The following is a 57,671-nucleotide window of genomic DNA, read 5'->3' as shown; positions in this document are numbered from 1 at the left end:
TATTCAACCTTTGAAAGTTGATGTGAATGCGCATTTTGATTTGGTGATCCTGGCGTACCAGCCCTGGTTTTTATCTCCTTCGCAGCCTACGGCGGCCTTCTTGCAGAGTGAGCAGGGCCGGCAGTTGCTGAAAGGTAAAAAGGTGATCACCCTGCTCGGCGCCCGTAACATGTGGCTCAATGCCCAGGAATCCGTGAAGAAATACCTGCAGCAGGCAGGGGCGAGCCTGGTAGGAAATATTGTACTGGTAGACAAATCCCCGAACCTCGTATCCCTGATCACGGTGTTGAGATGGCAGTTTAAAGGACTGAAGGCCGCTACCAAATACCTGCCGCCGGCCGGTGTGCAGGAGAACGAAATTGTTACCAGCGCCCGTTTTGCCGCCCCCATCGCCGCAGCGCTGGAAAGTGGTAACTGGAACGGACTGCAGCAGGAACTGATTAACCTCCACGCGGTGGAACTGATCCCTAACCTGATACTGCTGGAAGGCAGGGGCATCAAGGCTTTCCGCTTCTGGGCCAAATTTATCAGCGCCAAAGGAGGCCCTGGAGCCGAATCGCGGCAGGGGCGCGTCACCATGTACCGTTCGTTATTATTACCTGGTATCGTGGTACTTTCACCCATAACACTGATATCTTCCCTTATAAAATTAAACCTGAAAAAGAACGAACTGCAAAGGGAGGTGGAATACTATAAAGGTATCGCCCTCCGTTGAGTGTAAATACAGGCTGACTATGCCGACCTGTAATTATCCCGGCTGTTTTGTCTGGTGGCGTAATAATTGTAATTCAGATTAGAATTCTATATTTACGTTCGTATAATACATATACCATCATAACATGCACCCTTGTATGGCCTATCCAGCTTGTTGCATGTGCCTTTTAAAGACGAATTTTTTCAAATGAAGGAAGTTTATATTAACAGGCTTTCAAAATTTTTGCCTAATAAGCCTGTAGAAAATGAAGAAATGGAGAGCATTCTCGGGATGGTAGATGGAAAGCCTTCCCGCATGCGGTTGAAGATTTTGGGAAATAACAAGATCAAAACCCGTTATTATTCACTGGATAAAGAAGGGAAGTCGACCCATACCAACGCGGAAATGACAGCTGAGGCGGTAAAGGCATTGTTTGACGACAAAAACCCAATCAGTAACCTGCAGCTTCTTGCCTGTGGTACTACATCCCCAGATCAGTTATTGCCTAACCATGCCGCTATGGTGCACGGTTTGCTGAAATGTCAGCCCGTAGAGCTGATTGCAGCTACCGGCGCCTGCGCCGCAGGTATGCAGGCTTTTAAATATGCCTGGATGTCTATCCGTTGCGGAAATACCACCAACGCGGTAAGTACAGGCTCCGAAAAATTCTCCGCCTGGATGCTGGCTGAAAAATTCCAGCCGGAAAGAGATGCCCAGAAAGCGCTGGATGCCAACGGCTACATCGCTTTTGAAAAAGATTTCCTCCGCTGGATGCTGTCCGACGGCGCCAGCGCCGCCTACTTCTCCGACAAGCCGAACGAAGATGGTTTGTCCTTAAGGGTAGACTGGGTGGAAATTGCCTCCTACGCCAATGAACTGGAAACCTGTATGTATTCCGGCGCTATCAAAACGGAAGATGGCGGCACCAAAGGCTGGATTGAAATGACTCCGGACGAATGGGCCTTCCACAGTGTGTTCTCCTTCAAACAGGATACCCGGTTGTTAGGTAAAAATATAGTGCCTTCCGGCGCGCAGATGTGGAAAAACCTGGTAGAACGCTATGGTATCAACCTGAATGAAATCGATTTCTTCCTGCCGCATCTCTCCTCTGAATTTTTCCGTTTAAAGATTGATGAAGAGATCACCCGCATCGGCGTACCTATTCCGCTGGAAAAATGGTTCACCAACCTGGACCGCGTAGGCAACGTAGGTACGGCATCTCCTTACCTGATGCTGGAAGAACTGATGAATACCGGCCGCCTGAAGAAAGGTCAGAAGATCGTGATGATGGTGCCGGAAAGCGCGCGTTTCTCCTATGCTTACGCCCACATCACCGTGGTATAGGCATTCACCTTTAAAACTGCTGTCATGAAAAAAGAGGAAGTACCGCAAGACAAGGATAACCTGCATGAAGGTACATTCAAACAGATTATGTATGCGGTGGATAACTCGGGCAACTATGTGCAGGTGCAGAGTGCTGGCTGGGAGCCTGAAAACATCGCACTCGGCCAGGCCTGGGAAGAAGTGAATAAAAGGGTGGAAACGGCCAAACAAAAGGTACTCGCCGGCGAAGTAAGCCCTATCGCCTACTACATGGAAAAAAACATCATGGACCTTGCCCTCCTGGCAAACTATGTGGGGAAATTCCAATGGCAGGTGAAAAGACATATGAAGCCCGCGGTATTTGCGCGTTTAAGCCAGAAAATGCTGCAGAAATATGCAGATGCATTTAAGATAAGTATTGCTGACTTGCAGCAAATAAAATAATTGACAATTTTCCACATCAAACGGAGTTCTGACAACCGGAACTCCGTTTGATAATTAATGGGGATATAAAAACTATGAGCGAAATTCTATTCCATCACACACAAACAGCACATTGCGAAAGCGGTGTTATCTCCAATCTGCTGGGCCATCACGGATTGAAGATCAGCGAACCAATGGCTTTCGGGATTGGCGCAGGATTATTTTTTGGCCACCTGCCGTTTGTGAAGGTGAATGGCGTACCAGGCACCACTTACAGGATATGGCCGGGAGCTATCTTCCAGCGTGTATGCGACCGCCTGGGCGTAAAAATGAAAGTAGAAAAATTCAGTTCCGTGGAAAAGGGCATGGCCGCGCTGGACGAGACCATCGCCGCGGGCACCCCGGTAGGGCTGCTCTCCAGCGTGTACTACCTGACTTATTTTCCCGCTTCCTACCGTTTCCATTTCAATGCGCATAACCTTGTGGTGTATGGAAAGGAAGACGGGCAATACCTCGTCAGCGATCCGATAATGGACAGCGTGACCACCATCGACCCGGAACACCTGGCCCAGGCCCGCTTTGCGAAAGGGTTTCCGGCCCCCAAAGGAAAAATGTATTACCCGGTGAGCGTACCCTCTTCCGCCTCACTGGAAAAACCGATCATAGAAGGTATTAAGCAAACCTGCCATTATATGCTCAAGATCCCGGTGCCATTGTTCGGTGTGGACGGTATCCGGTTCCTGGCAAAGCGGGTGAAGAAATATCCCCAAAAGCTGGATGATCGCCGGGCAGTGTTGTACCTGGGCAATATCATCCGCATGCAGGAAGAAATCGGTACCGGCGGCGCCGGATTCCGTTTCGTATATGCAGCTTTCCTGCAGGAAGCGGCGGAACTGCTGAACAAGCCTGAATTCTCCAAACTGGCCGCTGAGCTTACGCAGGTCGGCGACTTGTGGCGTAACTTTGCCTTTGCGGCCGGCCGCGTATGTAAAAGCCGCAGCGCAAACGATGTTTCCTATAACGAGCTGAGTGAAATGCTCTTCCGCACGGCCGCTGCCGAGGAGGCATTTTTTCGTAAACTCAGCAAGGCGATATAAAAAACTGATATGTCCAGCATTGCAGTAAAAGAGCTATACAAGACCTACGCCGGCGCGGAAGAGCCTACCCTGAAAGGGCTGACGTTCTCCTTCCGGAAAGGCAGTATCGCAGGGTTGCTTGGGCCGAACGGCGCTGGTAAAACAACTACTATTTCCATCCTTTGCGGACTGGTGAAAGCCAGCAGCGGAGAGGTGCTGATCAACGGCCTTTCCCAGGATGCCCATCACCGCGAGGCCATCAAAAAGCAGATAGGCGTAGTGCCGCAACGCATTGCCCTCTATCCCCAACTGAGCGCGGTGGAAAACCTGACCTACTTCGGAAACCTGTACGGCTTCCGCGGAAAGGCGCTGAAAACCCGCATCATGGAGCTTTTGGAGGCGTTCGGGCTGGAAAAAAGCGCAGATAAAGAAATTCATAAATTCTCCGGAGGAATGAAAAGGAGAGCCAATATCATTGCGGCCATCCTTCATTCCCCTTCCTTACTTGTACTGGATGAGCCTACGGCTGGCGTAGACGTCCAGTCCAGGACCATGATCCTGCAATTCCTGCGCGAATACAACAGCAAGGGAAACAGTATCCTCTACACTTCCCACCTGCTGGAAGAGGCGCAGTCGCTCTGCAGCGACGTGGCCATAGTAGACCAGGGACGCCTCATCGTGCAGGGTAACCCCGCACAACTCATCGATGAGCTGCCGGATTGTGAAAACCTGGAAGATGTGTTCCTGCATTATACAGGACATGCCTTGCGAGATTAATATTCAGATCAATGCTTCGATTACTGGCGACAATAAGAAAAGAATGGCAGCTACTGGTGCGCGACAAAACAGGACTTACCCTCCTGTTCCTCATGCCCGTGGTGTTGATAACAGTAATGGCACTGATCCAGGATGCGCCGTTTAAGGACTACCAGGAAGTCAAATTCGATATCCTGACAGTCGACAACGACCATGGCCGCCTGGGCCGCCATATCCGGGAAGGACTGGCCAGCGGCGGACAATTCCGCATCATCGATACGCTGGACGGTAAGCCGCTGACGGCCGAACAAGCCAGGAAGCTGGTCAATGAAGGCACGTATAAGATCAGTATCATCATACCTGCCGGCGCTACCGGCAATATCGTCAGCAACGCCAACAGGATCGTGAACGACATCTCCCATCGGATGGGGATGACTGTTTCGCTGCCGGTGAAGAAAAATGCCGACTCGCTGGATGTAACCATCTACTTTGATCCTGCCGCCAAAAAGGCTTTCAAGGGAGCGGTGCATCAGGCTATTGATAACTTCCTGACGCAGGTGGAAACGGACATGCTGCTGGGGCGCATCCGCCAGGAGCTGCGCAGGAAAGACAGCAGCGTTACCGCAGCCAATGATACCCTGCCTATCCGCTTACAGGCCGTAGGTCTGAAAGAAGAGGCTACGGGCAGCGGCAAGCAGATTGATGTGATATCGAATTCGGTACAGCATAACGTACCGGCCTGGAGCATATTTGCCATGTTCTTCATCGTGATTCCCATTGCCGGGAACATGATACGGGAGCGGGAGGACGGGAGCCTGCTTCGTATGAAGCTGATACCGGGGTCGTACCTGGAGATTTTACTGGGCAAGATGTTGTTTTTTGTAGGCATCTGCGTGGTACAGTTTTATTGCATGATGCTCGTGGGCATTTACATTATGCCATTACTGGATCTGCCCAAACTCGTGATGGGAAGGGATGCGGGCGCTACCTTCCTGGTTGCCGCGGCCATCGGGCTGGCGGCTACTTCCTACGGGATACTGATTGGCACGCTTTTTAAAACTCCTAATCAGGCGTTGAACTTCGGGGCTATTTCGATCGTGATCCTGTCGGCCATTGGCGGCATCTGGATCCCGCTGGAAATCATGCCGCAGAAGATGCAGGTAATCGGGCATTTATCGCCCCTGAGCTGGGGCCTGGACGCCATTAACGACATCTACCTCCGGAACGGGAATATCGCCTATGTGTGGAAGAATGTAGTGTTGCTGATCATTACGGGGCTGGTCATGCTGGCCATAGCCGGATATGTTGAAAAACGAAGAATGAACTGAGAATAATTTTCAAAACAGTACTAAAACTGTATTTTTACCAATTAACAAAGGCATCTGTGGCTGCCGTCAGTCGCAGGTAAACCTACAACATTATGGAAGAATTAAAACAGAAACTGAAAGAACAGATCATTGAAGCACTGAATCTGCAAGACACCAAACCTGCTGATATCGACGATAATGCGCCGTTATTCGGAGAAGGCCTGGGGCTTGACAGTATCGACTCTCTCGAACTGATGGTATTACTGGAAAGACAGTATGGCATCAAGGTGGAAGATCCGCGCGAGGGCCGTAAGATCCTTCAGTCTGTTCAATCCATGGCCGAATTCATTCAGTCAAAACAACAACCCGCTTAAGTAAATCAGCTGCATGGCGGAAAGAGTGTTTATTACAGGGATGGGAATGGTCACCGCCATTGGTGATAACGTAGCCGGAAACCTGGAACGCCTGCGCCGCAAGGAGAGTGGGCTTGGGTTTACGGACTATATCAATACTATTTACAAAGAGGTATTGCCGGTGGGCGAAGTAAAGCAGGATAACGCCGCTTTGTTTCGCATGGCCGGCATTCCTGTGCAGGCAGGGTTTAGCCGCACTACGCTGCTGGGCCTCGTAGCCATGCAGGAAGCCCTGCAACAGGCCGGCATCAGCCACCTCCAGGATGAGCCTACGGGCTTTATCAACGCCAGTACGGTGGGAGGGATGTGCGATACGGAGAAAGTTTATTTTGACCTGATTAATCCGGATAAGTCCGGTGAGTTTATACAAAGTATTCACACGCTCGACTGCGCGGATTGCACGCAACGTATAGCCGATACCGTAGGTTTTACCGAGCACCTGGCAACCATCAGCACGGCCTGCTCCTCCTCCGCCAACGCCCTGATGTTTGGCGCGCGCATGATCAAGGCAGGTATGTACCAGCGGATGGTTTGCGGCGGTACGGAAGCGCTGACCCGCTTCACGCTCAATGGTTTCAACTCCCTGAAAAATGTGGACCGGCAGTTTTGCCGCCCTTTTGATCAGCAGCGTACCGGCTTGAACCTGGGCGAAGGCGCAGCTTACCTGGTACTGGAAAGTGAATCCTATGCGAAGGCAAATAACAGCACCATACTGGCGGAGCTTACCGGTTATTGCAATACCAACGAAGCCTTCCATCCTACCTCTCCTTCGCCGGAAGGGGATGGCGCCTATGCTGCCATGAAAAATGCTTTGGCGATGAGCGGGCGCACCCTGGAAGAGGTGCAGTATATCAACGTGCATGGTACGGCTACTTTAAACAACGATATTTCCGAAGGCCGCGCGCTGGAACGCCTGTTCGGAACGGCAGTGCCCCCGTTCAGCTCCACCAAACCGTTTACCGGCCATACGCTGGCCGCAGCCGGCGCTATTGAAGCCATCTACGCGGTGCTGGCCATCCGGAACAATATTATCTTCCCGAACTTGAATTTTTCCGAACGGATGGAAGAATTGCAGATTGTACCGGAAACGGAACTGAAGGAAGATGTAATCATCAATAATGTAATTTCTAATTCTTTTGGCTTTGGGGGCAACAATGCTTCCCTCGTGATCAGCAAGTATGAAGGTTAAGTGTTATATCCAGGGAATGGCGGCAATATCTCCACAACATACGTTTGACGGGGATATTACCACAGCGCCGTTTGTTCAGACCGAAAGCAACCGGCTGGTTTGCATAGAACCTGATTACAAGCCCTTTATTCCGGGCAATAGTTTGCGCCGGATGACGCGGGTGCTGCGCATGGGACTTACCACTGCGCTGAAATGCCTGGCCAACAGCGGTGTGGCCACGCCTGGGCCTATCGTGACCGGCACCGGTAAAGGCAGCCTGCAGGACACGGAAAAGTTCATCAAAGAAATCGAGCAATACAAGGAAACGGCGCTGAACCCTACGCCTTTCATTCAATCTACTTACAATTCTGTAAACGGACTGATTGCGTTGCAGCAAAACGGTACCGACTATAACAATACCTTCGTACACCGCGGGTTTTCCTTCGAAAACGCACTGGTAGACAGCATGATGCTGTTGCAGGAAGGCGCTTCCCATACGCTCACCGGCTCCTTTGAGGAAATGACGGAAGAGCATTTTTATATTAAGAGCCGCATTGGCCAGTGGCGCACAGCGCCTGTAGGTAATACCCGGTTGTTTGAGCAGCATTTGCCCGGGACTATCTCGGGAGAAGGAAGTGCGTTCTTTGTGTTGACGGCTGCGCAAACGCCGGCATCCAAAGCGGCCATATCGGGGATTAAGCTGCTGTACAAGCCTTCAGAGGAGCGACTCTCAGCGGTGCTGCAGGAGTTGGGCGCGGATGCGGACCTGGTGATCAGCGGGGATAACGGGGATAGTAATTATGCCCGGTATTATGAGCTGCTTGGCGAGGTGCTGCCTAAGCCGGCGATTCCTTTTAAGCATCTCTGTGGAGAGTATGATACCGCGGGGTCGTTTGCGTTGTGGCTGGCGGCGGCATTACTGGATACGGGGAAGATACCGGGGGAGTGGTTTCCGATGGTGAAGGAGTTGCCGGGGGAGTTTAGGAAGGTGGTGATTTATAATCATTTTTTTGGGGAGCAGCATACGGTGATGGTGGTGGAGAAGGTGAATGGGTAAAGAAAAGTAACCTGTTATCAGGACCTCGAAAAAACTAGCAGCTGATCGAAATTGCCCACATCGGCATTTCTCAATGCCTTTAAGTAGAGCGACCTGAATGCTGTTTGATGGATCAGGTTAATGGAGCCCCAGGTAAATACCTCTGCACCGAAGATTTTTTCAATCAATATATCAGCCACGAGTCGCGAATGTCGACCATTGCCATTTGGAAAGCAATGGATACTAACCAATCGGTGCTTGAACCTGATTGCAATTTCATCCGGTGGAAATGTTTTCTGTTGAATCCAAAACCTGACATCATCCAACAGTACTCTCAGATCCTGCCTGATACTGTACTTGTCAACACCAATGTTTTTGTTGGTAGACCTGAAATTGCCAGCCCATTGCCAAACGTTTCCCAACATTCTTGCATGGAGCTCACAAATGAATTCTTCTGAAAGTACTTCCTCCAGGGTAAACCTTTTTTTCCTTTCAAATGTCCATCGAATTGCCTGTTCTATATTTTGCTGTTCATGTTCATCTAACTCCTGCCTGGTTGAAATACTGGGAATTAACAAACCCTCTTTTTCATCTTCGTCTAATGGGGTTTGGCCTTCATAATAGTTGATTTCTAATCCCATAATTTTGATGATAACTCTCGTTTAAGCTCCTGTGTCATTTCTTCTATAGCTTCTGACAATCTTTCCTTCGAGTTTTCCTGGTCTTCCAATTTCATGGAAGTTGCTGTTCTACTGACAATCTTAGTTGCGATGGTTCTCGCTCTTTTTTCAATCATGGCTTCCAGCGATCCATCCTGGGGAATAAATCCATAAACCAATTTCATGTCGAGTGCTTCCGCAGCAGCAGACAGCGCTTTGATAGATATGGTACCATTTGCTTCCCGCAACTCAATTTCATGGGCACTTTGAGGGGTAATGTGCAGGCGATCCCCCAATTGGCGTAAAGTCATATTAAGGGATTTTCGGATCAACGAAATCCATCCTTTCGCCGGGGGCTGCATTCTCAATAGCGGTTGGAACTCAATTGCTTTTCGGTCTAACTGTTTGATAGCTAGCAATCTATTACTATTCGCCATGGAGTGTCCGCATTTGTTTAAATACAAAATTAAGGTTATGGCCTTAAATTATCAAATAAAAATTAATGTTATAGCCTGAGTTTAATATTAAAAAATTCAGGCTATAACCTTAATTAATGGGATTGCATTACTTCACCCTAAACACCGGATACCTCAAATACTCCGGCTCCGCATACGGCGAATGCTGATACACCCACTTCAACTGCGCCGCGCCATTATTCGCAAACGCAGTATCCGCCTCCCGCTTTTTCGCCAGCTCCGCCTGCATTTCCGGGTGCTGCTTCAGCCATTCGTACCCGGTATCCTCAAACACATACGGGGAATATCCTTCCTTCTGCCCCAGTATCCCGTCAAAGAAGTTCCAGGCAAAATAGGAATCTCCGGCAGTAGGTTCCAGCGTTTCTATGAGATACCGGTTAGCTGCCTGGTTCATAGGAATATAGAAATCCCCTTTGCGGAAGCGAATGGAATCCATAGTGGTGGTCACTTTTACATCCGTATGTGGAAAATGCCCTTCGTAGGGTTTGGTGTAGGACTTATAATCTGCGATGTGGTAGGTTTCCACATAGATGGTCGTGTCCTTTGGCAATGGCTGCATGACCACCTTATTATTTTTCAGCAGGTCGATCACCGGCCACCAGCCCTGTGGAATGATGTAAGCCGTTGGTTTATCCACAAAGTTGGTCGCATTGGCGAAGTTGTAGAATTTCACCTGGCGGGTATAAGGCTTGGAGCGGTCGTAATAGAGCCGCGGCAGCCCTGAAATATTGCTCGGCTTATGGCCGGCGGCGTAGCCTTTGAAAGTGATAAGGCTGTATTTACTCATATCAAACTGCCAGTCCAGCGGAAAACGCTGTTGCGTAACCACGGCTTTTTTAGCGGCATTACGGAGGTCGCGGATGGTGCTGCTGTTCTCCGATGTGAACTTAATAAAGCACTGCATGAGCGCATAGGTAGCCTGCACCCGCTGCGGATAAGGCTTAAGCATGTGCGTTTCAGGCACAAACCCGAAGGTATGGAACAGGGTCGTGTACCCGGAAGAGTAGCGGGGCGAGTCGTCAAATTCCACCCAGCCGCTGTCCGGCGTTTCTCCGAAGTGGTTGACATACGGCACCAGGTCGTACCCTTTTTCTTTCATCAGTTTATAGAGGGTGGGAGTAAAGGTATTGTTGAGATATTCGCCCATTGCACCGCCCAGTTTATCGTGCTGGGTGGCCAGTAGCGTCATAATATGCTGGTAGTCAGCGCCATTGCTGACATGGTTGTCGATAAACACATCCGGGTCCGTCAGGTGGTAAATCTGCTGGAAGGAGCGGGCATTCCGGGAGTCAGATTTGATAAAATCGCGGTTTAAGTCCAGATTTTGGCCATTTCCACGGCTTCCGAATGCGTCCGGACCGTTTTGATCCACCCGGAAGAACGTAGTACGGTTGAGTGCGCCATCAATATTATAAACCGGGATGACAGCCAGGACGATGTTGTCCGGGATTACTGCTTTACCCTGGGCGAGGTCCCGCAGCAGCATCATGGAAGCATCGATACCATCCGGTTCACCGGGGTGAATACCGTTGTTAATCAGTATAATTCTTTTGTCTTTTTTGTGGAGAGATGGAAAGTCAAAGTCTTTGGTAGGGCTGTAAATAACCAAATGGAGGGGGTAGCCGGCATCCGTATTTCCCAATTGCAGCATTTTTATTTGCGGGTACTTTTGACTCAGCTGCTGATAGTACGCAATTACTTCCGCATAGGTGGCTGTTTCGGCGCCGTTGGTGCGTTCATAGCGGGTCAGGAGCTGCTGGGCCAGGGAGGGAAGGGTAAGGAGGGCAAAAATGCCTGAAATCATGAGTTTTTTAACAGAAAGACTAAAATCCGGCATACGAATATTTTTTATCTCTATATAAACTGACTAAAAAAACAAAAAGCCCTTCCCTTGTGAGGAAGAGCTATAAATATTGTTACTGAAGCAATTAGGCGAGAGCGTTCACTTTCTTAGCCAGCTTGCTTTTCAGATTTGCAGCTTTGTTTTTGTGAATAACGTTACGTTTAGCCAGTTTGTCAATCATAGAAGCTACTTCGTTTAATTCTTTCTCCGCGGTCGCTTTCTCAGTAATCGCTTTCAGGTCACGGATGGCATTACGAGTAGTTTTACCGTAGTAACGGTTACGCTCATTACGTTTTCTGCTCTGACGTACGTCTTTTTTCGTTGCTTTATGGTTTGCCATTTTTCAAATTTCAAGTTTCGGACGGCAAAGGTAATACTTTTCTCAATTCAATACAAAATTTTATTCGCCGTCTTTAAAGATGCAAATATAAGTGATTGAATGTAATGTTGTGCATATGAAATCATCTTATTATTTTCTAATTTTTTACATACTTAGTAATGAAAAACGAGCGATATTTGCAATCCCATACATTATATAATGTGGGACAACTGCCTATATAATGAGGGACTCAACAGAAAAGTATTTGAACTGAAGATCAGCAAAACTCGTTGTAAATGAAGGACTTCTCATTCGTCACCAACTCGCATCCTGCTTACATAGAATCTTTATATCAGGATTTCCGCAAAGACCCTAATTCCGTAGACCCAGAATGGGTAAAATTTTTTGAAGGGTTCGATTTTGCAGTATCCAACGCCAATGGCAAGGCGGGCCCCGCAGCGCCAACGGCAGCAGGAGGTGGGTCAGCGCCGGTGACCAACGACCAGCTGGCAAAAGAATTGGGCGTGTACCGCCTGATCCAGGCTTATCGCAAGAAAGCCCACCTGATCGCAAAAACCAACCCAATCCGTGAGAGAAAAGACAGAAAAGCGGGTCTGGAAATTACCAATTTCGACCTCAGTGATGCGGATCTGAATACAGAATTCTACTCAGGTACTTTCCTGGGCCTTGGTAAAACCACGTTAAAAAACATCCTGGCATTCCTTAATAAAGTATATGCCGGACCGGTAGGTATCCAATACACCTATATTAATGACCGCGAGAAAGCGAAATGGATGGAGAAAGAATTCGAATCCGCCATGAACACGCCGCTTTCTACCGAACAACGCCGCCGCATTCTGCAAAAGCTGAATCAGGGCGTTATTTTCGAGAAATTCCTCCACACCAAATACATTGGACAAAAACGCTTCGGCCTCGAAGGTGGCGAATCCACCATCCCGGCACTGGATGCCATGATCAGCACCGCTGCTGAATACGGCGTTCAGGAATCCGTAATCGGTATGGCGCACCGCGGCCGTCTGAACGTACTGGCCAATATCCTCGGTAAAACTTACGAGCAGATTTTCAACGAGTTTGAAGGCCTCGCTATTCCTGATATGACCATGGGCTCCGGCGACGTGAAATATCACCTCGGCTTCCGCTCACAGGTTGCTACCGCCAGCGGTAAACAGGTAAATCTGCAACTGATGCCTAACCCTTCCCACCTGGAAGTGGTAGACCCTATCGTGATCGGTTTTGCACGCAGCAAAGCGGATGTGATCTATGACAGCGACTATGATAAGATCCTGCCTATCCTCATCCATGGCGATGCGGCCGTAGCGGGACAAGGCATCGTGTACGAAGTAGCGCAGATGAGCAAACTGAAAGGTTACTACACCGGTGGTACCATTCACTTTGTGATCAATAACCAGATCGGTTTTACGACCGACTTCGACGACGCCCGTTCTTCCGATTACTGTACCAGCGTAGCCTCCATCGTGCAGGCGCCGGTATTCCACGTAAACGGGGACGATGCGGAAGCAGTAGTGAAAGTAGCCCAGCTGGCAGCGCGCTACCGCCAGGAATTTAATGAAGATGTGTATATCGATATGGTGTGCTACCGTAAACACGGGCACAACGAAGGGGATGAGCCTAAATTCACGCAGCCATCCCTCTACGCCCTGATCGATAAACATCAGAACCCACGCGAAGTATATACCCAGTTCCTCCTGCAAAACGGCGATGCTGAAGCGCAGACACTGGCAAAAGATATGGAAAAGGTATTCTGGGATGAACTGCAGGCCCGCCTGGATGAAGTAAAACAACATCCGCTGCCTTATGTAAACCAGAAACCGGAAGAATGGTGGCAGGCGCTTCGCAAAGCTACTCCGGCAGATTTTGATCAGTCGCCCGTAACTGCCATCAACGAAGAAGACTTCAAACGCCTCTTCGACGGCCTGATGAAATGGCCTGCTGATTTCGTGCCTTTACGTAAAGTGAGCAAACTGTTACAGGATAAAATTAAACTGTACCAGGAAGAAGGTAAAGTAGACTGGGCAACCGGTGAACTGCTGGCTTACAGCAGCCTCCTCATCGAAGGTAAAGACGTGCGTATGAGCGGTGAAGACGTTAAACGCGGTACTTTCTCCCACCGTCATGCGGTGTTGTTCGACGAAAATACCAACGCTACCTATAACCGTCTGAACGACCTGCAGGAAAAACAAGGCAAACTCAGAATTTATAACTCCCTCCTCAGTGAATACGGCGTACTGGGCTTTGAATATGGTTATGCCATGGCCAACCCTAACAGCCTGGTAGTGTGGGAAGCGCAGTATGGCGACTTCGTAAACGGCGCGCAGACTGTTATTGACCAGTACATCAGCAGCGCTGAACAAAAATGGACTACGCAGAATGGCCTGGTAATGCTGCTGCCTCATGGTTATGAAGGCGGCGGACCGGATCACTCCAATGCACGTCCGGAGCGCTTCCTGCAACAGTGCGCTGAAGAAAACATGGTAGTGACCAACATCACCACCGCGGCCAACTTCTTCCACGCGCTGCGCCGCCAGCTGACCTGGCCGTTCCGCAAACCGCTGATCAACTTCTCTCCGAAAGCCAACCTGCGTCATACAGGCGCTTACTCTACCATGGAAGAGTTTACCAACGGTGGATTCAAGGAAGTACTGGATGATCCGTTTATCCAGGACGCTTCCCTGGTGAAGAAAGTATTGCTCTGCACCGGTAAAATGTATTTTGATCTGAGCGACAAACAGGCAAAAGATGACCGCAAGGATGTGGCAATCGTTCGCCTGGAACAGCTTTATCCGCTGCCTGTTAAGCAACTGGAAACCATTGCCGCCAAATACAAAGGCGCAACCTTCTTCTGGGTACAGGAAGAGCCGCTGAACATGGGCGCTGCTTCTTACCTGCAGATGAACCTGAAACAGATCAACTACGGTGTTATCAGCCGTAACCCAAGTGCATCCACTGCTACCGGTTATGCCAAAGTGCATGCCCGCGAACAGCAGCAGATCATTGACACCGCTTTTAACATCTAATAAAATATTCAAAGAAATAAAACAGATACCTGCTGTTATCTGTTAGGTCTAATGTAAAATTACAGCCTGGCCTTAACAGCAGGTTTCACCATCAACTGATAAAATATGGTTATCGAAATCAAAGTCCCTACGGTAGGCGAATCAATTAGCGAGGTAACAATTGCGAAATGGTTGAAAAAAGATGGAGATTATGTGCAGCAGGACGAAGTATTGTGCGAAATGGAGTCTGAGAAAGCGACTTTCGAACTGAATGCTGAAAAAGCTGGTATCCTGAAGATAGCTCCCAATGCACAGGAAGGAGCTACGCTGAAAATTGGCGATGTTGCCTGCACTATCGATACAGACGCAGCAGCACCAGCCGCTTCTGCACCGGCAGCAGCTCCGGCCGCGCCAGCAGCAGCGCCTGCAGCGGAAGCAGCACCAGCGGCGCCCGCAGCGCCAGCCGTAAACAAAGGGGTAATTGAAATGAAGGTGCCAACAGTAGGCGAATCCATCAGCGAAGTGACCCTGGTAAAATGGACGAAGAAAGATGGTGATTACGTAGAACGTGATGAAGTTGTTTGCGAACTGGAATCAGAGAAAGCGACTTTTGAACTGAATGCAGAAGAAGCAGGCGCCCTGATCATCGTAGCAAAAGAAGGCGATACCCTCAAAATCGGGGATGTAGCCTGCAAAATAGACACCAGCGTGGCGCGCCCTGCCGGTAAAGCTGCTCCTGCAGCCGCCGCTGCACCGGCCGCAACACCTGCGCCTGCAGCAAAACCACAGGTACAAAACGCACCGGTAACCAGCATTCCTAACGATATCAAAGCTACCCCGGTAGCTGCCGCAGTAATTGCGGACAAGCACGTAGATCCTGCTACCATCAAAGGTAGCGGCGCTAACGGCAAAATCGTTAAGGATGATGTATATGCCGCCCTGCAAAATCCGGGCGTGGCAATCGGCCAGGAAATGTTCTCCCGCAACGAACGTCGCGAGAAAATGAGCAACCTGCGTAAAACCGTTTCCCGCCGCCTCGTAGAAGCGAAAAATACCACCGCTATGCTAACTACCTTCAACGAGGTAGACATGACTGAAATCATGGCATTGCGCGCTAAATACAAAGATATTTTCAAGAAACAGCACGAGGTGAACCTGGGCTTCATGAGCTTCTTCACCAAAGCCTGCTGCTTCGCTTTACAGGAGTTCCCTTCAGTGAATGCCTACATCGATGGCGAAGAGCTGGTGTACCACGATTACTGCGATATTTCCATTGCCGTATCTGCTCCTAAAGGACTGGTAGTGCCGGTGATCCGCAACGCGGAAAGCCTGGACATGGCCGGCATCGAAAAAGAAGTGCTGAACCTGGCCACCAAAGCCCGCGAAAATAAACTCACCATTCCGGAAATGACCGGCGGTACCTTCACCATCACCAACGGTGGTGTGTTTGGCTCCCTGATGAGTACGCCTATCATCAACATTCCGCAGTCAGCTATCCTGGGTATGCACAAAATCCAGGAACGCCCGATGGCCATCAACGGTCAGGTAGTAATCCGCCCGATGATGTACATCGCGCTGAGCTACGATCACCGTATCATCGATGGCCGTGAGTCAGTAAGCTTCCTCGTTCGCGTGAAAGAAATGCTGGAAAATCCTGAGCAACTGCTGTTCGGTAAAGATCCGCTGAAAGCGCTGCTGAAGCTCTAATCTGATAGTATTTAGAATTACATACAGGCCGGTATCGCGAGATGCCGGCCTTTTTTATGCCGTGCGTAAAGCGGATGCATGACCCTTTCCCCATAAGCCGTTAACACAGGTAAGCAGCCAAAGGCTTGTACGGGTTGTTTCTCCACACCGCGGGTACACAGGCAAAAAAAGCCAAAACATAATCCTACCTTCGCAGCATGACCCGTTGGGAAAGTTATCTCGTATCAGCAGCCAAAGTGATCAACGCCTATAAAGGCGAACTCCCGCTGCATCATTTTCTGAAAGCATTTTTTAAGCAGCACCCGCAAATGGGTAGCCGCGACAGGCGCTGGATTTCACAGCTTGTATATCATTATTTCCGCCTCGGTTGGTGGAAAAAGAATATGGAGGTAAGTGAGCGGCTCCTGCTGGCAACTTTCCTTTGCGAGCAAAAGCCGAACGACCTGCTGGCGCAGTTACAGCCGGCATGGAATGAACAGATAAGCGCGCCGGTTTCAGAAAAGCTGGCGCTGAGCGGCGCCGGCGACTTAATAGCGGATCAGTTGTTTCCTTTTACCGGCGAGCTGTCAGCAGGCATCGATGCCAACGCATTTGCGCTAAGTTACCTGCAGCAGCCCCATTTCTTTATCCGCATACGTCATAACAAACAGGATAAAATCCAGGCTATCCTGAAACAGGCCAATGTGCCATTTGAATTACACGAAAACCGTACTACGCTTGCTTTGCCCAACGGTACCAAAATAGAGGAGCTGATCCCTGATAAAAGCTGGTACGAAGTACAGGATGCCAGCAGCCAGCAAACAGGGTTGCTGTTTACACCTGCGAAAGGGCAACGCTGGTGGGATTGCTGCGCCGCCTCCGGTGGCAAATCCATCCTGTTAAAAGACCAGGAACCGAATGTACAGCTGCTGGTAAGCGATGTACGTAGGTCTATCCTCGAAAACCTGCAACAGCGCTTTGCAGCGGCAGGGGTGAAGAACTATGAGGCACGCGTGGCGGACCTTACCAATCCTGCGTTTCCCGGTACTATGGGCAATGTGAAATTTGATGGTATTATCCTGGATGCGCCCTGCAGCGGATCAGGCACCTGGGGAAGAACGCCTGAAAGCCTTTCCTTCTTTAAAAAAGAAGAAATACAACGTTACCAGGATTTACAAAAGCGTATAGCCGATAACGTTATACATTTTGTGAAACCCGGCGGCACGCTGATTTATATTACCTGCTCCGTGTTTAAAAAGGAGAATGAAGATATGGTCGCGTTTATTGAAGCAAACAGCGATTTGAGGAAAGAAGAAGGCGGGGTGATTCCCGGATATGGAAGTGGGGCGGATACGATGTTTGCGGTAAAATTCAGAAGAAATGTTTGATTTTGACGATTGTTATTGGCACGGTCCTCTGGTTGAAAGTATCTATATCGATCGTACCAATCCCGGCGACAATGATAATGTTGGGTGTTGATACCCACGCCAGTGAGATGTGCTGCTGCCACCATTTCCGCATTTTTCGTTAACTTAAAACAGGAAACCATCACTAACGAAAACCGCGCAGCATGAAGACACTCTGGAAATACCTCAAACCGCACAAAAAGCTCATCCTTATTTCCCTGCTGCTGGCCGGCTCCGCGCAATTACTCAACCTGCTGGACCCAATTATCTTCGGTAAAATCGTGGATAATTACGCTTCCAATCCACAACACCTCAGCGAGCAGCAATTAGTGAGCAGCGTGCTCTATTGGCTGGGCATCGCCATCGCTATCGCCTTGCTCGCCAAAACATTTAAATCCCTGCAGGAATACCTGACCCGCAAAACTGTAGCACAGTTTGGTATGCAGATTTTCAACGACGGGCTGAAACAAACGTTGCGCTTGTCTTTCCAGGAGTTTGAAGAAAACCGTAGCGGCACTACCTTATCCATCCTGCAGAAAGTCAAAACAGATGCAGAACGCTTTACCAATAGTTTTATCAACGTATTATTCTCTTCCCTGGTTGGTACAGGTTTTTTAATCTGGTACAGCATTAATAAGAACTGGATGCTGATCCCGGTGTTTGTAATCGGCGTACTGGTATTAGGTTCGCTCACAGGTTTGCTGTCCCGCAAAATAAAAACCGTACAACGCAGCATCAACCGGCAAACAGACGCGCAGGCGGGCGTGATCACGGAGAGCCTGCGCAATATAGAACTGGTGAAGAGCCTGGGGCTTACCTTTCCGGAAATCCGGCGCTTAAACGAGCAAACAAAAAAGATCTATGACCTGGAAATGTACAAGGCGAAAAAAGTCAGTACATTATCCCTGCTGCAAGGCACTGCACTCAACCTGCTCAAACAATCCATCCTCTTTATCCTGCTCTGGCTGATATTCCGGCAGGTATTAAGTACCGGTGAGCTGATCGCCATGCAATTCATCTCCACCGCCATCTTCGTTCCCTTGCAGGATTTAGGCAATATGATCCTGCAATACCGCGAAGTAGACGCCAGCATCCGCAATTTCGATAAGTTGATGAAAAAGCCCGTGGAGCGCCGCCCGGAAACGCCGGTAGAGATAGGGCCACTGGAAAGCCTGCGTTTTGAAGACGTGGTATTCCGGCATAAAACCGCCACCTATAACGCCATGGACGGGATTTCCTTTTCCGTGCACCTTGGGCAAACCATTGCCTTTGTGGGGCCTTCCGGCTCGGGGAAATCCACGCTGGTAAAGCTGCTGGTAGGACTATACACACCTGTCAGCGGGAACATCTATTTCAACGAAGTAAAATCAACAGACCTCCGCTATAATCCCCTGCGCCGGCAAATTGGCTTCGTGACGCAGGATACGCAACTGTATGCAGGTACTATCCGGGATAACATGCTGTTCGTAAAACCCGGCGCTACCAACGAAGAAATCATGGACGCGCTGAACAAGGCATCTGCAGCAGCGTTGATCGCCAAAACAGACAAAGGCATTTACACCATGCTGGGCGAGAACGGGATGAAGTTATCCGGTGGGGAAAAGCAAAGGATTTCTATTGCACGGGCGCTGCTGCGGCAGCCGCGGCTCCTGATATTCGATGAGGCTACATCTGCCCTTGACTCGCTGACAGAAGAAGACATTACTGCCACTATCCGGGAAGTATCGGCTTCCAGGGAGCAGATGACGATATTGATCGCGCACCGTTTGTCCACTATCATGCATGCAGACGCTATTTACGTGCTGGAAAAAGGCAAGATTGTAGAAACCGGCTCCCATGATGAGCTCCTGCAACAAAAAGGGCTCTATTACGCCATGTGGCGCCAGCAGGTAGGAGAGCGGCGCTTCCGCCCCGAGCCGGTCCAGGATGTGCCGCATACCGATGAAGATCAGGAAGATGATGACGACTTACCGCTTCCAAAAATAGGATTGACCTGACGGGCCGCCCCCCTGGCAATACCCGGTTTTTCCAAGAATACCATTAAGCCAATACCATGACACCGCCCCGGCAATGACCTAACGGGCCGCCCCCCTGGCAATACCCGGTTTTTCCCAAAATACCATTACCCCAACACCTTGCCGGCGCCCAGCCCATAACCTGCCTAACCCGCTCCCCATCCCACAAAAAAATAAGGCTGACCTCCCGGCCAGCCTCACCTTATAAACTGTATATACAACTAAAAATTAACCGCACGCTGGATAATCCCCCCGCCAATCACATCATCGCCTTCATAAAATACGGCTGACTGCCCCGGGGCAATACCTTTCACGTTTTCATAAAAATTCACCTTCACCTGTCCGTTCTCATTGTAAAGATTGCTCAGCGCGCCTTTATCCTTATAACGGATCTTCGTTACCGCTTCCATGCCATCCGGAATAGTTTCGTATTTACCCATGTTTATCTTCGCCACAAACATTTCGTTTTTCTGCAGTTCATCTTCGTTGCCCAATACCACGGTATTGGTTTCCGGGATGATCTCCGTTACAAACACCGGGCGGCCCAGGGCAATATCCAGGCCCTTACGCTGGCCAATAGTATAAAAAGGATACCCCTTGTGTTTACCCACAATGGTGCCATCCGCAAGTACAAAATTACCGCCGTTCACCCGTTCTTCCAGCCCTTCTACCTTACGCTTCAGGAAGCCGCGATAGTCGTTGTCAGGCACAAAGCAGATCTCATAGCTCTCTGCTTTCTTCGCCAGTTCAGGATACCCGAAATCGAAGGCCATTTGCCTGATCTCCGTTTTACGGTATTTACCCAGCGGCAAAAGGGTGCGGGAAAGCACATCCTGCTGGATGCCCCACAGTACATAGCTCTGATCCTTCAGTTCATCTATACCTTTGCTGATCACATACCGACCATTATCATGCTGGCGAATCTGGCCGTAGTGGCCTGTCGCAATAAATTCGCAGTCCAGTGCATCGGCGCGTTTCATCAGCGCGCGCCACTTGATATGGGTATTGCAAAGTACACAGGGATTAGGTGTGCGGCCCGCAATGTATTCATCTACGAAATTATTGATAACGAAATCGCCGAATTCGTCGCGGATGTCCAGCACAAAGTGAGGAAACCCGTGATGCACCGCAGCTGCGCGGGCATCGTTGAATGAATCGAGGTTACAGCAGCCGGTCTCTTTCTTGCTGGCTCCAGCTGACGCATAATCCCAGGTCTTCATGGTGATACCCACCACTTCATAGCCCTGTTCGTGTAACATCAGTGCTGTTACAGTACTGTCGATTCCGCCACTCATGGCAACCAGCACTTTTCCAAGCTTGCTCATTAAAAATCGTTTTAAGGATGCAAAATTACTTAAAATCCTGCCAATGCCGGTACACATATTATCGATTATAGCAATGCCACAATCGATTTTTACTATGGGATGATACGTTTTTGGCCTCGTTTAGCAATTATTTAGCTTCTTACTACAAATTGTTAATTTAGCACGCTATATTTAGTGTCCAAACAAGTGGAAATGTTACCAATACTCAATCAGCAGCTCGTACTTCAAAGAGCAGATTCCGGCGTTAGTGAAAGCCAGTTCCAATTCCCGGAAAAAATACTTCAATTCGGCACAGGCGTACTGCTGCGCGGACTAGTAGACTATCTCGTAGATAAAGCCAATAAACAGCAGGTCTTCCAGGGCCGCGTGGTAGTAGTAAAATCCACCGACGGCGATACCAGCGATTTTGACCAGCAAAATTCCCTGTTCACCACCCACATTAAAGGAATTGCCCAGGGGGAACTGGTGGATAACGTCCTGATAAATGCTGCTGTTTCACGTGTTTTGCAATCGAATGCAGATTGGGACAAGGTCCTGAAAGCCGTACATCAGCCTGAATTACAAATCATTATATCCAATACTACGGAAGTTGGCATCCAATACGTCGCCGAAAAAATCGCTACCGGCGTGCCTGCCAGCTACCCCGGCAAACTGCTCGCCATCCTCTGGGAACGCTACCAGTACTTCAAAGGCAGCAGCAATACAGGCTTCGTAATCGTGCCCACGGAACTGGTGGTGGACAACGGCAAGCTGCTGAAAGAAATTGTCCTTAAACTGGCCGCCTTCAACGAAATGCCGGCCGCCTTCACCGAATGGATCACAAAGGACAACCACTTCTGCAGTAGCCTGGTAGACCGCATCGTACCCGGTAAGCCCCGCAACCTCGCCGAAATGGAAGAAAAAGCAGGTTATACGGACAAACTCTGGATCGAAGTAGAACCTTTCCTCCTCTGGGCCATCGAAGGCAACGAATATATCCGCTCCGTCCTGTCGTTCCACCAAACGGACGAACGCATGCTGATACAGCCGGATATCACCCCCTACCGCGAACAAAAGCTGCGCATCCTCAACGGATCCCATACCGCCGCCGTACCGCTGGCCTACCTCTCCGGCCTCAACACCGTGTACGAAGCCATGGAAAACGAATACATGCGCCACTTTTTCCAACAGGTCATCTTAGCAGAAATACTGCCCACCATAAAAGATATTTGCCCTTCCGCGCCGGCATTCGCTGCGGACGTGCTGGACCGCTTTGCCAATCCGTTTATTGCGCATAAACTGATCAGCATCACCTTCCAGGAAAGCTCCAAAATGAACGCCCGCAACGTGCGTACCCTCCTGCGCTATTACGAGCAGAAAAAAGCCCTGCCGCCTTACATGTGCCTGGGATTTGCCGCGATGCTGCTTTTCCTCAAGCCCGTGAAACAGGAGAATGGTAAATACTACGGCGCAAGGGACGGGGAAGAATACCTCATCACCGATGATAACATCGCGCTGTTTGCTGGATACTGGGCACAGCGTACCACCACCTACGAAATGGTGGCGCAGATAGCGGCGGATCAGCGGCTCTGGGAAGTAAACCTGCACGCCATCCCTGGCTTTACCGCCACCGTCAGTGAACATTTGGATCAATTATCAGAACAGGGAGTGAAGTCATTCATCCGCTCGGAGCTGGCTTCTTCCGGATTATAAATGCTACAGCTCTATGAAACAATTTTTGTCGGAGGACTTTTTGCTGCAAACTGAAACGGCTAAACGCCTGTACTTTGACTTCGCACAGGCCATGCCGGTGATCGATTACCACAACCACCTGCCTCCGGATGAAATAGCGCAGAACAAGGTATTTGCCAATCTTACGGAAATATGGCTGAAAGGGGACCACTACAAGTGGAGGGCCATGCGCGCCAACGGGGTGGCTGAAAAGTTCATCACCGGCGATGCGGACGACTTCACGAAGTTCAAGCACTGGGCGGCCACCACGCCCTACACCATGCGCAACCCGTTGTATCACTGGTCGCACATGGAACTGCGCAACCCATTCGGCGTAACGGAACTGTTGAACGAGTCTACCGCCGAAACCATCTACCAGCGCTGTAATGAGCAATTGCCCCAACTCAGTACCCAGGCCTTGCTCACCCATTATAAAGTAACTACGCTCTGCACCACGGATGATCCGGTGGATTCCCTGGAACACCATGCCGCTATTGCCGCCAATCCGTTTGGCACGGCTGTGCTGCCTACCTTCCGGCCCGACAGGGCCATGGCGGTGGATAACCCGGCTACCTTCAACGCCTTTGTGGATAAGCTTTCCGAAGTGGTGAAAAGCGATATCAACAGCTTTGACAAGCTGATGGCTGCTTTGCAGCAGCGGCACGACTACTTCCACGAAAAAGGCGGCCGCCTCAGCGATCACGGCCAGAGCGCGTTCTATTTCAAACCGGCCACCCCGGCCGAGCTGGAACAGATCTTCCAACAGGCCAGAACCGGCAAAACCGCCACTGAACTGGAAAACGAACAGTTCAGAACGGCCGTGCTCCTGCAGATTTGCGAATGGAACCACGCCAGGGGCTGGGCCCAGCAGTTCCACGTAGGCGCTATCCGGAACAACAACACCCGCCTGCTGCAGTCCTACGGGGCGGACGCAGGGGTGGACTCCATCGGCGACTGGAAAAACGCCGTGGCCATGAGCGCCTTCCTTAATGAACTAGATAAGAAAAATAAACTGGCTAAAACCGTTCTCTATAACCTGAACGGAGCCGATAATGATGTTTTTGCAACGATGGCGGGCAACTTCCAGGATGGCAGCATACCGGGTAAAATCCAGTATGGTTCCGGCTGGTGGTTCCTGGATCAGAAAGACGGAATGGAAAAACAAATGAACTGTTTAAGCAATATGGGCCTGCTTTCCAGGTTCGTTGGCATGCTTACGGACTCGCGTAGTTTTCTTTCTTATTCGCGTCATGAATATTTCCGTCGTATTTTGTGCAACCTCCTGGGCCGGGATGTGGAAAATGGAGAGCTTCCTAACGATATTACCTGGTTAGGAAAAATGGTGCAGGATATTTGTTACAATAATGCAAAAGCATATTTCGGATTCTAATGAAAGCAGTAAAAGTAATTACGTTTGGGGAGATCCTGCTGAGGCTCTCCCCGCAGCTGTCCGAGCATACAGCTGCCATCTACGTAGGAGGGGCCGAGGCCAACGTGGCCGCTGCCCTGGCCCAATGGGGCACGCCTGTTTCCTACCTGAGTAAAGTGCCTGACAACGGCTTATCCCGCGATGTACTGGCGCAGCTGAGCGCGCTGGGGATAGAAACCGACAGGATGTTATGGGGTGGGGACCGCATCGGTATCTACTACCTCGCACAGGGCAGTGACCTCAAGCATGCGGAGGTGGTGTACGACCGTAAGTATTCTTCCTTTGCATCCATCCAGCCGGGAACGGTGGATTGGGACAGCCTCCTCGGCGATGCGGAATGGTTCCACTGGAGCGCCATCACGCCGGCCCTGAACCCGGATGCCGCCGTTATTTGCAAGGAAGTGCTGGAAGCGGCCACCCGCAAGGGCCTGACCATCTCTACGGACCTCAACTTCCGCAGTAAGCTCTGGCAGTACGGCAAAAAGCCTTTTGAAATCATGCCGGAGCTGGTGGAGTATTGCGATGTGGTCATGGGCAACATCTGGGCGGCGCATACCATGCTGGATACCTCGCTGAACACCGTGGCCCTGGAAGCCGATAAACAGGAAGTTTATATCGAACAGGCTACCGTGGTGGCTAAGGAAATCACAGCGCGGTTCAAACGCTGCAAGCGCGTGGCTTTCACCTTCCGCTTCTCCTCCGCGGCCACGCATAACCACTACTACGCGTTCTATTACAACGATGGTAATGTGGCTGTGAGCAAGGCGTACGACACCGACCAGGTGGTAGACCGTGTAGGCAGCGGGGATTGCTTTATGGCAGGCCTCATCCATGCCCAGCTGGCCGGTAAGGACGATCAGGGCATCATCTCTTTTGCCGCCGCCGCCGCTTATTCCAAATTTTTTGTAAAGGGTGATTTCAATACTACTCCGGTAGAGGAAATCTATAAATTGATGTAGACATGGCACCGAAATCAGAAATTATTTTAGCTGCTTTCAGGCAGAGCGGGGTTATCCCGGTTTTTTATCATGAGGATGTGAACGTATGCCTGGAAGTATTGCAGGCCTGCTACGAGGGCGGACTCCGGGTATTTGAGTTCACCAGCCGAGGCGCCGCTGCCCGCGCCAATTTCAAGGCAATGCTGGAAAAGAAAAACGCCACCATGCCGGAAATGTACCTGGGTATTGGTACCATCAAAAACGCCGATGACGCGGCATTTTTCGCCGATGCCGGCGCGGACTTCATCGTGTGCCCGATCGCAGACCCGGCTACCGCCGCCGTATGCCACGAAAAGCAGATCACCTGGATCCCCGGCTGCATGACGCCTACCGAAATTTCCGTAGCGGAAAAAAATGGCGCTCAGCTCGTTAAACTCTTCCCGGGCAATGTGCTCGGCCCTGGTTTCGCCACTGCGATCAAGCCTTTGTTCCCTAACCTTAAATTTATGCCTACCGGCGGGGTAGAACCTACTGCCGACAGCATGAAAAGCTGGTTCGATGCCGGCGTGGTTTGCGTTGGAATGGGCTCCAACCTGCTGTCCAAATCCCTGATCGAAAGTCGCGACTGGGGTGGTTTGAAAGAAAAAGTTATGCAAACGTTTGCAATTCTGAAAGGCTTGCAGTAAATTAAGCCTCTTTATAAATTCCAAATTCAGCCGAAATGAATTCCACAACTTTAGGTAAATATCGCTGGCGTGTTTGTGCGCTGTTGTTTTTTGCGACCACGATCAATTATGTAGACAGACAGGTGATAGGGCTATTGAAAGATACCCTTGCCGCTGAATTCAGCTGGACAGAAAAGGATTACAGTTACGTAGTAATGGCGTTTTCTGCCTCATATGCGCTTGGTTTGCTGGTGTTTGGACGCCTCATCGATAAAATCGGCAGCAAGCTGGGTTATGCCCTGTCGGTAACCGTTTGGAGCATTTCTGCGATGGCCCACGCCATTGCCAAGTCCACCTTCGGTTTCGGCGCTGCCCGCTCCGTACTGGGCGTGAGCGAAGCCGGTAACTTCCCTGCGGCTATCAAATCAGTGGCTGAATGGTTCCCTAAGAAAGAAAGAGCATTCGCGACCGGTATTTTCAACTCCGGCGCCAATATCGCCGCTATTATCGGCCCTCCTACAGTGTACTGGATTTTACGTAATTACCACTGGCAAACAGCCTTCATCTGGACGGGCGCCATCGGTTTTGTATGGCTGTTTTTCTGGTGGATCTGGTACGAAATCCCTTCCAAGCAGAAAAGACTCAGGAAAGCGGAATATGACCATATCCACAGCGATAACGAGGAAGTAAGCGATGCCGATGCCAAAAAAGGCGTTAAATGGGGTAAACTGTTTGGTATCAGGCAAACCTGGGCCTTCATCTTCGGTAAATTACTCACCGATCCCATCTGGTGGTTCTACCTCTTCTGGCTGCCAACCTATCTTTCCTCTACCTTCGGCATTGACATGGCCAGCACCGGCGGTTGGCCGCTGATTGTGGTGTACACGATTTCCAGCGTGGGCAGCATCGGCGGCGGATGGTTATCCTCCTTCCTGATCAACAGGAAAGGGTGGCCGGTATTTAAAGCCAGGAAAGTATCCATGCTCTTTTTTGCCCTGTGCGTATTGCCGGTAGTACTGGTGCCTTACATTCCAAACCTGGCCATCGGCCTGGGCTTGATCGGCCTGGCCACTGCTGCGCACCAGGCATGGTCCGCCAATATCTTCACTACTGTATCTGACATGTTCCCTAAAAAGGCGGTAAGTTCTGTCGTAGGCATCGGCGGTATGGCCGGCTCCGTGGGCGGTACGCTGTTTCCGCTGCTGGTGGGCATTATCCTGGATCACTATAAAGTGCTGGGCAAGCTCTCCCTCGGTTACGGTATTATCCTCACCATCTGCGGCCTCGCTTACCTGCTCGCCTGGCTCATGATGCATATCTTTGCGCCGAAAATGGAACAGGTAAAACTCGATGATGAAACGCCTGTAGCGCCTGCGCCTTCCGGCCAGCACGTGTAAAACAGGTCCAAAATAAGTATTCGTTTAAGTAGAGTACCACAAGTATAAGAGTCAGGGGATGCGGCCCTGACTCTTTTTTTATGTCTTTTGTTTTTTTGTGGGGGGGAGAAAATTTAATTACGCGTTCCGCCAACCGTACCGTCCGGGCTACGGCACGTACTGTAACAAAAGCGGCAGGGAAACATCTTCCCCTGCCGCTTTGCCGTTCTGATAAACCCGCTGAAAAGGGCTATTATTATAAACTCACGCCGCGTTTCCACGGAATGAAATCATCCTGGTGTAATTGCTCTGCTTTCGTATATACTTCACCGCTGGCGGCCCTGATCACATATTCCAGTATCTGCTCGCCCATTTCCTCGATCGTATGCTGACCGCTGATGATGGAACCGGTATCGATGTCGATGATATCCGGCATGCGGGTAGCCAGTTTGGTGTTGGTTGCCAGCTTCACCACGGGAGCAATGGGGTTGCCGGTGGGCGTGCCCAGGCCGGTGGTAAACAGGACGATGTTGGCGCCGGAACCTACTTCCGCGGAGGTGGACTCCACGTCGTTACCCGGCGTGCAAAGCAGGTTTAATCCTGGTTTGGTCACGTATTCCGTATAGTCGAGCACGTCAGTAACGGGGGAAGTGCCGCCTTTTTTGGCCGCCCCGGCGGATTTGATGGCATCGGTGATGAGGCCGTCCTTGATATTGCCCGGGGAAGGGTTCATGTAAAAGCCGGAACCTACCGATTGGGCCTGGTTTTCGTACGCGCGCATAATGCGGATAAACTTCTCGGAAGTATCCGTGGAGATGCAGCGGTTGATCAGCTCCTGTTCCACGCCGCAAAGCTCTGGGAACTCGGAGAGGATGGAAGTGCCGCCCAGCGCTACCAGCAGGTCGGAGGTATGCCCTACTGCCGGGTTGGCGGAAATGCCGGAGAAGCCATCGGAACCGCCGCATTCCAGGCCTATCACCAGCTTGGACAACGGGGCCGGCTGGCGGGTCAGCCGGTTGGCTTCCACCATGGCGAGGAAAGTATCTTTAATGGCAGCGGAGAGCATACTGAACTCCGAAGCGCTCTTTTGCTGCTCATATACCAGTACCGGTTTATTGAAGTTCGGGTTCAGCTTTTTCAGGGATTCCTGTAAAATGCTTACCTGCGCATGCTGGCAGCCCAGGCTCAGCACGGTGGCCCCGGCCACGTTGGGATGGTGGATGTAACCGGCCAGTAAGGCGCAAAGCGCGTCTGAATCCTGGCGGGTACCGCCGCAGCCGCCTTCGTGGGTGAGGAACTTAATGCCGTCTATATTAGGGAAAACGGTGCTGCGTTTGTTGCTGTCAGTGGCCTGCCCAGCTTCGTAATTTTTGATCGCTTCCAGGTCGCCTTTTTTGTAGAGGGCCACCAGGTCCGTTACCTGCTCGTTGTACACCTCTGCAGGCGCAAATCCCAGCCCTTTTTCGAAGGCGGTTTTGATAACGCCCACATTCCTGTTTTCGCAGAATACCAGCGGTATTACCAGCCAGTAGTTGCGGGTGCCCACCTGGCCATCCTGGCGGTGGTAGCCCATAAAGGTGCGGTCTTTCCATTTGCTCACATCCGGCGCCTGCCATTGCAGGGCGCCATCCTTTTCGTGGAAAGCGTTGGCGTCGTGCACCACGTTTTCAGTGGTCATGAGTCCGCCCTGCGGAATGTCCGTCACCGCTTTGGCTACCAGTACGCCGTACATGGTGATCGGGTCTCCACTCTTCACATCGTTGATCAGGAATTTATGTTTGGCAGGGGTGAGCTGCAGGAGTTCTATGTTGTGGCCGTTGAAGGTAATTTTTGTTCCAGCCTGGAGGTCTTGTAATGCAACCAGCACATTGTCGGCCGGATGTATCTGTAAATAACTGTTCATAAAGGCTAAAGTATGAAGATTTGATACCGGCTGGTAATACTATAATATTAATCCCTGATGAAATTTTGACATGTTGTAAAATCAGCTGAAATCTTGTACAGTGGCAAGTTACGAATGAATCAGGAAATGAGAAATTCCAATTATCAGGGTTTAAATACCATTTGAAAAAAAGTTTATGCAAACGTTTGAACAATTATTACATTTAGATACTTTTATCGGCCACGCCGACAGCGGGACAATGAAAATATTTCCTCCGGGCAGGGTACCATCGTAGCCTTTCCGCGCTCCGGGCTGGCTTTAAGGGCGCGCAACGCCGCCTTCAGCCGCCGCCGGGGGCCGTCCGGGAGCTTTTCTTATTCAACAACCAGATAGTAAACAACTAGCCCTATGAGGTTGAAACATACTTTATTCCACGTTGTGCTGGCCACGGGATTATCCCTTTCGGCACATACCATCACGGCACAGCAGAAAGCTGCGCCGGCCAATTACCTGGAAAATGCCTGGAAGCAGGCGGGTGGCGGCACAGCCATCCTGGACGCCGCACAGTGGCAACAGCAGCTGAAGCAGCGCATCGCTGCGCAGCTGGCCGCTATGGATGCCGGTAACCGCCAGGCCATTATCCGGGATGCGGAAAAAGCGTTGGCCTTCCGGTGGCCTTCCCTCACCGCGGAGGTGTACCTGCAATTCCGGGACAATGGCAACCGTATCAACTACGAGAATATCCAGTTTGAACGGCGTAAAATACTCAGCACCCTCATTGCGGGGGAGCTGCTGGAAAACAAAGGCCGTTTTATCCCCCAAATCGTCAATGGCCTCTGGCTGATACTGGAAGAAAGCACCTGGGTGCTGCCGGCCCACATCGGCGCGCAAAAGCTGGGTACCAACCTGCCTGATCCCAATGAACAGGTGATCGACCTGTTTGCCGGCGAAACCGCCATGACGCTCTCCTGGGCCCAGTTCCTGCTGCGGAGCGAGCTGGATAAATACTCCGCCATCGTGAACAAGCGGATCGATTATGAGCTGGAAAGGCGCATCTACACGCCCTACCTGGAACGCAGCGATTTCTGGTGGATGGGCTTCCGGGGCGGACAGGTGAACAACTGGAATATCTGGATCAACGCCAACATCCTTAAAACCGCCCTGCTAAACCTAACGGATACGGATAAACGTAATAAGGTGATCGAGAAAAGCATCCGCAGCGCGGATAATTTCGTGAACGCCTATGCGCCGGATGGCGGTTGCGACGAAGGCCCGAGCTATTGGGGGCATGCCGGCGGCAAGCTCATCGAGCTGCTGGATGATCTGAACAGCAGCAGCGGGGGCAAGCTGGATTTCAGTAAAAATAAACTGATGCATGCCATTGGCGCGTATATCTACAAAATGCATGTGGACAGTAACCGGTTTGTGAATTTCGCAGATGCTTCCGCCCGCAGCATACCGCCTTCGCAGGATGTATTCCTCTATGGCAAAATGTACAACGATGAACAGCTGAAGCAGTTCGGCGCGTACCTCAGCCAGCTGGAAAGTCCGGGAGGGGATAACATCCGCATTTCCGCGCTGGGCATTTTCGTATATAAGTTACTGTTAGGCTATGAAATGCAGCGCACCACCGCCAAAGCGCCATACGCCGGCCAAAACTGGCTGCCGGACCTGCAGGTGCTATCCCTTCGCAGCCAGCCGGGCAGCCCCGCAGGGCTCTTCTTTGCAGCGCAGGGAGGCCACAATGCGGAAAGCCATAACCATAACGATGTGGGCAACTTTGTGCTGTACATGAACGGAAAGCCCGCTGTCATTGACGTGGGCGTAGGTACCTACACGAAGCAAACGTTTAGTAAAGACCGTTACAAGTTGTGGTATATGCAGTCGCAATGGCATAACTGCCCCACCATCAACGGCGTGCAACAGAAGGACGGCCGGGCTTTCCAGGCTACCAACGTGCAGTTTACCCCGCAGAAGAGCGGGGACAGGCTGCAGCTGGATATTGCTGCCGCTTACCCGGCGGAAGCGCAGGTCAGCAAATGGCAGCGTACTTTTAATTTCATCCCTGCCAGGCAGCGCCTGGAGCTGACGGAGGCCTATGCGCTGAAAGCCTGGAAGGAGCCTTTCCGGGATCATTTCATGACCTGCCTGCCGGTAGATACCAGCAAGGCGGGGCGCGTTGTGCTGACTTCCCCGGAAGGCCGGCTGGTGCTTACTTACAACCCGGCTGATTTTACCGTGGAAACGGAGCGGCAGGAAATTGCGGACGGGCGCCTCTCGCCCGTATGGGGCAACAGCGTTACGCGCATTACCCTGGTATCCAAAAGCCATCAGCTGGCGGGGAGCCACACAGTGGCTTTTGTGATGGAATAACCGTAGCGTGTGCCGCGACCTGGTTGCCGCGCATTTTACGGGAACGCCGTTGCATAAGGCTGCCATAACAAGCATGGAACAGAGCGGGGCGCATGCTGCTGCTATACGTTGAAATAACGATTTAGCAGCCTTGTACCTCTCTCTCAAAAAATATTTTTTAACACCGTTAAAAACAGTGCTGACAAGCCTTTCGAGTGAACGATGAAAAAAAGGGTTTGGATTATTGCAAACGTTTGCATTAATTTAGAGTCTTGTTAGACCGGCATCTGTAACAACGCATAAACCATACAGATTTTGAAAAGGAGAAACTTTATCAGGATGGCCCCGTTAGCCGGACTCGCGGGAATGATACCATCGGCGGCATCTGCCAAGGCCACCACGTCAGAGAACAATTCCACAGCTGCGCAAACAGACCGTGAGTACCACGTTCAGCTATTACACAAAATTGTTGCTCCCGTTGTGGAAAACATGAGCAAGGGCGCCCTGAAGAAAAACATGCCTAAGGAAAAAGGGCCGGGATATGGGCTGGCACTGGAAAAAGTGACTTACCTCGAGGCTTTTGGCAGGTGTATTTCAGGGATGGCGCCATGGCTGGCCTTGCCGGACGACAATACCACGGAAGGCAAGTTGCGCAAGCAATTGCGGGAACAGGTATTGCAGGGGATCGTGAATGGGGTCAACCCCAGGTCGCCGGACTACCTCAACTTCCGCGAGGAAGGGCAACCGCTGGTGGATGCCGCTTACCTGTGCCAGACGTTTATGCGCGCCCCAAAGGCGCTGTGGGAGCCGCTGGACAACCAGACCAAACGAAACATCGTTACCGAACTCAAAGAGCTGCGCCGGATACGGCCGGCTTATAACAACTGGCTCCTGTTTGCAGGCATGGTAGAAGCCTTTTTGTTGTCGATACACGAAGAATATGAACCGCTGCGTACGATGATTGCCACGCAGAAAATGAAAGAGTGGTATGCAGGGGACGGGTTCTATTCAGACGGGCCGCAGTTTTCGCTCGACTATTACAACGGATACGTGATTCATCCGATGTTGACCGATATGCTGAAAGTGCTGGTGGACAACAAGCAGGGCGCCAAAGCGGATTACGACCAGGCCATGAAACGTATGCAGCGCTATGCGGAACTGCAGGAACGCATGATTGCGCCGGATGGTACTTACCCCGCTTTGGGAAGATCCATGACCTATCGTACGGCTGCCTTCCAGCCCCTGGTACAGCTGGCGCTGATGCATCAGCTGCCGGAAGGAGTGGAGCCGGCTCAGGTGCGCTGCGCCATGACCGCCATCATGAAACGCATCTTTGAAATGGAAGGCACCTTCGATAAAAATGGCTGGCTGCAACTGGGGATTGCAGGCCATCAGCCGGAAGTGGCAGACGTGTACACTTCCACCGGCAGCCTGTACATCTGTACCAACGGATTCCTCGCGCTGGGACTGCCACCGGAAGATACTTTCTGGTCCGCCCCTCCGGCGGAATGGACCGCGCAGAAAGTATGGAGCGGCAAACCCGTGAAAAAAGATTACCACGTCACCTATTAATTTTTAAAACTAACTAAGCGTTACAGTATATGGGCAAAAATTATGAATCCCGTTATGCAAGCAGTCCTGCCGAAGTAAAGCAGATGAATACTGCACAGCTGAGAGAAGCCTTTCTGATTGAAAAAGTATTTGAAGCAGACCAGATCAACTGGGTACACACGCATTACGACCGTTACCTCACCGGTGGCGCTATGCCGGTGAAAGGCGCCATCAAACTGGAAGTGATCGACCTGCTGAAAGCAGGTTATTTCCTGGAACGCCGGGAGCTGGGTATGATCAACGTAGGCGGCGACGGCATCGTGGAAGCGGACGGCGTGAAATACGAGATCGCTTTCAAAGAAGCGCTCTACATCGGGAAAGGTACCAAAGAAGTGACCTTCCATAGCAAGGATGCCGCTAAACCGGCTAAATTTTACCTCAACTCCACACCGGCGCACCATACCTTCCCGACAAAGAAAGTTTCAAAAAATGAAGCTGAAATTGTTACTTTAGGCGCACTGGAAACTTCCAACCACCGTACCATCAACAAGCTGCTGGTGAACTCCGTACTGGAAACCTGCCAGCTGCAGATGGGAATGACGGAACTGAAGCCGGGCAGCGTGTGGAACACAATGCCGGCGCATACGCACGACAGGAGGATGGAAGTGTACTTCTACTTTGAAGTACCGGAAGGACAGAGCGTTTGCCACTTTATGGGACAGCCACAGGAAACCCGGCACATCTGGATGCAGAACGAACAGGCTGTTATTTCCCCACCATGGTCCATCCACTCCGGTGCAGGTACCAGCAACTATACCTTCATCTGGGGTATGGCCGGCGAAAACCTGGACTATGGCGATATGGACCACTGTAAGATCAATGAGCTACGTTAGTAACTGATATAATCCGTAATCATGATGAAAAATATACTGAAGGTAAGTCTGGCCGGACTTACCTTATTCCACGCATCCGGCGCTATGGCGCTGCCGGTGGGCGACTCCTCCCTCGCCGCCCCGTCAGTATTTGCCCAAATGGAAAAAGTAGGCGCATGGCAATGGAAAAAACTGGACACAAAAGGGTGGGCCTATGCCAAAACCAACTGGACCAACGGCGCTATGTACACCGGGATGTTCAAACTGGCGCAGGTGGCAGATAATCCCACTTACATCCAACACCTGTTGCAGGTAGGGGCGGACAATAACTGGAACACAGGGCCGGACAGGTTTCACGCGGATGAATACTGCGTGGGCCAACTCTATTCCCAGCTCTACGAAATTTATAAGGACCCCGTGATGATAGAACGCTGGCGCAAGCTGGCCGATACCATTGTGACGCAGCCGCATACGGAATCACTGGAATGGGTAAACGGCATTGCCCGCCGCGAATGGGCCTGGTGCGATGCGCTGTTTATGGGGCCGCCCGCGCTGGCCTACCTCAGCACCGCCACCAACGATCCAAAATACCTGCAAACCGCTGATAAACTCTGGTGGAAAACCACTGAGTACCTGTACAGCAAGGAAGACAGCCTGTATTACCGCGATGGTTCCTTCTTCAATAAGAAAGAAGCGAACGGCGCCAGGATGTTCTGGAGCCGCGGTAACGGCTGGGTAATGGGCGGCCTGGCCCGCCTGCTGGACAATATGCCGGCTAACTACCCGAACCGCGCACGGTTTACCGAGCTGTTTAAACAAATGGCATACAAGGTAGCCCGCCTGCAAACCAGCGATGGCACCTGGCATGCGAGCCTGCTCGATCCGGACAGCTATCCTTCTAAGGAAACAAGCGGCACCGGCTTTTACGTGTATGCGTTAACGTGGGGCGTGAACAACGGCCTCCTGCCGGAAAAACAATTCCTGCCGGTGATCAAAAAAGGCTGGGAAGCGCTGGTAAGCTGCGTGCAGCCTAACGGCAAACTGGGCTTTGTGCAGGAAATCGGCGCCGCTCCGGGTAAAACCACGGCGGACGATACGGAAGTGTACGGCGTAGGCGCTTTCCTGCTGGCAGGCTCCGAACTGATTAAACTGGACATCCGCCAGCAAGGCGGCGTGGCGATTGAAATGAGGAATACCATCGGCGTGAACCGCCCGGGCGAGCTGGTGGAGATACCCATGACTTCCTTTGCCAAAGCAAAAGGCAAGGCGAAAACTTTCAGGATTGTAAATGCCGTAACCGGCCAGGAAATACCGTATCAGCTGCTCTACAACGGGGAGAAGACGCCTTCCTCCATCCTCCTGCAGATCAGCGCTGCCCCGGGCGCAACGGTGACTGCTTTCGTAAAAGAAGGCACGCCGGCGCCGGTAAAAGCGGCAGCCTACGGCCGTTATGTACCGGAGCGTAAAGATGATTATGCCTGGGAAAACGACCGCATGGCGTACCGGATGTACGGCGCCGCACTGGAAAATACGCCCAAGGAAATGGCCTATGGTATTGATGTGTGGGCAAAGCGTACCAGCGAACTGGTGATCAACGAATGGTATAAAACCGATAATTACCACCACGACAACGGGCAGGGGCTGGACTACTACAGCGTAGGGCTCACCCTGGGCGCGGGCGATAATGCGCCTTATGTCCATGACAGCATCTACTTCCCTAAAAACTACCGCAAGTATAAAACCCTGGAAAACGGTCCGCTCCGCACCAGCTTCCAACTGATGTACGAAAGCTGGAACGCCGGCGGCACGCCGGTAACCGTTACCAAAACCATCAGCCTGGACGCAGGTTCGCAACTGAACCGGATGTCGTACCAGTACAACTTCAAAGGCAGGGAACTGCCGGTAGTAACGGGCATCGTTAAACGAAAAGACCCGGGTACCATCCTGCTCAACGAAAAGACGGGCGTGATGGGCTACTGGGAGCCGCAGCACGGCGAAGACGGTACCCTGGGGCTGGGAGCGGTATTCCCTGAAGCCAAACCAGGCATGAAAACAGATAACGTACATTTGCTGACACCTGGCGTAGCCACCAGCAACGCTCCTTATGTGTATTACATGGGCGCGGCCTGGAGCAAAGGCGGCCGCTTTACCAACGCTACCGAATGGTTTAGCTACCTGGAGGATTTTGCACAACGCGTGCAGCACCCGGTGGAAGTAAAAATTAAATAATTCTTCAAATCAGTAATAATGTTTGAATTAAACGGAAAAGTAGCCCTGGTAACAGGTTGTAAACGAGGCATCGGAAAATCCATGGCAGTGGCGCTGGCAAGAGCCGGGGCGGATATCATCGGGGTATCCGCTTCCCTGGAGCTGAGCGGCAGCGACGTGGAGAAGGAAGTGACAGCATTGGGCAGGCGTTTTAAAGCGTACCAGTGCGATTTTGCGGACAGGGATTCCCTCTATGCCTTCATCCGCCAGGTGCAGAAAGACGAGCCGGTGATCGACATCCTGGTGAACAACGCCGGCACCATCATGCGTAAGCCGGCGGCAGAGCATCCGGATGAATACTGGGACACCGTGATCAATACCAACCTGAATGCACAGTTCATCCTCACCCGGGAGATCGGTAAAACGATGATAGCCAGGGGCAGCGGAAAGATTATTTTCACCGCTTCCCTGCTCACCTTCCAGGGCGGCATCAACGTGCCGGGATACGCGGCCAGCAAGGGCGCCGTTGGTTCGCTGGTGAAAGCCTTCGCGAACGAGTGGGCCTCCAAAGGCGTGAATGTGAACGCCATTGCGCCGGGGTATATTGCTACCGATAATACCGCCGCGCTGCGTGCGGATCAGCAACGCAGCACTTCCATCCTGGAACGCATCCCCGCAGGCCGCTGGGGCGAACCGGAAGATTTTGAAGGACCTATCGTATTCCTTGCTTCTAAAGCATCAGACTATGTGCATGGTACTATCCTGACCGTAGATGGTGGCTGGATGGGCAGATAACATACTATCATTGCAGGAAAAGCCATTTAAATTCCATGAGTAAACGAACAGAAAAAACAATTGTTGATATTGCGGAAGAACTGCAACTCTCCGTCTCCACAGTATCCAGGGCACTAAATGACCATCCTAACATCAGCGCACGTACGAAAGAGCGCGTGAAGAAGGTGGCCAAAAAATTGGGATACCGGCCAAACGCTTTAGCGGCGGGTTTGCGCAATAACAAGAGCAAAACCATCGGCCTGATCGTCCCGAGAATTTCTATGTTTTTTCCTGCAACGATCAGTACCATCATTCAGAATAAGCTACAGGAATTTGGCTATAACCTGATCATCTGCCAGTCCAACGACTCCTACGAACAGGAGGTAGCGCTGGCGAATACCCTGTATTCCGCCCGCGTGGATGGACTGGTAGTATCCACCACGCTTTACACTACTGATTTCTCGCATTTCGACGTCTTCCGCAACAACAACATCCCGCTGGTATTCTTTGACCGGGTACCGAAGGATTATAACGTGAAGGTGATCAAGGGCGACGACTACCGCGGCGGGTATGTAGCCACTACCCACCTGGCGGAAAAAGGGTGTAAGGATATTGTGCATATCTCGGGGCCATTGACCTGCTGTTTGTACAGCGATCGCGTGGCCGGTTACAAGGCGGCATTACAGGAACAGGGCCTGCCGTTTAAAAAGAGCCGCATCTTTTACCAGGAGCTGACCCGGGAAAACGCCTGGCAGACCTGCGAGAAGATCTTCGGCCAGCAGCCCTACCCGGATGGCATCTTTGCCGCCAACGATACTACTGCCATTACCATCATCGAATATTGCCGGAAGCACGGCCTGCGCGTACCGGAAGATGTGAAGATCGTTGGCTACTCCAATGATCCGAGAACGGAGATCGTGACGCCGTCTATTTCTTCCATCGATCAATATCCGGGTATGATGGGCGAGCGAGTGGTAGCTGTATTGATGGAACTGATCAACGGCCGCCAGAGCGCTGAACCACGTTATTCACAGGAGATAATTCCTATCCAGCTGATAGAGCGGCAATCCAGCGCCGGAAAGTCAAAAACGGGCAAAAAGAAATTGACTTTATCTTAACTCAGACGCATAAACGAAATCATGAAAAGAAAACTGATTATTCCATTATTGTTGTCGGCATTGTGTTTACAATCGTTTGCACAGGTGGGCAAGGCCAACAGGGAGCTGCTGAAAAAGGCGGACGAATCCCTGCAGTTTGCCGCCCGTCAATACAAGCTGATGGCGCAACATTTACCTGATTCTGTACTGCCTAAAACTACTGATGCCAAAACCGGCAAGCTGGCCACCTCCGGCAGCAGCTGGTGGTGCTCCGGCTTTTATCCCGGGGTGAACTGGTACCTCTTCGAGTACACCAAAGATCCTGCTTTCAAGGCGGAAGCATTGAAACGCCAGGCGCTGGTGGAGAAGGAAAAGCACAACAAACGTACGCACGACCTCGGGTTCATGATGTTTTGCCCGTTTGGCAATGCATACCGTATTACCAAAGATCCTGCGTATAAGGACGTGCTGCTGACCAGCGCGGCGTCTTTATCCACGCGTTTCAATCCAACCGTGGGTTGTATCAAATCATGGGACCACGGCAACTGGAAGTTCCCGGTGATTATCGACAATATGATGAACCTGGAACTGCTGACCTGGGCCAGCAAAAACGGCGGCGGTAAAAAGTATGCGGACATTGCGAAGATCCACGCCAATACCACTATCAAAAATCACTTCCGTCCTGATTACAGCTCTTATCACGTCATTGACTACGATCCGGCTACAGGCGCCGTGTTGCAGAAGAAGACCCACCAGGGCCTGGCGGACAGCTCTGCATGGTCCCGCGGGCAGGCATGGGGCCTCTATGGCTACACCATGATGTACCGTGAAACGAAGGACAAGCAATACCTGGCGCAGGCCAAACATATTGCGGACTTCATCCTGAATCACCCGCATATGCCTGCGGACCTGGTGCCTTACTGGGACTATGATGCGCCGACCATTCCGAATGCGCCGCGCGACGTATCCGCCGCAGCGGTAGCCGCTTCCGCCCTGCTGGAACTGGCAAAATACACGGACAAAGCCACCGGTAACCGCTACTGGGCGGCAGCAGAAACGATGCTGACCAGCCTTTGCAGCCCGGCTTACCTGGCTAAGGAAGGTGAAAACAACGACTTCATCCTGATGCATAGCGTAGGGTCACTGCCTCATAATTCGGAGGTAGACGTTCCCCTGACCTATGCGGATTACTATTTTGTTGAAGCGCTCATGCGCTATAAACAATGGGCTAAATAATATCTTAAAGGCGACGGGGTGTTGGTTTTCCTTCACCCCCTTTTTTTTGATTTAAAAAATAGTTTACAGGTGAACAGAAGAAAATTTCTACAGGCAATTCCGGTGGCAGGGCTGGCGGGCTCCCTGGGGGCCGGCAACGGGCTGCTGCACGATGCAGCCGCCAACGCAGCCGCCAAACCGGTATCAGACAGGGATTACCATACTGCTTTACTGTATCGTATAGCCCATCCCGTTATAGACGCATTGAGCAGGGGAGAGCTGAAAAAGCGGATGCCACAGGAAACTGCGCCCAGGTACGGCAAGCCGGTGGATAAAGTAACTCACCTGGAGGCCTTCGGGCGTACGTTGTCAGGAGTTGCGCCGTGGTTAGAGTTGGGGGGAGATAAAAGTACCGAAGGCCGGCAAAGGGCCGCGTTACTGGAAAAAGCGAGAGAAGCGTTACGCCAGGGCACTGACCCCTCGGGTACGGATTACCTCACCTTTACCCGCAAGTTTGACGCGCAGCCTTTGGTGGACGGAGCTTTCCTGGCGCTGGGGTTGTTGCGCGCGCCGAACCAGTTGTGGGAAGGCGTTTCCGGCGATACGCGCCAGCAGGTGATCACTGCATTGAAAGGGTTGCGCGGCAACTCGACGTTTAACAACAACTGGCAATTGTTTGCCGCCATGATAGAAATCTTCCTCCTGCAATTTGACGCAGGCTGGGACCGCAAGCCCGTGGATACCGCCATCAGCAAGATGATGGAGTGGTACAAGGGGGACGGTATGTACGGGGATGGCCCATCTTTTCACTACGATTACTACAATGCCTTCGTGATCCACCCGATGCTGGTGCAGGTGCTGAAAGTGCTGGCGGATAAGGGCGAAGGCAGTAAAGAACAATATGAGCTGGCGCTGAAACGCATGCAGCGTTACGGGGCGATACAGGAGCGGCTGATTATGCCTGACGGGGCATTCCCCGTGGTGGGGCGCTCGATGGCTTACCGCAGCGGCGCATTCCAGCCACTGGCGCAGCTGGCGCTGGAAGAGAAACTGCCGGCAGGCATATCGCAGGCGCAGGTGCGTTGCGCACTAACGGCCATGCATAAACGTATTTTTTCAAACCCTGCCAATTTTGATAAGCAGGGATGGCTGCAGATTGGTTTCTGCGGGCATCAGCCGGAGATAGGGGATACCTATATTTCCACCGGCAGCCTGTACCTCTGTACCAACAGCTTCCTGGCGCTGGGGTTGCCGCCGCAGCATGAGTTTTGGACGGCGCCTGCCGCCGAGTGGAGCGCGGTGAAAGCGTATGGCGGAAAGGGTTTGCCGGCGGATCATGCGATAGGATATTGAGGTGAATATTGATCCGGCCAAAGGCAAAATGCTATCGTATTGCGTTGGAGGGCTGCAGTATCTTGTAGTAACTCCAACGTTTACGCAATGAAAAACTTTTTGTATGCACTATTGCTCTGTGGCGTTAGTACATGCGCCTATGCGGCGCCATCGCCAACAGCAGCAGCTTCCAACCTTATTAAAAGGGTACTGCCCGCCTATGCGGACCGCTTCGCAGTAGCCCTTATTCCACAAAAGAACGGCAAGGACGTTTTTGAAATTGAAAGCAAAGGCAACCAGGTTGTCCTGCGCGGCAGCAATGCGATCAGCATTGCCACTGCCTTCAACTGGTACCTTAAATATTTCTGCCACTGCGAGCGATCCTGGAATGGCGATAACCTCCGCATGCCTGAAGTATTGCCGCAGGTAAAAGAGAAGGTACAGCGGGAGACCGCGTACGACCACCGGGTGTACCTGAACTATTGCACCTTCAGCTATACCGCGCCCTGGTGGGACTGGGAGCGCTGGCAGCGGGAGATCGACTGGATGGCGATGAACGGCATCAACATGCCGCTGGCCATTACCGGCCAGGAGGCCGTATGGCAGCAGACGCTGCGTAAGTTTGGCATGAGCGACGAGGAGATCCGCAGCTTCCTCGTAGGGCCGGCATTCTTTGCCTGGCAATGGATGACCAATATTGAAAGCTGGGCAGGGCCTTTGCCGCAGCAATGGATAGACCGCTCCGTGGTGCTGGGTAAGCAGATACTGGAACGGGAGCGGGAGCTGGGGATGACGCCTATCCTGCAGGGCTTTACCGGTTATGTACCTATTGCGCTGAAGCGGCATTATCCGCAGGCGGATATTACCGTAAAGCCTTTCTGGCTGCGCTACTTCCCGCCGGGCACGGCGCAGCTGGATCCGCTGGACCCGCTGTTTGCCCGGCTGGGTAAGACTTTCATCGGGGAGCAAACAAAGCTCTTTGGCACCGATCATTTATATGCCGGCGATCCGTTTCATGAAGGAGCGCCCCCTAAAACCTACGAAGGCTACCTGGGCAAGGTGGGCAAAGCGCTGTATGAGGTAACAGTCAGCGCGGACCCGCAGGCGAAAGTGGTGATGCAAAGCTGGTCCCTCCGGGAGGAGATAGCCCGGGCCATTCCGCAGGACCGCCTGCTGGTGATGGACCTGAATGGCAAGTGGAAAAAGAACCAGGCCTTCTGGGGCAGCGAATGGGTGATTGGCGTGATTCATAACTATGGCGGCAGTACGATGACCGGCGGCAGCCTGCCCAGCGTGATGCGGCAGCTGACGCAGGGCGCCGGCCATGATACCATTTACCATCACCTGACCGGCATCGGTATTTTCCCCGAGGCTATTGAGCACAACCCTGTTATTTATGAAGCCGCCGCGGAAATGGCCTGGCATCCGAAAATGCCGGATGTGGAAAACTGGGTGATGTCGTATATCCATGCCCGTTATGGCGCGGAGGATCCGGCCACGCAACGCGCCTGGAAGGTATTGTTGAAAACCGTATATGCCGGCACGGCCATTGAAAGCAGGAGGGAGAGTACAATTACCGCGCGCCCTGCGCTGAAGGTCAACGGCGCATCGCCCAACGGCGGTTTGAATACAGAAAAGAATTACCGCTTTAAGGATTTGTGGGAGGCCCCGGCGGCGATGCTGGCATCCGGCAAATCCCTCCGCGACCTGCCTACCTGGAAGTACGACCTGGTGGATATGACGCGCCAGTGCCTGGCGGACCAGGGCATCCCGCTGCAGCAGGCGGTGAGCAGAGCATACCAGTCCGGCAATAAAGATTCCTTCCGGATAGCTTCCCGTTTGTACCTGGACCTGATCAGCGATATGGACGAACTGCTGGCCAGCAATGAGAGCTTCCTGCTGGGCAAGTGGATTGCGGACGCCCGCAAATGCGGCGTCACCAAAGCGGAGAAAGACCTGTACGAACGCAATGCACGCTGGCTCGTGACCGTATGGGGGCCGTACGATAAGGACGCGATGTTGTTTGATTACAGCAGCCGGCAGTGGGCGGGCCTGTTGAAATACTACTACCGCAAACGCTGGGCGGATTTCTTTGCCTTCCTGGATGCGGAGCTGCAAAAGCCTGTGGGCAGGTATGTGGAAACGGACAGCATCAACAACCGGTTTAAACGGCCTGCCAATGAGGCCAATGACTTCTACCGGCGGATGTCCGGATGGGAATATGCCTGGTGCGAAGAGCAGGATGGCAGTAAATATAACAGTACGCCTGTGGGCGACAGCTATACCATCGCTAAGCGCTTGTATGAAAAATGGCAGCCGGTAGCCATCAGCGTTTATCAGTAGGAGGATGGCGGGAGGGCGGCAGCGCTCTCCCGGCATTTTCCGGGCTTTGGTATGGCGGGGCCGCGGCGCTATGGCGGCGCGGCATTTTTTTTTCTCCCCCCAACAAGAAAAGGAAGGGCGGAATATTTTGACGGCAAATGAATATATAAATAATTGTAAATAAGACTACTGCTTTACGCCCCGTGAGATTAACCCTTTTATTTTTTAAACTTTTATTTGGATATAAAATATTTTATTATTTTTATCGTATAACCTAATACGATAGTATAAGCTTATTGAGAGATCGAAGTGATAACCAAAATCTGAATTAAGTTTAAGCGCACGTAAAACTGCTTTTTTACTGGAATAAAAATTCATTAACTGCTTGTAAATGCTTAGAGGAAATGGTCCTAATGCCATATTGTGTCCGTGTGTGACTATTCATCTACAATGCTAAACCGATTTATTGACCTGAAAATACTTTGTAGCATCATACCAGGAATGGTATAACAACTTTTATTCATTCAACCAAAATCTGAACTTCATGAGGAAACTATTACTCGTGGTGGCCAGCATGCTATTACTAGCATTATCTGTAATGGCCCAGCAGCAGCGTACAATTTCAGGACGTGTCACCGATGAAACCGGGGGCGTGCTGGCTGGCGTAACCATCAGTTATCCCGGTGGTAAAACGGGAACGGTTACCAATGCCCAGGGGGATTTTACGCTGACCGTACCTGCGGCTACCAAACAACTCCGACTATCTATTGTAGGTTATGAAACTAAGCTCGTACCCATTACGGGCGATCATCTCGGCGCTGTTACACTGGCGCTGGACAGCAAATCAATTTCTGAAGTGGTGGTAGTGGGTTATGGTACCCAACGCCGGCAGGAAGTGACGGGTAACATCTCCTCCATCAAAGGCGGCGCGGTAGCGCAACTGCCTATCCAGAGCTTCGAAGCCGGTATCGGCGGCCGCGCTACAGGCGTGCAGATCACCGTGCCGAACGGGGTGGTAAACAACCCGCCGGTATTTCGTATCAGGGGTGTGAACTCCCTGTCGTTAAGCGCTTACCCGCTGATCATTATTGACGGTGTGCCCACTTTCACCGGCGACGTAGGCAGCACCAACGCGCCGCTGAACCCGCTCGCGAGCGTGAACCCCAGCGATATTGCCTCCATTGAAATCGCAAAAGACGCGGCAGCTACGGCCATCTATGGTAGTCGCGCTGCAAACGGCGTGGTATTCATCACCACCAAAAAAGGAAAAGCCGGCAAAGCCAGGTTTTCCTATGATGGTTGGGTGGGATGGACCAAACCAATCCGCCTGCCGAAGCTGTTGAATGCGCAGCAATACCTGGAAATCAAAAATGAGGGTATCAAGAACCGCAACCCCAGCGCTACCAATTTATATGTGCCTAATACAGACGCCAACGGCAATATGGTGGATATGAACTGGTACGATGTGGTGTACCGGCAGAACGCAATGTCGCAAAGCCATAGCTTCAACGCTTCCGGCGCTTCCGACGCTACGTCCTATTACTTCTCCGGCGGCTATACGAAACAGGAAGGTATTTTGAAGCGCAATGATTTTATCCGCAAGAACCTCCTCTTTAACCTGGATCAGAAGTTAGGAAAGATCTTACAGGTAGGCACCAAACTTTCCTACAGCAATGAGAACAGTCTTATCTCCGGTTCCTCCGGCTCCCTGGAAGGCGAGGCGTTCAACTCCGGCGGTCTGGCAAGGTTAGCATTCCTGACGGCTCCTATTACGCCGGCTTATAACAACGACGGTACCTACAACGTAGTGGACGCCAATATCGGCGGCGGTAAAAATACCCTCACCACTGGTATTTACAATCCGCAGGTGCTGCTGGACCTGGATCATTCCAATACGGAATCCAACCACGTTCAAGCCACTGCCTATGCGCAACTCAAGCCTTTTGAATGGCTGACGCTCAAAACCGTGTACGGCATCGATTATATGTTCCTGAACAACGACGTGTACCGGAATAATATCAACGGCGACGGCTGGTCTACCAAAGGCTCCTCTATCAGCACCTATACGCAGCTGAAAAGATGGGTATGGACCAATACCGCGCAGCTGGAAAAAAGCTTCGGCAGCCATAACTTCAACCTGCTGGGCGGCGTGGAGCAACAGCGCGATACCCGTGAGCGTTATGGCCTGGAAAGACAATTCCAGTCTGATAACATTTTCAACACCACTCAGGGCGGCTGGCTGATCGACCTTTCTTCCGGATTGCAACGCAGGGAGAACTACCTGCTCTCCGCCTTCACCCGTTTGAACTATAACTATAAGGAAAAATATTTCCTGAGCGGCAACCTCCGTCAGGATCAATATTCCGCGCTGGCGCCCGGCCATAAGAAAGGTACTTTCTACGGCTTCAGCGGCGGCTGGGAAGTAGCGAAAGAGAAATTCTGGAGCGATGGCGCACTGGGCGACGTCTTCAGCAACTTCAAGGTGAGAGCGAGCTATGGTAAAGTAGGTAACATGGCAGGTTTAGGCGATTTCGACTTTATGTACCTCTATCGCCCGCTGCTGTATGGCGGTAATACCGCCATGTACTTTAACCAGTCCGGTAACAACCAGCTGGGTTGGGAAGAAAGTAAGAAAACAGATGTGGGTATCAACTTCGGTATCCTGAAAGACCGCATCAATTTTGAAGTAGCATACTACTATAACAACATCGATGGGTTGATCCTCTACCTGTCCCATCCGCCATCTTCAGGGCTGCCATCTACCGTTCCGGCCAACGTGGGCTCTATGTTCAACAAAGGGATAGAAGCCTCTGTAAACGCCACTGTGCTGGATATCAAAGGATTTAGCTGGAATACCAATTTTAACTTCAGCTATAACAAAAACCAGATCACTGCCCTGGCGGACGGGTTAACGGAGCTTCCGTTTACCACCAGCTCCCTGGAACAAACTTCCATTAATAAGGTAGGCTACCCGGTAGGTATGATTTACTGCGTGCCTGCGGGCGGCGTGGACCCTGCCACCGGTATGCGTATCCTGTATAATCCGCAGGGCGAGGCAGAGATATATAACCCCATTACGGGCGCTTACACCTACCTGGATGGTAAACCTGCTCAAACGCTCGGTACCAAAACGGCGCAGCCTTATGCCAACACCAATCCGAAATTCCTCGGCGGTTGGGATAATACCTTCCGGTATAAAGGTTTTGAGCTGAATGTATTGCTGACCTACCAGGCTGGATTCTCCGTGTATTACGGTTCCAATGCGGGTCTGAGGGACCAGCGTTACTGGAACAACAGCACCGATGTGCTGAGAAGGTGGCAGAAGCCCGGCGACGTTACGGATATTCCGCGCCTGATCAACGGCGACAACGTGTCTAACGGTAGCGCCTATGCGATTTCAGCAAACGTGTTTAAAGGCGATTTCATCAAACTGAGAAATGTTGGCTTAAGTTATAACCTCCCGTCAGATGTGGTGAAGCTGGCGCATCTCTCCGGTGTGAGAGTATATGCGCAGGCGCAGAACCTGGCCATCTGGACGAAGTATCCGGGTCCGGATCCGGAAGTATCCTCCAATGGTAACAACGCTTCCGGTCAGGGTATTGACCGCAACACACTGGCAAACGGACGTACCGTTACGGTAGGTTTAAATGTTAATTTCTAAACAGCATGAAGATGAAAAAAATCAGCGTATATACATTACTGTTAGCTACCGTACTGGCATCCTCCTGCCAGAAGGATAAGCTGGACCCGCGGCCGGCTTCGGACATGCCGGACTACATGGTATTTGAAACGAAGGAGCGCATCGCGAGCCAGTACAACGGTTTGTACACCGTGTTGAAACACGGCCGCTTCCTCGGTGGAAAATTCCAGATCGCCAATGAAGTGCGGGGAGAGGATTACCTGAATGAGCGCGCCAACAACGTGACGCTGCAAGCCACCTGGAAGCGCATTGTAGGTAACGAGGTGCAGGAAGTGAAGGAGATCTGGAGCCAGGGCTACCTTGCCATCAACAACGCCAACCTGTTTATTGACGGGATGGCGGCGAAAGGAAATTCAGTGGTAGGGGATTCGCTCGGTAAAATTTATGTGGCGGAAGCCAAGTTTGTACGCGCAATTTCCTATTTCAGCCTGCTGCAGCTGTTTGCCCGCCCTTACTGGGATGGCAATGGCAGCAAACCGGGGCTGATCCTGTACACGGAAGGACATAAGGACAAGGGGAATTATTCCAAAGCCAGGAGCACCACGGCCGAAACCTATGCGCAGATCCTCAAGGACCTGAACGAAGCGGAAGCCGCATTGCCGAAGGTAAATGCCGGCAGCACGGCAGCGGTGACTCACGCCAACTACTATACGGTGGTGGCATTGAAGATGCGGGTGTACCTGCACATGGGGCAGTATGATAAAGTGGTGGCGGAAGGGGCCAAGCTGGTGAGTGCGGCAGCGCCGTTTACTTCCCCTGGCGGCCATGCCCTGGTGCCGGAGATAGCGAAGGTATTCCAGTTGCCTTACACGACTTCAGAGTCTATATTTTCCCTGCCATTTACCAGTACCGTGGGCGATTACCCTGGTACGCAGACGCAGCTGGGTTATTACTTTACCCCGAAAGCGCCGCCATTGCAGGGTAACGGTGAGTACTCCCTGTTGCCTACCGGAATTATTTCCGACAAGGGCTGGAAGGACGGGGATGCCCGCCGTAAGTTGCTGACAGCAGTAGGCAGCAAGTATTACATGACTAAATACGCTGTTCCGAGTCCGTTTACGGATTGGGCGCCGATCATCCGTTATGCGGAGGTGCTGCTCAACCTGGCGGAAGCGAAGGCCAGGCTGAATACCGGCGTGGATGCCGGGGCGCTGGAGCTGCTGAATGCGGTAAGGCACCGTTCAGATCCTACGGTGACATTTACTGCCGCTACCCTTACTACGCAGCAGGCGTTGATAGATGCGATTCTTAACGAAAAACATATTGAATTACTGGGAGAAGGTTTCAGGAGTATGGAAGTAACGCGGACGGGCGCCACCTTTGCCGCCCGGGCTACTTATGTAGCGGTGCCGCCTACCTCTTCCGCCTACATCTGGCCGATATCATCCGACGAGCTGGTGTACAACAAGCTTTGTGTGGATAACCAGTAAAGTTTTTGTTTCCTCTTTGTAGCGGCGCGGCATTTTCCAATGCTGGTCTTATTCATAAGCAATAATGGAGTCCCTCCCTTCCCAAGGGGGGGACATTCCGTTTTAGGGGGTAATGGTTTTTGTGCAAGGGGGACATGCGGGGCCTTGTGTTTGGCAGCAGGCTTGCAAGCGTTATGGTTATTACACGCCGGCAGGCCCTTGCTTCATGCAATGCTTACACGCTCTGTAACCCGCCTGCCTGGCTTCCGCTTCATCCCTGAAAAATACCCGGTTTTCCGTTTTCATGCGTTTGCCCGAGCTGCATTGCAGGCTACCGTATATTTTCAGTTTTTTATTGCCGCCGAGGGTGATGGCGCCTGACTGTATAAGCAGCAGGAGTTGTTTGCTGCGCTTATAAGGGGTATTGCCCAGTTGTTGGTGGTGTATCATATGTCTTTTTCCGGGGAGATATTAGCGGCCTCCCAGCCCAGTATCGCGTGTTTGCGGGTAGCGCCCCAGTGGTAGCTGCCGGTTTCCCCGTTGGCTCTGATAACGCGGTGGCATGGTATGAGAAATGCCACCGGGTTGCTGCCAATGGCGGTGCCAACGGCCCGGGAGGCGTTAGGATGATTGATTTGCTGCGCAATGTCCGAATAGGTGCTTACCTGTCCCAGCGGGATGTGCAGGAGGGCGTCCCATACTTTGAGCTGGAAGGGCGTGCCTTTGAGGTGCAGCTTGATGTCGGATAAGCTGTTCCAGTCGTGCGTGAAAATATAGAGCGCATGTTGCTGTATCATATCCGTCATTTGCCGGAAGGTGGCTGCCGGAAAGGTTTGTACGAGTCCGGCAAAGCCGGCGCTTTCATCTTCCGCAAAGGCCATATAGCAAATGCCTTTACTGGTGCTGGCCACGATCACGTTGCCAAACGGGCTTTCTGCAAAGCTGTAGTTGATTTGTAATGCCTTGCCGCCGTTCTTGTATTCCCCCGGGGTCATGCCTTCGATGTTGATGAAAAGGTCGTGCAGCCTGCCAGTGCCGGAGAGGCCTGTTTCAAATGCCGTATCCAGGAGGGTGGCTTTCTGCTGTTTGAGCAGGGTTTTGGCATAGTCCAGCGTGAGGAACTGCAGGAATTTTTTCGGGGATACGCCTGCCCATTCCGCGAAAACCCTTTGGAAATGATAGGGGCTGAGGTGTGCGGCAGCTGCTATTTCCCGGAGGTCCGGCTGTTCCTTGAAATGTGTTTTGATGTATTCGATGGCGAGTGCCACTTTATCATAATTGTCCATAGCATTCACTTTTAACACAAAGGTAGGGTGGGTGTTGCTGCCGGTAAACCCGATAATTGCGCAGTTTATCTATTCAATATTTTGCGATATGAGTTTTTTTTGTAGATTTCCAAATATAAAGGAAGCTATTTAATCATAAAATTTCATGGTCATGAAAATCAAAAAGAGCATGGCTTTATTAGCCGCTGCCTTTGTGACTGCCGGGGCGCTTTGCTCCCTGTCGCTGCCACAGGAACCGGAGAAGCCCAAGAACCTGAAGGTTCTACCAAAAAACATCAGTCATGAAGAGCTGATTGTTGTAATGCGCAACTTCAACAATGCCCTGGGTGTAAAGTGTGGTTTCTGCCATGCCCCTTCCAAAGATGATCCCAAGCACATGGATTTCGCCAGTGACGAAAATCCGCATAAGGGAGTAGCACGCGATATGATGCGTATGACCAACCGTATTAACAAGAAATTTTTCAAAGGCTCCGAGCCGATGACAGTGACCTGTTATACCTGTCACCATGGCAACGAAGAGCCGCAGAGCAAGCCTGCCGACAGCAAAGGCCCTCAGGCGCCGCCGTCAGGGAAGTAACACTATTTGAGGCCCCCCTGCCAGGGGGCCTTACTTTTAACACTGATGAATGATTGAAATCTCGTATCTTTGCATCTGTCTTTTGAGATAATAGCATACAACCTGAAAAACTTGCTCTCCTCATTGGTCATCTGTACAGGGAAATAATCCTGTAACGTATTCATAACAGACCAGATAAACTTTCACATTTTTTGTAATAGCTAATCCGGTCACCCCCGACGCACATCCCGGGTTAAATTATTAAACATGCAATTTGATCAACTAGGGCTTATTGAACCCATTTTGAAAGCCGTAAAAGCCGAAGGCTATACGACCCCAACCCCGATACAGGAACAATCCATTCCTATTGTATTAACCGGAAAAGATCTGCTGGGTTGCGCCCAGACCGGCACCGGTAAAACAGCAGCTTTTGCAATTCCTATTTTGCAGCGACTGTACAATGAAAAATGGTCATCCCAGGGGTATAAGCATATCCGCGCACTCATCCTGACGCCTACACGCGAACTGGCTTCCCAGATAGGGGACAGCTTTACCGCTTATGGCAAGCATACGGGCCTGAAGCACGACGTAATTTTTGGCGGCGTACCGCAGCATAAACAGGTGATTTCCCTGCGTAGCGGTACGGATATCCTGATTGCGACGCCGGGCCGGCTGCTGGACTTAATGAACCAGGGTATCATCTACCTGAACTACCTGGAGGTATTTGTGCTGGATGAAGCGGACCGCATGCTGGACATGGGTTTTATCAACGATATCAAAAAAATCATCAAGGAACTGCCTGCGGAAAGGCAAACTTTGTTCTTTTCCGCCACCATGCCGCCTAAAATTGCGCAGCTGGCAGGCTCCTTACTCTATAAACCGGAAAAGGTAACGGTAACGCCTGTATCTTCCACTGCCGAAAGGGTGGAGCAGGGTGTTTATTACATCCGTAAGAAGGATAAACAGGCTTTGCTGGAACTGATCCTGAAGAATAAAGATATTGACCGCACCATCGTGTTTACGCAAACCAAGCATGGGGCGGACAGGATTGCGAAGAACCTGAAGCGCCGGGGGATTACCGCCGATGCGCTGCACGGGGATAAGTCGCAGTCGTCCCGCGAGCTGGCGCTGGCCAACTTCAAAAGCGGCCGTATGCGCGTGCTGGTAGCAACGGATATTGCGGCCAGGGGGATTGATGTGGATGCGCTGGAACATGTGATCAACTACGACCTGCCGAATGTGGCGGAAACCTATGTACACCGTATCGGGCGTACAGGCAGGGCCGGCGCTTCCGGTATTGCCCTCTCTTTCTGTGACCAGGAGGAAAGAGCTTACCTGAAGAGCATTCACCGTCTTACCAAACAGGAAATAACCGTTTTACGCCATCCTTTCGAGGAAGCGGCTAATACCGAGGTTAGGAATGCGACGCCGGATGCCCCGCGTGCAGAACCGCGCAGGCCGAAGCCGAGGAATATGCACAAGAAGCGTTATCAGAATGATAAGCGGGATAAGAAGAAAATTGATTTTTAAGGAGGTGATGTGCCGGTAGCTTTGTGTAAAAAGTGCGGGTATATTCACTGGATTGAGTTATAAAAGACGACGCCTTATGGGGGGCGTCTTTTTTTATGCCTGGATGGTGATATGCGGAGGGGCATGGAGGGGATGGTCACCGGGGGCGCCGGTGTTATTTTTTATGGGATTGCCTAGTATATCTATCCTTAGCTCGCCATTTGCGTAGACCTTCTTATAATCATCGATGACCGGATCACCGTATTGCGTTCCCAGTTCCTGTTTTTCCTTTTTTCCAGCATATTAAAAAGCACGGTGGCCGCGCTTTTGCCCATATCGTGCGCGGGCTGTATAATGGTGGTGAGCGCAGGATTCAGCAGGCTCGCCGTTTCCAGGTTGGAGAAGCTGAGTATTTTCACATCGGCTGGAATGGCCAGCCCCAAAGCAGCGCAGGCATGATAGCTGGTGATGGCCAGTTTTTCCACGGAGGCGAAAATACCATCCGGTTTTTCATTGGCCAGCATGTTGGTAATCAGCTCCTGGTTGCGCTCCGGGTCCGTGCCGCAAGGCAGCAACAGGGATTCCACCTGACCCTGCCGGTCGGCTATCGCCTGCTGAAATCCCTGCATACGTTTGCAGTCGATCGAGAGGTGCGGGGAGATAGACAGGTAAGCGATCTTTTTGCAACCCACGTCCATCAGGTGGCGGGTAGCGAGCACGCTGCTGTCAAAATCGTCCGTCGTAACGGTAGGCGCGTCCAGATCGGCGCAGATGCGGTCAAAGAACACGATGGGGATGCCCTGTTCACGGATGGGATGCAGGTGTTGGTGATTGCTGCCGTTGCCCGCCATGGACATGAGAATACCGTCGACTCTGCCGCTCAGTAAATGCTGTATCACTTCCGCTTCCTTCTGCGGATTTTCGTGGGTAAAATAGATTAAAACATGGTAGTTCTTTTCCTGGGCTACGGACTCTATACCGTTGATGACGTGGGAAAAGAAGTTATTGGAAATTTCGGGAATAATCACTGCAATAGTTTTGCTCCGTTGACGGCGCAAGCTGCTGGCATAGTGATTTGGCTGGTAATTAAGCTGCCGGGCCAATGCATGGACCTTCTCTTTTGTTGCTGCACTGATCTCATAGCTATCCATCAGCGCTCTTGATACTGTGGATATTGCAAGGTTTAGTTCCCTGGCAAGCATTTTAATGGTGATTGCACTCATAAGACTTTACCGCTTTTTCATACTCAGTGGACCTGATACTAATTTAGCGCAATTTGATATTTTATGCAAACGTTTCCGTAAAATTTTTCAGGAGTCCACCGAATTGCTGCTACATTTATCCCGACTGGTACTAACCAACTATATATAATAGCCTTTCAATAAAAATTACACGTAAAAAGCTGCGCTATGTTCTCGCGTAAATTCCTTTTAATCGTTATGATGCTGTTTGGTGTACTCGCTACTTCAGCCCAAACAAAAAAGCTCACAGGAAAAGTCACAGGGGTAGATAACAGTCCCCTGCCCGGCGTAACCATACAGGTTGCCGGAACAAAAGTAGCCACGGTAACTTCAGGCGATGGTACATTCACCTTAAACATTCCGGCAGGCGTAAAACCGGTGCTGCAATTGTCCTCCATCGGGTATGAACCCTTGCAGTACACCGCCGCCTCCGACAATGTGACCATCGTGCTGAAAGAAGCCGTAAAATCCCTCACCGATGTGGTGGTAATCGGTTACGGTACGGCCAAGCGTAAAGACCTCACCGGCGCTATCAGCTCCGTGCCGATCGCCAATACGGACAAGTCGCCGGTGTTTGGTACCAGCCAGCTGTTACAGGGCCAGGTAAGCGGCGTACAGGTAACGCAAACCAACGCCCAGCCCGGCGCCTCCTTTTCCGTGCGGGTACGCGGTACCAACTCCATCACTGCCGGCAGCGATCCGCTGTACGTGATCGATGGTTATGCCGGCGCTGATTTCTCCACCATCAACCCGTCTGATATCGCCAGCATAGACGTGCTGAAGGACGTTTCCGCTACCGCTATCTATGGTAGCCGCGGCGCAAACGGGGTGGTGATTATTACCACCAAACAGGGTTCGGCAGGCAGGAACACCGTTTCGGTGGACTTCTACCGGGGCATGCAGGAAGTATCCAGGATGTTGAAAATGATGGATGCCACCCAGTTTGGGAATTACCTGAATACGGTGATGGCCTACCAGGGCAAACCTCCTGTGTACACGCAGGCCGGACTGGATACGCTTGGCAAAGGCACCAACTGGCTGGACGAAATTATCCGTACCGCGCCTATTACCAATGCGAACGTTTCTCTCTCCGGAGGAAGCGAAGGCACCCGGTATTTCCTTGGCGCGAGCTATTTTGACCAGGAAGGTATCATTATCAACTCCGGCTATAAAAGAGGAACCGTACGGTTTAACCTCACCCGCGACATCAGCAAAAAAGTACGGGTAGGCATTAACTCTTCCTTATCCTACAATACCCAGGGCCTGGCAGCTATCAACTCCAATGGCGGTTCTGTTGGCGGCACGCTGCTGGACGCGATGCGCATCAGCCCTATCGGCCCGGTGTATAACCCCGATGGCAGTTATACTTTCGTTGGCGCCAATGCCGACCTCCTCTCCCAGATCGGCAACCCGGTGGCCAACGCCATGCTGAATACCGACAAGCAGAAGGAGATCCGGACCTTCGCCAATATTTTCGGCGAATGGCAGATTATCGAAGGTCTGAAACTGCGGTCCACTTTAGGGGGCGAGTACAGGAGCACCCGGGAAGACATCTTCCATCCTACCACTACCTACTGGGGCGCGCAGGATAAAGGGCTGGCTTCTATCGAAAACCGCATTGCCTATAACTATCTCACGGAGCATACCCTCACTTACGATAAGACCATCAATAAAAATAACGCCCTCACCGTACTGGCAGGTTATACCTATCAGCGCTGGCGCAGTGAAGGTTCTACCAATACCATCAATAACCTGACAACGAATAAATACGGCACCAGCAATATGAGCGTGGGTACAGCCGTACCGGTAAGGGTATCGCCTGCTGAAAATGCGATTGAATCCTACCTGGGAAGAATCAACTACCGCCTCATGGATAAGTATCTCTTTACCGTGAGTATGCGTGCGGATGGTACTTCCAAGTTTGGCCCGAATAAAAAATGGGGCTACTACCCATCCGGCGCTTTTGCCTGGAGGGTATCTGATGAGGCGTTCCTGAAGAATGTAAAACAGATCAGCGACCTGAAGGCGCGCGTCAGCTATGGTACCGTAGGTAACCAGAGCATTGATCCTTACCTCTCCCTGCAGCAGTACACCACCAATTCCTATATCCTCAGCCAGGGCCGCGTGGTAGGCACTTCCGCCAATAACCTCGGCAATGCCGACCTGGGATGGGAAAGCACCAGCGCTTTTGACTTCGGTTTTGACCTGGGGCTGTGGAACAACCGGCTGACCCTCACGGCTGACTATTATAACAAACAAACATCCGACCTCCTGTTTAGCAGGGCTATTCCCAGCACGTCCGGTTTTACCACCGTTATGGCCAATATCGGTAAGGTGGAGAACGTGGGATACGAACTGGGTATCAACGGCGTGATTATAGAAACGCCAAAATTCAACTGGACCAGCTCTTTCAACATTGCCACCAACCGCAACAGGATTAAGAGCCTGGGCGGCCAGGATAACATCCCGCAGGGTAACGTCAGCTCCTCCGTATTTCCCGGCGGGCAGAACTCCGGTATCCTGAAAGTGGGAGAGTCCATCGGTTCCTTCTATGGCTACCAGTTTGGCGGTATCTGGCAATCCGACGATCAGATCAAAGCCAGCGGTACCAAGCAAACCGTAAAACCCGGCGATCCGATTTATGTCGATCAGAACGGCGATGGCGTACTTTCAGCGGATAAAGACAGGGTGATCATCGGTCATGCGCTCCCTAAATTCACCTACGGTTTTACCACCAACCTGAAATATGGTCCGTGGGCGCTCAGCATTTTCCTGCAGGGCGTACAGGGCCAGGATATCCTGAATGTGAGCCGTATTGAAATGGAAAACGGGGCGGTGTTCAGCAATAAGTTTGCCTATGTGGCTACGGACAGCTGGCATGGGGAAGGCACCAGCAACACGCTGCCAGCCATCGGAAGCGGTTTGAGAAGAAGTTCCAACGTAACCAGCGATATCGTAGAAGACGGCAGTTTCCTCCGCATTAAAACAGTTACGCTCTCTTACCAGTTGCCGCTGCCTAAAATAACCAGGGATGTGTTTAAGTCGGCCAGCATTTACGCTACCGTGCAAAACCTCTACACCTTTACCAACTACTCAGGTTTTGATCCGGAGGTGAATACTTACGCCAATTCCTTTGGTAACTATACTTCTCTCAATATTGATTACAACCCTTATCCCAACATCAGGACCTACCTGGTAGGTGTTAAGTTCGGATTCTAAACATTGTATTCACAGAGAAAATTATTTAAAAATGAAAAGACAAATTTCCATCATATTACTGGCAGCCGCCGCAATGTTTGGTTCGTGCAAAAAAGGGCTGGACGAGGTGCCGGAAGGTTTCCTGACTAAGGACAATGCTTTTACAGACGCCAGCGACGCACAGTCGGCCGTAAACGGCTTGCTCAGCGCATTGCAACCGCAGGCTTATTACCAGCGTACTATCTATATCATCACGGAATGCTCCGGCGATGCGTTACAACCGATCGCCGGCCAGACGCCGGAACGGCTGGAGATGTTCAACATCACCTATAACGCCGGCAACGTGGAGATCAGGAACTGGTGGCAAAACAGCTACAAGCTGATTTCCCGCGCCAACGATATCATTGCCTATGTGCCGGGTATCGACATGGATGAAACGCAGAAGAAGAACCTCCTCGGTAACGCCTATTTCCTCCGTGGTATGGCTTATTTTGACCTGGTAAGGAGTTTCGGGGATGTGCCGCTGATGCTCAAACCTGTTACCTCTATCAATGATCCGAATATGTATCCTGCACGCACTGACGGCGGGCTGGTGTACAAACAGGTGATTGAAGACCTGAAGTACGCGGAAGCCAACTGCTTTCCCGAAAATAAAATTACCCTGAAGGGCATGGTATCCTCCGGCGCTGCATCCGCCATGCTGGCAAGGGTGTACCTGCAACGCAACAGCACGCAGTGGAAGGAAGCTACTGATAACCAGAATGCGCTGGATGCCTGTAACCGGGTGATCAACTCAGGTGTTTATAAACTGTTGGATAATTACGCGGATGTTTTTGATTGTGATAAGGAGAATGGGCCGGAGCATATTTTTAGCGTACAGTTTGGTACCAACGGTTCCGGTACTACGCAGAATATCATCGTGCGGATGTTTTCCCCTGCGGGTCTTGGCGGTTCCGGTTCCTTCCTGACTACGCCGCAGTTTTTCCAGAAAGCTTACTTCTCTGCCGCAGATACACGTAAAGCCTGGAACCTCTCAGATTTTGACGGCACCAAAAAAGTAGATCCGTTTATTTACAAATACCGGGATGCCCAATGGGCGAAAAACAGTAACAACGCCCGCAACAACTGGTTGATCCTGCGCTACGCCGATGTGCTGATGATGCAGTCGGAAGCGATGAATAACCTGAACCCCGCGGACCCTGCCAAGTTCAACGGCCTCAATGCCGTGAGGAAACGCGCAGGACTTACTGCGCCGGAGTTTCAGCTGAATTTGACCAACACGCCGAATGCGCAGGCATTTATCGATACGCTGGTCAACGACCGTTCCCGCGAACTGTGTGTGGAAGGGCATCGCCGCTGGGACCTGCTTCGTTTGGGCAAGTACAAGGAGGTGCAGCAGTCCCTCGGTCATAAGGTGGAAGATTACCAGTTACTCCTGCCGTTGCCGCAAACAGAACTGGATGCCAACACGGCATTGAAGCAAAATCCACAGTATAATTAATAGTAAAAGATTTCATTTTTACCGGGGCCGCAACTTGTTGCGGCCTTTTTTTTGTGGTGAACTCTCCTTTTCCTTCTCAAAAAATGACAATTGAAATATTATACACATCATATTATTCCATAAATAGCAGCTTTGTAAATGTGTTATTCCTTAATTTGAGCGACCATTTATCTGCTATCACGATAAGATTACGGGGTTGCCTGAGAAATCCTGTAGCGCACAACGATATTGTATTTTTTATTTTTTGATTTTGACCCTTTTATTGAGATGGATACCCGAGCCAACAAATTAAGTGAGCTAATACGCAGACGCCCCGCGATGTTTGTCGGAAACCTGCATTTTACAGGTTTTGCGAATATGCTGGAATTCGTATTGGAAGAAATGTTAACTGAGATTACGCCTGAAACCACTATTGAGATTGAATTCCTGGAAACCCGGGCCATCCGGATGAATGCTAAAAAAGTAGCGACTGCCGGGTTAATTAACTGCATTTATCACCTGGATCAGCCGGATATGCAGCAGACCAGTTCCCTGCCGGTAGCCATATTGGTGGCGCTGTGCCTGCATACGGAAATGGAGATCCATCAC

43 protein-coding genes (2 of these 43 only partly in view) are annotated in these 57,671 nt (G+C 51.4%); 34 read left to right on the top strand and 9 right to left on the bottom strand.

Annotation, left to right across the window (positions count from 1 at the left end; genetic code table 11):
• The 9 genes from BOC67_RS03790 to BOC67_RS03750 all read left to right on the top strand — a co-directional run.
• A protein-coding gene (locus BOC67_RS03790; RefSeq protein WP_291907435.1) for a hypothetical protein crosses the window boundary here: on the top strand, positions 1-715 show its 3' portion. Its footprint begins 206 nt before the window's first position; 715 of the gene's 921 nt are visible here — the last part of the coding sequence; the start codon falls outside the window, past its left edge; the stop codon is at positions 713-715.
• Between the two features lie 186 nt (positions 716-901).
• Positions 902-2,038, top strand: a complete 1,137-nt coding sequence (locus BOC67_RS03785; protein ID WP_291907432.1) for a beta-ketoacyl-ACP synthase III — start codon at positions 902-904, stop codon at positions 2,036-2,038.
• Positions 2,039-2,062: 24 nt separating this feature from the next.
• Positions 2,063-2,461 carry a hypothetical protein gene (locus tag BOC67_RS03780; protein ID WP_291907430.1) on the top strand — a complete coding sequence of 133 codons (399 nt, stop codon included), beginning with the start codon at positions 2,063-2,065 and terminating at the stop codon, positions 2,459-2,461.
• 74 nt (positions 2,462-2,535) lie between these two features.
• Positions 2,536-3,537: a BtrH N-terminal domain-containing protein gene (locus BOC67_RS03775; RefSeq protein WP_291907428.1), complete on the top strand. Its 1,002-nt coding sequence runs from the start codon at positions 2,536-2,538 to the stop codon at positions 3,535-3,537.
• 9 nt (positions 3,538-3,546) lie between these two features.
• Positions 3,547-4,293 (top strand): ABC transporter ATP-binding protein, encoded by a 747-nt coding sequence (locus BOC67_RS03770; RefSeq protein ID WP_291907425.1) that lies wholly within the window; start codon positions 3,547-3,549, stop codon positions 4,291-4,293.
• A gap of 11 nt (positions 4,294-4,304) precedes the next feature.
• Entirely contained in the window at positions 4,305-5,600 is a 1,296-nt protein-coding gene (locus tag BOC67_RS03765; protein WP_291907423.1) for an ABC transporter permease, read from the top strand.
• Between the two features lie 92 nt (positions 5,601-5,692).
• Positions 5,693-5,953, top strand: coding sequence for a phosphopantetheine-binding protein (locus BOC67_RS03760; RefSeq protein ID WP_291907421.1), 261 nt, complete (start codon positions 5,693-5,695; stop codon positions 5,951-5,953).
• 13 nt (positions 5,954-5,966) lie between these two features.
• Positions 5,967-7,181, top strand: a complete 1,215-nt coding sequence (locus BOC67_RS03755; RefSeq protein WP_291907419.1) for a beta-ketoacyl-[acyl-carrier-protein] synthase family protein — start codon at positions 5,967-5,969, stop codon at positions 7,179-7,181.
• A 16-nt stretch (positions 7,182-7,197) separates the two neighbouring features.
• The gene (locus BOC67_RS03750) at positions 7,198-8,217 is read left to right on the top strand and encodes a beta-ketoacyl synthase chain length factor (RefSeq protein WP_291907416.1); all 1,020 of its coding nucleotides are present in this window, start codon (positions 7,198-7,200) and stop codon (positions 8,215-8,217) included.
• A gap of 17 nt (positions 8,218-8,234) precedes the next feature.
• Here the strand turns inward: BOC67_RS03750 and BOC67_RS03745 are convergent, their stop codons facing one another.
• The 4 genes from BOC67_RS03745 to rpsT all read right to left on the bottom strand — a co-directional run bounded on the left by BOC67_RS03745 (position 8,235) and on the right by rpsT (position 11,514).
• Complete coding sequence (locus BOC67_RS03745; RefSeq protein ID WP_291907413.1) at positions 8,235-8,837, bottom strand: mobile mystery protein B; 603 nt, start codon at positions 8,835-8,837, stop codon at positions 8,235-8,237.
• The gene (locus BOC67_RS03740; protein WP_291908079.1) at positions 8,828-9,217 is read right to left on the bottom strand and encodes a mobile mystery protein A; all 390 of its coding nucleotides are present in this window, start codon (positions 9,215-9,217) and stop codon (positions 8,828-8,830) included. The genes BOC67_RS03745 and BOC67_RS03740 overlap by 10 nt, the downstream gene beginning before the upstream one ends.
• A 202-nt stretch (positions 9,218-9,419) precedes the next feature.
• Positions 9,420-11,168, bottom strand: a complete 1,749-nt coding sequence (locus BOC67_RS03735) for a M14 family metallopeptidase (RefSeq protein WP_291907411.1) — start codon at positions 11,166-11,168, stop codon at positions 9,420-9,422.
• 91 nt (positions 11,169-11,259) lie between these two features.
• A complete protein-coding gene (gene rpsT, locus BOC67_RS03730) occupies positions 11,260-11,514 on the bottom strand; it encodes a 30S ribosomal protein S20 (protein ID WP_291907410.1) in 255 nt (84 codons plus the stop codon).
• 275 nt (positions 11,515-11,789) lie between these two features.
• Here rpsT and BOC67_RS03725 point away from each other — a divergent pair, with 275 nt between their 5' ends.
• From BOC67_RS03725 to BOC67_RS03710, 4 genes are all read left to right on the top strand, one after another.
• Positions 11,790-14,549, top strand: coding sequence for a 2-oxoglutarate dehydrogenase E1 component (locus BOC67_RS03725; protein ID WP_291907408.1), 2,760 nt, complete (start codon positions 11,790-11,792; stop codon positions 14,547-14,549).
• Between the two features lie 105 nt (positions 14,550-14,654).
• Entirely contained in the window at positions 14,655-16,235 is a 1,581-nt protein-coding gene (gene odhB / locus BOC67_RS03720; RefSeq protein ID WP_291907406.1) for a 2-oxoglutarate dehydrogenase complex dihydrolipoyllysine-residue succinyltransferase, read from the top strand.
• Between the two features lie 197 nt (positions 16,236-16,432).
• Positions 16,433-17,602 (top strand): RsmB/NOP family class I SAM-dependent RNA methyltransferase, encoded by a 1,170-nt coding sequence (locus BOC67_RS03715; protein WP_291907403.1) that lies wholly within the window; start codon positions 16,433-16,435, stop codon positions 17,600-17,602.
• A 182-nt stretch (positions 17,603-17,784) separates the two neighbouring features.
• Positions 17,785-19,617 carry an ABC transporter ATP-binding protein gene (locus tag BOC67_RS03710; RefSeq protein ID WP_291907400.1) on the top strand — a complete coding sequence of 611 codons (1,833 nt, stop codon included), beginning with the start codon at positions 17,785-17,787 and terminating at the stop codon, positions 19,615-19,617.
• 239 nt (positions 19,618-19,856) lie between these two features.
• On the opposite strand, the gene mnmA is transcribed toward BOC67_RS03710, so the two are convergent.
• On the bottom strand, positions 19,857-20,960 hold the full coding sequence (gene mnmA, locus BOC67_RS03705) for a tRNA 2-thiouridine(34) synthase MnmA (RefSeq protein WP_291907398.1): 1,104 nt from the start codon (positions 20,958-20,960) through the stop codon (positions 19,857-19,859).
• 192 nt (positions 20,961-21,152) lie between these two features.
• On the opposite strand from mnmA, the gene BOC67_RS03700 reads away from it, so the two are divergent.
• The 5 genes from BOC67_RS03700 to BOC67_RS03680 are packed head-to-tail and all read left to right on the top strand — an operon-like array spanning position 21,153 to position 27,099.
• Positions 21,153-22,652, top strand: a complete 1,500-nt coding sequence (locus tag BOC67_RS03700; RefSeq protein WP_291907396.1) for a tagaturonate reductase — start codon at positions 21,153-21,155, stop codon at positions 22,650-22,652.
• 13 nt (positions 22,653-22,665) lie between these two features.
• Positions 22,666-24,060, top strand: coding sequence for a glucuronate isomerase (gene uxaC, locus BOC67_RS03695; protein ID WP_291907394.1), 1,395 nt, complete (start codon positions 22,666-22,668; stop codon positions 24,058-24,060).
• On the top strand, positions 24,060-25,058 hold the full coding sequence (locus BOC67_RS03690; protein ID WP_291907391.1) for a sugar kinase: 999 nt from the start codon (positions 24,060-24,062) through the stop codon (positions 25,056-25,058). Before uxaC ends, BOC67_RS03690 begins: the two co-directional genes overlap by 1 nt.
• A 2-nt stretch (positions 25,059-25,060) precedes the next feature.
• The gene (locus tag BOC67_RS03685) at positions 25,061-25,723 is read left to right on the top strand and encodes a bifunctional 4-hydroxy-2-oxoglutarate aldolase/2-dehydro-3-deoxy-phosphogluconate aldolase (RefSeq protein ID WP_291907388.1); all 663 of its coding nucleotides are present in this window, start codon (positions 25,061-25,063) and stop codon (positions 25,721-25,723) included.
• Between the two features lie 35 nt (positions 25,724-25,758).
• Positions 25,759-27,099 carry an MFS transporter gene (locus tag BOC67_RS03680; RefSeq protein ID WP_291907385.1) on the top strand — a complete coding sequence of 447 codons (1,341 nt, stop codon included), beginning with the start codon at positions 25,759-25,761 and terminating at the stop codon, positions 27,097-27,099.
• Positions 27,100-27,334: 235 nt separating this feature from the next.
• On the opposite strand, the gene BOC67_RS03675 is transcribed toward BOC67_RS03680, so the two are convergent.
• Positions 27,335-28,981: a UxaA family hydrolase gene (locus tag BOC67_RS03675; RefSeq protein WP_291907384.1), complete on the bottom strand. Its 1,647-nt coding sequence runs from the start codon at positions 28,979-28,981 to the stop codon at positions 27,335-27,337.
• Positions 28,982-29,368: 387 nt separating this feature from the next.
• Between BOC67_RS03675 and BOC67_RS03670 the strand changes: the two genes are divergently transcribed.
• From BOC67_RS03670 to BOC67_RS03620, 11 genes are all read left to right on the top strand, one after another.
• Complete coding sequence (locus tag BOC67_RS03670; RefSeq protein WP_291907383.1) at positions 29,369-31,333, top strand: heparinase II/III family protein; 1,965 nt, start codon at positions 29,369-29,371, stop codon at positions 31,331-31,333.
• Positions 31,334-31,627: 294 nt separating this feature from the next.
• A complete protein-coding gene (locus BOC67_RS03665) occupies positions 31,628-32,884 on the top strand; it encodes a DUF2264 domain-containing protein (RefSeq protein ID WP_291907380.1) in 1,257 nt (418 codons plus the stop codon).
• 29 nt (positions 32,885-32,913) lie between these two features.
• Positions 32,914-33,756 carry a 5-dehydro-4-deoxy-D-glucuronate isomerase gene (kduI, locus tag BOC67_RS03660; RefSeq protein WP_291907378.1) on the top strand — a complete coding sequence of 281 codons (843 nt, stop codon included), beginning with the start codon at positions 32,914-32,916 and terminating at the stop codon, positions 33,754-33,756.
• 21 nt (positions 33,757-33,777) lie between these two features.
• Complete coding sequence (locus tag BOC67_RS03655) at positions 33,778-35,964, top strand: glycoside hydrolase family 88 protein (protein ID WP_291907376.1); 2,187 nt, start codon at positions 33,778-33,780, stop codon at positions 35,962-35,964.
• Positions 35,965-35,982: 18 nt separating this feature from the next.
• On the top strand, positions 35,983-36,738 hold the full coding sequence (locus BOC67_RS03650; RefSeq protein WP_291907374.1) for an SDR family NAD(P)-dependent oxidoreductase: 756 nt from the start codon (positions 35,983-35,985) through the stop codon (positions 36,736-36,738).
• 35 nt (positions 36,739-36,773) lie between these two features.
• The gene (locus tag BOC67_RS03645) at positions 36,774-37,835 is read left to right on the top strand and encodes a LacI family DNA-binding transcriptional regulator (protein WP_291907371.1); all 1,062 of its coding nucleotides are present in this window, start codon (positions 36,774-36,776) and stop codon (positions 37,833-37,835) included.
• A 21-nt stretch (positions 37,836-37,856) separates the two neighbouring features.
• Positions 37,857-39,050 (top strand): glycoside hydrolase family 88 protein, encoded by a 1,194-nt coding sequence (locus BOC67_RS03640; RefSeq protein ID WP_291907368.1) that lies wholly within the window; start codon positions 37,857-37,859, stop codon positions 39,048-39,050.
• 69 nt (positions 39,051-39,119) lie between these two features.
• On the top strand, positions 39,120-40,382 hold the full coding sequence (locus tag BOC67_RS03635) for a DUF2264 domain-containing protein (RefSeq protein ID WP_291907365.1): 1,263 nt from the start codon (positions 39,120-39,122) through the stop codon (positions 40,380-40,382).
• 87 nt (positions 40,383-40,469) lie between these two features.
• Positions 40,470-42,704 (top strand): alpha-N-acetylglucosaminidase, encoded by a 2,235-nt coding sequence (locus BOC67_RS03630; RefSeq protein ID WP_291907364.1) that lies wholly within the window; start codon positions 40,470-40,472, stop codon positions 42,702-42,704.
• 523 nt (positions 42,705-43,227) lie between these two features.
• On the top strand, positions 43,228-46,344 hold the full coding sequence (locus tag BOC67_RS03625; RefSeq protein ID WP_291907361.1) for a SusC/RagA family TonB-linked outer membrane protein: 3,117 nt from the start codon (positions 43,228-43,230) through the stop codon (positions 46,342-46,344).
• Between the two features lie 5 nt (positions 46,345-46,349).
• On the top strand, positions 46,350-47,813 hold the full coding sequence (locus BOC67_RS03620) for a RagB/SusD family nutrient uptake outer membrane protein (protein ID WP_291907359.1): 1,464 nt from the start codon (positions 46,350-46,352) through the stop codon (positions 47,811-47,813).
• A 180-nt stretch (positions 47,814-47,993) separates the two neighbouring features.
• Here the strand turns inward: BOC67_RS03620 and BOC67_RS03615 are convergent, their stop codons facing one another.
• Entirely contained in the window at positions 47,994-48,242 is a 249-nt protein-coding gene (locus tag BOC67_RS03615; protein ID WP_291907358.1) for an Ada metal-binding domain-containing protein, read from the bottom strand.
• Positions 48,239-49,078: a methylated-DNA--[protein]-cysteine S-methyltransferase gene (locus BOC67_RS03610; RefSeq protein ID WP_291907356.1), complete on the bottom strand. Its 840-nt coding sequence runs from the start codon at positions 49,076-49,078 to the stop codon at positions 48,239-48,241. Before BOC67_RS03610 ends, BOC67_RS03615 begins: the two co-directional genes overlap by 4 nt.
• A gap of 151 nt (positions 49,079-49,229) precedes the next feature.
• Between BOC67_RS03610 and BOC67_RS03605 the strand changes: the two genes are divergently transcribed.
• Together BOC67_RS03605 and BOC67_RS03600 are read left to right on the top strand one after the other, a co-directional pair.
• Positions 49,230-49,655 (top strand): c-type cytochrome, encoded by a 426-nt coding sequence (locus BOC67_RS03605; RefSeq protein ID WP_291907353.1) that lies wholly within the window; start codon positions 49,230-49,232, stop codon positions 49,653-49,655.
• 246 nt (positions 49,656-49,901) lie between these two features.
• Positions 49,902-51,164, top strand: coding sequence for a DEAD/DEAH box helicase (locus tag BOC67_RS03600; protein WP_291907351.1), 1,263 nt, complete (start codon positions 49,902-49,904; stop codon positions 51,162-51,164).
• A 188-nt stretch (positions 51,165-51,352) separates the two neighbouring features.
• Here the strand turns inward: BOC67_RS03600 and BOC67_RS03595 are convergent, their stop codons facing one another.
• Positions 51,353-52,366 (bottom strand): LacI family DNA-binding transcriptional regulator, encoded by a 1,014-nt coding sequence (locus tag BOC67_RS03595; protein ID WP_291907349.1) that lies wholly within the window; start codon positions 52,364-52,366, stop codon positions 51,353-51,355.
• 186 nt (positions 52,367-52,552) lie between these two features.
• On the opposite strand from BOC67_RS03595, the gene BOC67_RS03590 reads away from it, so the two are divergent.
• From BOC67_RS03590 to BOC67_RS03580, 3 genes are all read left to right on the top strand, one after another.
• Positions 52,553-55,603, top strand: coding sequence for a TonB-dependent receptor (locus tag BOC67_RS03590; protein WP_291907346.1), 3,051 nt, complete (start codon positions 52,553-52,555; stop codon positions 55,601-55,603).
• A gap of 31 nt (positions 55,604-55,634) precedes the next feature.
• A complete protein-coding gene (locus BOC67_RS03585) occupies positions 55,635-57,083 on the top strand; it encodes a RagB/SusD family nutrient uptake outer membrane protein (RefSeq protein WP_291907343.1) in 1,449 nt (482 codons plus the stop codon).
• 318 nt (positions 57,084-57,401) lie between these two features.
• Positions 57,402-57,671, top strand: the start of a protein-coding gene (locus tag BOC67_RS03580) for a hypothetical protein (RefSeq protein WP_291907341.1). 729 nt of this gene lie beyond the right edge of the window; only the first 270 of its 999 coding nucleotides appear in the window; the start codon lies at positions 57,402-57,404; its stop codon lies beyond the right edge, outside the window.

Origin of the sequence: Chitinophaga sp. CB10, assembly GCA_001870995.2 — a bacterium.
GTDB lineage: Bacteria > Bacteroidota > Bacteroidia > Chitinophagales > Chitinophagaceae > Chitinophaga.
The sequence above is the reverse complement of the archived record's forward strand: the minus strand, read 5'-3'. Positions and strand labels throughout refer to the sequence as shown.

Excerpts from the sequence above, each read along its gene's own strand:
- BOC67_RS03785 (WP_291907432.1), top strand. The coding sequence starts at position 902 with ATGAAGGAAGTTTATATTAACAGGCTTTCAAAATTTTTGCCTAATAAG.
- BOC67_RS03780 (WP_291907430.1), top strand. The coding sequence starts at position 2,063 with ATGAAAAAAGAGGAAGTACCGCAAGACAAGGATAACCTGCATGAAGGT.
- BOC67_RS03775 (WP_291907428.1), top strand. The coding sequence starts at position 2,536 with ATGAGCGAAATTCTATTCCATCACACACAAACAGCACATTGCGAAAGC.
- BOC67_RS03770 (WP_291907425.1), top strand. The coding sequence starts at position 3,547 with ATGTCCAGCATTGCAGTAAAAGAGCTATACAAGACCTACGCCGGCGCG.
- BOC67_RS03765 (WP_291907423.1), top strand. The coding sequence starts at position 4,305 with ATGCTTCGATTACTGGCGACAATAAGAAAAGAATGGCAGCTACTGGTG.
- BOC67_RS03760 (WP_291907421.1), top strand. The coding sequence starts at position 5,693 with ATGGAAGAATTAAAACAGAAACTGAAAGAACAGATCATTGAAGCACTG.
- BOC67_RS03755 (WP_291907419.1), top strand. The coding sequence starts at position 5,967 with ATGGCGGAAAGAGTGTTTATTACAGGGATGGGAATGGTCACCGCCATT.
- BOC67_RS03750 (WP_291907416.1), top strand. The coding sequence starts at position 7,198 with ATGGCGGCAATATCTCCACAACATACGTTTGACGGGGATATTACCACA.
- BOC67_RS03745 (WP_291907413.1), bottom strand. The coding sequence starts at position 8,837 with ATGGGATTAGAAATCAACTATTATGAAGGCCAAACCCCATTAGACGAA.
- BOC67_RS03740 (WP_291908079.1), bottom strand. The coding sequence starts at position 9,217 with ATGCAGCCCCCGGCGAAAGGATGGATTTCGTTGATCCGAAAATCCCTT.
- BOC67_RS03735 (WP_291907411.1), bottom strand. The coding sequence starts at position 11,168 with ATGCCGGATTTTAGTCTTTCTGTTAAAAAACTCATGATTTCAGGCATT.
- rpsT (WP_291907410.1), bottom strand. The coding sequence starts at position 11,514 with ATGGCAAACCATAAAGCAACGAAAAAAGACGTACGTCAGAGCAGAAAA.
- BOC67_RS03725 (WP_291907408.1), top strand. The coding sequence starts at position 11,790 with ATGAAGGACTTCTCATTCGTCACCAACTCGCATCCTGCTTACATAGAA.
- odhB (WP_291907406.1), top strand. The coding sequence starts at position 14,655 with ATGGTTATCGAAATCAAAGTCCCTACGGTAGGCGAATCAATTAGCGAG.
- BOC67_RS03715 (WP_291907403.1), top strand. The coding sequence starts at position 16,433 with ATGACCCGTTGGGAAAGTTATCTCGTATCAGCAGCCAAAGTGATCAAC.
- BOC67_RS03710 (WP_291907400.1), top strand. The coding sequence starts at position 17,785 with ATGAAGACACTCTGGAAATACCTCAAACCGCACAAAAAGCTCATCCTT.
- mnmA (WP_291907398.1), bottom strand. The coding sequence starts at position 20,960 with ATGAGCAAGCTTGGAAAAGTGCTGGTTGCCATGAGTGGCGGAATCGAC.
- BOC67_RS03700 (WP_291907396.1), top strand. The coding sequence starts at position 21,153 with ATGTTACCAATACTCAATCAGCAGCTCGTACTTCAAAGAGCAGATTCC.
- uxaC (WP_291907394.1), top strand. The coding sequence starts at position 22,666 with ATGAAACAATTTTTGTCGGAGGACTTTTTGCTGCAAACTGAAACGGCT.
- BOC67_RS03690 (WP_291907391.1), top strand. The coding sequence starts at position 24,060 with ATGAAAGCAGTAAAAGTAATTACGTTTGGGGAGATCCTGCTGAGGCTC.
- BOC67_RS03685 (WP_291907388.1), top strand. The coding sequence starts at position 25,061 with ATGGCACCGAAATCAGAAATTATTTTAGCTGCTTTCAGGCAGAGCGGG.
- BOC67_RS03680 (WP_291907385.1), top strand. The coding sequence starts at position 25,759 with ATGAATTCCACAACTTTAGGTAAATATCGCTGGCGTGTTTGTGCGCTG.
- BOC67_RS03675 (WP_291907384.1), bottom strand. The coding sequence starts at position 28,981 with ATGAACAGTTATTTACAGATACATCCGGCCGACAATGTGCTGGTTGCA.
- BOC67_RS03670 (WP_291907383.1), top strand. The coding sequence starts at position 29,369 with ATGAGGTTGAAACATACTTTATTCCACGTTGTGCTGGCCACGGGATTA.
- kduI (WP_291907378.1), top strand. The coding sequence starts at position 32,914 with ATGGGCAAAAATTATGAATCCCGTTATGCAAGCAGTCCTGCCGAAGTA.
- BOC67_RS03655 (WP_291907376.1), top strand. The coding sequence starts at position 33,778 with ATGATGAAAAATATACTGAAGGTAAGTCTGGCCGGACTTACCTTATTC.
- BOC67_RS03650 (WP_291907374.1), top strand. The coding sequence starts at position 35,983 with ATGTTTGAATTAAACGGAAAAGTAGCCCTGGTAACAGGTTGTAAACGA.
- BOC67_RS03645 (WP_291907371.1), top strand. The coding sequence starts at position 36,774 with ATGAGTAAACGAACAGAAAAAACAATTGTTGATATTGCGGAAGAACTG.
- BOC67_RS03640 (WP_291907368.1), top strand. The coding sequence starts at position 37,857 with ATGAAAAGAAAACTGATTATTCCATTATTGTTGTCGGCATTGTGTTTA.
- BOC67_RS03630 (WP_291907364.1), top strand. The coding sequence starts at position 40,470 with ATGAAAAACTTTTTGTATGCACTATTGCTCTGTGGCGTTAGTACATGC.
- BOC67_RS03625 (WP_291907361.1), top strand. The coding sequence starts at position 43,228 with ATGAGGAAACTATTACTCGTGGTGGCCAGCATGCTATTACTAGCATTA.
- BOC67_RS03620 (WP_291907359.1), top strand. The coding sequence starts at position 46,350 with ATGAAGATGAAAAAAATCAGCGTATATACATTACTGTTAGCTACCGTA.
- BOC67_RS03615 (WP_291907358.1), bottom strand. The coding sequence starts at position 48,242 with ATGATACACCACCAACAACTGGGCAATACCCCTTATAAGCGCAGCAAA.
- BOC67_RS03610 (WP_291907356.1), bottom strand. The coding sequence starts at position 49,078 with ATGGACAATTATGATAAAGTGGCACTCGCCATCGAATACATCAAAACA.
- BOC67_RS03605 (WP_291907353.1), top strand. The coding sequence starts at position 49,230 with ATGAAAATCAAAAAGAGCATGGCTTTATTAGCCGCTGCCTTTGTGACT.
- BOC67_RS03600 (WP_291907351.1), top strand. The coding sequence starts at position 49,902 with ATGCAATTTGATCAACTAGGGCTTATTGAACCCATTTTGAAAGCCGTA.
- BOC67_RS03595 (WP_291907349.1), bottom strand. The coding sequence starts at position 52,366 with ATGAGTGCAATCACCATTAAAATGCTTGCCAGGGAACTAAACCTTGCA.
- BOC67_RS03590 (WP_291907346.1), top strand. The coding sequence starts at position 52,553 with ATGTTCTCGCGTAAATTCCTTTTAATCGTTATGATGCTGTTTGGTGTA.
- BOC67_RS03585 (WP_291907343.1), top strand. The coding sequence starts at position 55,635 with ATGAAAAGACAAATTTCCATCATATTACTGGCAGCCGCCGCAATGTTT.